This is a genomic window from Staphylococcus kloosii (assembly GCF_032139365.1).
GTDB classification, from domain to species: Bacteria; Bacillota; Bacilli; order Staphylococcales; family Staphylococcaceae; genus Staphylococcus; species Staphylococcus kloosii_A.
The window spans coordinates 57,672-99,023 of record NZ_JAVTDB010000035.1; the positions used below are offsets into that span (position 1 = coordinate 57,672).

The 41,352-nt window shown below is 34.1% G+C and carries 36 protein-coding genes, 1 pseudogene and 1 riboswitch (1 of these 38 cut by a window edge); of the genes and pseudogenes, 24 read left to right on the plus strand and 13 right to left on the minus strand.

Features of this window, described 5'->3' with window-relative positions:
• Together RPL90_RS03760 and RPL90_RS03765 are read right to left on the minus strand one after the other, a co-directional pair.
• Positions 1-423: pseudogene (locus tag RPL90_RS03760) on the minus strand (YjiH family protein) (it extends 909 nt beyond the left edge of the window).
• A gap of 36 nt (positions 424-459) precedes the next feature.
• On the minus strand, positions 460-1,143 hold the full coding sequence (locus tag RPL90_RS03765) for a flavin reductase family protein (RefSeq protein ID WP_061854003.1): 684 nt from the start codon (positions 1,141-1,143) through the stop codon (positions 460-462).
• Positions 1,144-1,596: 453 nt separating this feature from the next.
• Between RPL90_RS03765 and RPL90_RS03770 the strand changes: the two genes are divergently transcribed.
• The 12 genes from RPL90_RS03770 (at position 1,597) to RPL90_RS03825 (ending at position 15,937) form a co-directional block, all read left to right on the plus strand.
• Positions 1,597-4,257: an MMPL family transporter gene (locus RPL90_RS03770; protein ID WP_313545697.1), complete on the plus strand. Its 2,661-nt coding sequence runs from the start codon at positions 1,597-1,599 to the stop codon at positions 4,255-4,257.
• Between the two features lie 22 nt (positions 4,258-4,279).
• On the plus strand, positions 4,280-5,212 hold the full coding sequence (locus RPL90_RS03775; RefSeq protein WP_232137122.1) for a glycine betaine ABC transporter substrate-binding protein: 933 nt from the start codon (positions 4,280-4,282) through the stop codon (positions 5,210-5,212).
• A gap of 264 nt (positions 5,213-5,476) precedes the next feature.
• Positions 5,477-6,025, plus strand: coding sequence for a TetR/AcrR family transcriptional regulator (locus tag RPL90_RS03780; protein ID WP_107628808.1), 549 nt, complete (start codon positions 5,477-5,479; stop codon positions 6,023-6,025).
• 99 nt (positions 6,026-6,124) lie between these two features.
• A complete protein-coding gene (locus tag RPL90_RS03785) occupies positions 6,125-6,799 on the plus strand; it encodes an alpha/beta hydrolase family protein (protein WP_313545701.1) in 675 nt (224 codons plus the stop codon).
• Between the two features lie 131 nt (positions 6,800-6,930).
• A complete protein-coding gene (locus RPL90_RS03790) occupies positions 6,931-8,019 on the plus strand; it encodes a GntR family transcriptional regulator (protein ID WP_195708929.1) in 1,089 nt (362 codons plus the stop codon).
• Between the two features lie 142 nt (positions 8,020-8,161).
• Positions 8,162-9,781 carry a xylulokinase gene (locus tag RPL90_RS03795; protein ID WP_313545704.1) on the plus strand — a complete coding sequence of 540 codons (1,620 nt, stop codon included), beginning with the start codon at positions 8,162-8,164 and terminating at the stop codon, positions 9,779-9,781.
• Positions 9,750-10,445 (plus strand): L-ribulose-5-phosphate 4-epimerase, encoded by a 696-nt coding sequence (locus RPL90_RS03800; protein ID WP_103295332.1) that lies wholly within the window; start codon positions 9,750-9,752, stop codon positions 10,443-10,445. The genes RPL90_RS03795 and RPL90_RS03800 overlap by 32 nt, the downstream gene beginning before the upstream one ends.
• An 11-nt stretch (positions 10,446-10,456) precedes the next feature.
• Positions 10,457-11,878 carry an L-arabinose isomerase gene (araA, locus tag RPL90_RS03805; RefSeq protein ID WP_313545708.1) on the plus strand — a complete coding sequence of 474 codons (1,422 nt, stop codon included), beginning with the start codon at positions 10,457-10,459 and terminating at the stop codon, positions 11,876-11,878.
• A 41-nt stretch (positions 11,879-11,919) separates the two neighbouring features.
• On the plus strand, positions 11,920-13,344 hold the full coding sequence (locus RPL90_RS03810) for a sugar porter family MFS transporter (protein ID WP_313545709.1): 1,425 nt from the start codon (positions 11,920-11,922) through the stop codon (positions 13,342-13,344).
• Between the two features lie 202 nt (positions 13,345-13,546).
• A complete protein-coding gene (locus tag RPL90_RS03815; protein ID WP_061853994.1) occupies positions 13,547-14,095 on the plus strand; it encodes a TetR/AcrR family transcriptional regulator in 549 nt (182 codons plus the stop codon).
• Between the two features lie 99 nt (positions 14,096-14,194).
• Positions 14,195-15,406 carry an MFS transporter gene (locus RPL90_RS03820; RefSeq protein ID WP_313545712.1) on the plus strand — a complete coding sequence of 404 codons (1,212 nt, stop codon included), beginning with the start codon at positions 14,195-14,197 and terminating at the stop codon, positions 15,404-15,406.
• Positions 15,407-15,637: 231 nt separating this feature from the next.
• Positions 15,638-15,937: a DUF2316 family protein gene (locus RPL90_RS03825; protein ID WP_061853992.1), complete on the plus strand. Its 300-nt coding sequence runs from the start codon at positions 15,638-15,640 to the stop codon at positions 15,935-15,937.
• Between the two features lie 59 nt (positions 15,938-15,996).
• Here RPL90_RS03825 and RPL90_RS03830 read toward each other — a convergent pair whose 3' ends face one another.
• The 5 genes from RPL90_RS03830 to RPL90_RS03850 form a co-directional block, all read right to left on the minus strand.
• Complete coding sequence (locus tag RPL90_RS03830) at positions 15,997-16,506, minus strand: GNAT family N-acetyltransferase (RefSeq protein WP_313545715.1); 510 nt, start codon at positions 16,504-16,506, stop codon at positions 15,997-15,999.
• A 66-nt stretch (positions 16,507-16,572) separates the two neighbouring features.
• A complete protein-coding gene (locus RPL90_RS03835) occupies positions 16,573-17,025 on the minus strand; it encodes a hypothetical protein (RefSeq protein ID WP_313545717.1) in 453 nt (150 codons plus the stop codon).
• Positions 17,026-17,030: 5 nt separating this feature from the next.
• On the minus strand, positions 17,031-17,834 hold the full coding sequence (locus RPL90_RS03840) for a DUF3100 domain-containing protein (RefSeq protein ID WP_313545719.1): 804 nt from the start codon (positions 17,832-17,834) through the stop codon (positions 17,031-17,033).
• A gap of 322 nt (positions 17,835-18,156) precedes the next feature.
• On the minus strand, positions 18,157-18,651 hold the full coding sequence (locus tag RPL90_RS03845; RefSeq protein ID WP_313545721.1) for an isoprenylcysteine carboxyl methyltransferase family protein: 495 nt from the start codon (positions 18,649-18,651) through the stop codon (positions 18,157-18,159).
• Positions 18,652-18,858: 207 nt separating this feature from the next.
• Entirely contained in the window at positions 18,859-19,866 is a 1,008-nt protein-coding gene (locus RPL90_RS03850; RefSeq protein WP_313545723.1) for a S66 family peptidase, read from the minus strand.
• Positions 19,867-20,004: 138 nt separating this feature from the next.
• Here RPL90_RS03850 and RPL90_RS03855 point away from each other — a divergent pair, with 138 nt between their 5' ends.
• Positions 20,005-21,705, plus strand: coding sequence for an ABC-ATPase domain-containing protein (locus RPL90_RS03855; RefSeq protein ID WP_313545725.1), 1,701 nt, complete (start codon positions 20,005-20,007; stop codon positions 21,703-21,705).
• Positions 21,706-21,750: 45 nt separating this feature from the next.
• Here the strand turns inward: RPL90_RS03855 and RPL90_RS03860 are convergent, their stop codons facing one another.
• The gene (locus RPL90_RS03860) at positions 21,751-22,608 is read right to left on the minus strand and encodes a MurR/RpiR family transcriptional regulator (protein ID WP_313545727.1); all 858 of its coding nucleotides are present in this window, start codon (positions 22,606-22,608) and stop codon (positions 21,751-21,753) included.
• Between RPL90_RS03860 and RPL90_RS03865 the strand changes: the two genes are divergently transcribed.
• Genes RPL90_RS03865 through RPL90_RS03875 form a run of 3 tightly spaced genes read left to right on the plus strand, consistent with a single transcriptional unit; the run spans position 22,584 to position 25,947 of the window.
• Entirely contained in the window at positions 22,584-23,153 is a 570-nt protein-coding gene (locus tag RPL90_RS03865) for a dihydrodipicolinate synthase family protein (RefSeq protein WP_313545762.1), read from the plus strand. The genes RPL90_RS03860 and RPL90_RS03865 overlap by 25 nt on opposite strands.
• A gap of 42 nt (positions 23,154-23,195) precedes the next feature.
• Positions 23,196-24,563 (plus strand): flavin monoamine oxidase family protein, encoded by a 1,368-nt coding sequence (locus RPL90_RS03870; protein ID WP_313545729.1) that lies wholly within the window; start codon positions 23,196-23,198, stop codon positions 24,561-24,563.
• 34 nt (positions 24,564-24,597) lie between these two features.
• The gene (locus RPL90_RS03875; RefSeq protein WP_313545731.1) at positions 24,598-25,947 is read left to right on the plus strand and encodes an MFS transporter; all 1,350 of its coding nucleotides are present in this window, start codon (positions 24,598-24,600) and stop codon (positions 25,945-25,947) included.
• Between the two features lie 70 nt (positions 25,948-26,017).
• Here RPL90_RS03875 and RPL90_RS03880 read toward each other — a convergent pair whose 3' ends face one another.
• Positions 26,018-26,212, minus strand: a complete 195-nt coding sequence (locus RPL90_RS03880) for a hypothetical protein (protein ID WP_313545733.1) — start codon at positions 26,210-26,212, stop codon at positions 26,018-26,020.
• A gap of 69 nt (positions 26,213-26,281) precedes the next feature.
• Positions 26,282-26,385, minus strand: a riboswitch (SAM riboswitch).
• A gap of 164 nt (positions 26,386-26,549) precedes the next feature.
• Here RPL90_RS03880 and RPL90_RS03885 point away from each other — a divergent pair.
• Entirely contained in the window at positions 26,550-27,083 is a 534-nt protein-coding gene (locus RPL90_RS03885) for a GrpB family protein (RefSeq protein ID WP_313545735.1), read from the plus strand.
• 69 nt (positions 27,084-27,152) lie between these two features.
• Positions 27,153-28,088, plus strand: a complete 936-nt coding sequence (mdh, locus tag RPL90_RS03890; protein WP_313545737.1) for a malate dehydrogenase — start codon at positions 27,153-27,155, stop codon at positions 28,086-28,088.
• Between the two features lie 195 nt (positions 28,089-28,283).
• Here the strand turns inward: mdh and RPL90_RS03895 are convergent, their stop codons facing one another.
• Both RPL90_RS03895 and RPL90_RS03900 read right to left on the minus strand, forming a co-directional pair.
• Positions 28,284-28,637, minus strand: coding sequence for a helix-turn-helix domain-containing protein (locus RPL90_RS03895; protein ID WP_313545739.1), 354 nt, complete (start codon positions 28,635-28,637; stop codon positions 28,284-28,286).
• A gap of 176 nt (positions 28,638-28,813) precedes the next feature.
• Positions 28,814-30,211 carry an MFS transporter gene (locus RPL90_RS03900; protein WP_313545741.1) on the minus strand — a complete coding sequence of 466 codons (1,398 nt, stop codon included), beginning with the start codon at positions 30,209-30,211 and terminating at the stop codon, positions 28,814-28,816.
• A 165-nt stretch (positions 30,212-30,376) separates the two neighbouring features.
• Between RPL90_RS03900 and RPL90_RS03905 the strand changes: the two genes are divergently transcribed.
• The gene (locus tag RPL90_RS03905; RefSeq protein ID WP_313545742.1) at positions 30,377-31,123 is read left to right on the plus strand and encodes a glycerophosphoryl diester phosphodiesterase; all 747 of its coding nucleotides are present in this window, start codon (positions 30,377-30,379) and stop codon (positions 31,121-31,123) included.
• Positions 31,124-31,172: 49 nt separating this feature from the next.
• On the opposite strand, the gene RPL90_RS03910 is transcribed toward RPL90_RS03905, so the two are convergent.
• Entirely contained in the window at positions 31,173-31,997 is an 825-nt protein-coding gene (locus RPL90_RS03910) for an AraC family transcriptional regulator (RefSeq protein ID WP_313545744.1), read from the minus strand.
• Positions 31,998-32,187: 190 nt separating this feature from the next.
• Between RPL90_RS03910 and melB the strand changes: the two genes are divergently transcribed.
• Together melB and RPL90_RS03920 are read left to right on the plus strand one after the other, a co-directional pair.
• A complete protein-coding gene (gene melB / locus RPL90_RS03915; protein ID WP_313545746.1) occupies positions 32,188-33,576 on the plus strand; it encodes a melibiose:sodium transporter MelB in 1,389 nt (462 codons plus the stop codon).
• Positions 33,577-33,587: 11 nt separating this feature from the next.
• Complete coding sequence (locus RPL90_RS03920) at positions 33,588-36,572, plus strand: glycoside hydrolase family 2 TIM barrel-domain containing protein (RefSeq protein ID WP_313545748.1); 2,985 nt, start codon at positions 33,588-33,590, stop codon at positions 36,570-36,572.
• Between the two features lie 312 nt (positions 36,573-36,884).
• On the opposite strand, the gene proC is transcribed toward RPL90_RS03920, so the two are convergent.
• On the minus strand, positions 36,885-37,658 hold the full coding sequence (gene proC, locus RPL90_RS03925; protein ID WP_313545749.1) for a pyrroline-5-carboxylate reductase: 774 nt from the start codon (positions 37,656-37,658) through the stop codon (positions 36,885-36,887).
• Between the two features lie 208 nt (positions 37,659-37,866).
• Between proC and RPL90_RS03930 the strand changes: the two genes are divergently transcribed.
• The 3 genes from RPL90_RS03930 (at position 37,867) to RPL90_RS03940 (ending at position 41,139) form a co-directional block, all read left to right on the plus strand.
• Entirely contained in the window at positions 37,867-38,607 is a 741-nt protein-coding gene (locus RPL90_RS03930; RefSeq protein WP_313545750.1) for a class I SAM-dependent methyltransferase, read from the plus strand.
• Positions 38,608-38,842: 235 nt separating this feature from the next.
• On the plus strand, positions 38,843-40,213 hold the full coding sequence (locus RPL90_RS03935) for a CitMHS family transporter (RefSeq protein WP_313545752.1): 1,371 nt from the start codon (positions 38,843-38,845) through the stop codon (positions 40,211-40,213).
• Positions 40,214-40,470: 257 nt separating this feature from the next.
• Positions 40,471-41,139 carry an MgtC/SapB family protein gene (locus RPL90_RS03940; RefSeq protein ID WP_313545754.1) on the plus strand — a complete coding sequence of 223 codons (669 nt, stop codon included), beginning with the start codon at positions 40,471-40,473 and terminating at the stop codon, positions 41,137-41,139.
• Positions 41,140-41,352 lie beyond the last annotated feature (213 nt).

Here is a 41,352-nt window from a genome sequence, read left to right on the forward strand (position 1 = left end):
TACCGCGCCCCCAGCAGGTACCGTTATGCCTACAGGAATCACTAAAAAGTTGAACACATATTGCCCGGTTTTGTCATTAAGCAACCAAGAAGGACCGATGTTGAATATAATCATAATACCTATAATTAATCCTAAAACCTTGAACATGCTAAAAATAATGTCGACGGTACTTCGCTTCCATGTCCCTTTAATGAAAGGATAAATAGCACCTGCAATGATAATGAGCATAATAAAAATCTTTGTTAACAATGGTAAGGTTTGACTTATCCATGTGACGAAATGATCTAATAAAATAGAAGAAGTATTGTTAATAGTTATTGGCACGAAAAAAATAATAATACCAATAAGGCTATATACAGAAAACTTAACCCCATTAAAGAAATTGTTGCTATTAGATTGAGACTTTTCGGCAACTTTAGACATTTAAACCATCTCCCTTAATATGATGGTAAGGCTAATTTATTCAGATTTATTATCGAAATTACGTCCTTCAAGACCTGCTAATTCTTCTTTAGAAGCAGCTGGTGCTTTCATTTCAAATATTTCGTCAACGACTGTGTAATCATAATAACCTAAGCGAGCAATAGGTCTAATAGATTTGATATCTAATTTTCCATTATCTAAAATGACTTCATCTTTGATATGAACTTGAGCTACTTTCCCTATAACAATATCGACTGTTGATACCGGGTCACCCGTCGGAATACGAATCGTTTGTACATATTCACATTCAAATTGAATAGGAGATTCTTTTACTCTAGAAGCCGGTGCGTCAATACACGGAGCTTTAGTTACGCCAGCAAAATCAAACTCATCTACATCAGGTTCGAGCGCTTTAGAAGATAGGTTAACTGCTTCTCTTAAATCATATGTTGCCATATTCCATACAAACCAACCCGTTTCTTCAGCATTTTTAACTGTATCTTTGCGGTCATTGTCGCCTAGTACAGATTGATTAGCTGCGAACATAACCATAGGTGGATCCCAAGTTAAGTTTTGATATTGACTGTAAGGCGCTAAATTATCGTGTCCATCTTTAGAAACAGTAGAAATCCAACCAATAGGTCTTGGTACTGTACTACTTTTAAATGGATCATGTGGTAAACCGTGACTACGTGTTCCTTGTTTTGGTGAGTAATTCATAATGATTCCCCCCTTAAAATATAAAAAATGATTTGATTTCATTTTACACTTTGAAAAAACTATGGCTAATACCTTTTAACTATTAATCCATAGCCTAGCCCTATACATAATTAAAGCTGTCTATATTACTAATTTAAATCGATATAGAACTTGGCGTAACTTAATTTTAATAGTAACTGTAGCATTTTAATATATAAATCTTTGGTTAATTAAAACTTAGCGAATTTTATAGGCTATTTTGATTATGAAATTTTCATCTCATTTACCATAAAATGGGCAACAAATATTTAAATGTGTTGCATTTTTCGACATATAGAAAAATCTAATGGTGTTCACAATATGAAGAAGAGCGTAAAGTGGAAAATGTATTTTTTAAACAGAAAATACTTTAAGTGTTTAAAAAAGGGTAAATGTAATATGATTTAAATTTAAAATAAAATAGGAGGGAATGTTTTGGCAAAACTACTGTACAGAATGGGTTCATTCATTGCTAAACATAAATGGACGGCTCTTTTTTCATGGATTATCTTACTTGCAATTATTGTAGGTATGCTAGCAGTTAATTCACCGAAATTTGACGACGACATTACAATGAATGGTCTTAAATCATTAGATACTAATGACAAAATTAGCAAAGAATTTCATCAAGATAGCCAAAAAGCATCGATGCGGATTGTCTTCCATTCAGATAAAGACAATGGCATAACAAAGAAAGATACGAAGAAAGATATTGAAAAAGCGTTAGATAATATTAAACAAGATGATGATTACATCCAAAACGTTTCTAACCCTTATGATAGTGGTCAAGTTAATAAAGATAAAAATACTGCAATTGCGGAAATTAACTATGTAGTACCGCAAACAGGTATGAAAGATCAATCTAAAAAAATCATCGACAGAGAAGTTAAAGATGTGACAGATGATCATAATATTCACGTTGAAAAAACTGACCAAATGGCTATGGGTTCTGAACCGGGTGGTACTTCAGAACTTGTTGGTATTATTGCAGCATTTATCATATTGTTAATTACATTTGGTTCAATCATTGCAGCAGGTATGCCTATAGTTAGTGCTCTAATTGGTTTAGGCACAAGCGTAGGACTTATCGGATTATTAACATTAGTTTTTGATATTCCAAACGTTACTTTAACGCTATCGATTATGATTGGACTTGCCGTTGGTATTGATTACTCGCTATTCATTCTCTTTAGATATAAAGAAATTGCGAAAAAAGGTAAAGATTCAATAGAAGCAATCGGTTTAGCGGTAGGTACTGCAGGTAGTGCAGTTATCTTTGCCGGAATCACAGTAATGGTAGCCGTTTGTGGCTTATCTCTCGTAGGTATAGATTTCTTAGCAGTTATGGGATTCGCTTCTGCAATTAGTGTGTTATTCGCCGTTCTAGCAGCGTTAACATTGCTACCAGCGTTAATTAGCATTTTCCATAAACGTATTAAACTAACTACTAAAAGAGATAAACAACAGCCTAAAGCTAAAAATTCAAAAAGTAGCCCTTGGGGTAGATTTATCGTTGGCAAGCCTATTATCGCAACACTTATCGGTCTAGTTATTTTAATATTAGCACTGCTACCAGTAACTCACATGCGTTTAGGTATGCCTGATGACAGCTTGAAACCTTTAGATTCACCTCAACATAAAGCATATAAAATGATTTCTGATAACTTTGGACAAGGTTATAATGGTCAACTTGTTATGTTAGTGAATACTAAAGATGATGGTAGTAAAAAAGACATTCAAAATGACTTAGACAATATTCGCAATGACATTAAAGATTTAGATCATGTAGATAAAGTGAACAAAGCTCAATTGAATGATAATAACCATTATGCGTTACTTTCAATTATTCCTGAAGAAGGTCCAAATGCTAAATCTACACAAGATTTAACTTATGAACTGCGTGATTACAACAGTCAAGCCAAAGAAAAATATGATTTAGATACTGAAATATCAGGTCAAAGTGTGATCAACATTGATATGTCAGAAAAACTAAATAATGCGATTCCAGTATTTGCTGGCGTTATCGTAGCAATTGCTTTCATATTGTTAGCATTTGTTTTCCGTTCAATTCTTGTTCCGTTAAAAGCAGTGTTAGGTTTCGTACTATCACTTGCCGCAACTTTAGGATTTACAACGCTAGTTATGCAAGATGGATTTTTAAGTAATCTCTTTGGTGTAGATACAACTGGTCCTGTGCTTGCCTTCCTACCAGTAATTGTAATAGGTATACTCTTCGGTCTCGCTATAGATTATGAACTCTTCTTAATGACACGTGTTCATGAAGAATATAGTAAGACTGGTGATAATGATCATGCGATACTCGTAGGTATAAAACAAAGTGGCCCAGTTATCGTAGCCGCCGCGTTAATTATGTTCAGTGTGTTTATTTCATTCGTCTTCCAAGACGATTCAACAATTAAATCTATAGGTATCGCCTTAGGTTTCGGTGTGTTATTCGATGCATTTATCGTTCGTATGACAATTATTCCAGCCTTAACTAAGTTGTTTGGTAAAGCTTCATGGTATTTTCCTAAATGGTTAGATGGCATTATGCCTCAAATCGATATCGAGGGCAAAGCCTTAGAAGAAGGTGCAGAAGACAGTCAACAACAAACAACAGCATATGCTAGTGAATACGACGAATATAATGATGTTGATTCACAAAACAGACCATATGCAGATAGTCAAAAACCTTCATATATGGGCAGTGACAATGAACAAACTAATCATTTCAGTAATGATGGTCGTAATACGTTTACGCATCAAGCACCTACAAGTTACTTTGGTGCGCAACAACCGCAACAAGACGAAGATATTGATTATGAAACGTTATACACTCAAGAAGGTAGTGGTCATGAGCAAACTCAGCAAGAAAACCAAGACTATTCTCAATATGCAAGTCATGAACCATATGAAGATATGAACAAAGATAAAATCGAAAAAACAACAGCTTTATATGAAGCATTGGCTAAAGAAACTTCAGATCAAGATATTGTCTACAATGCTTTAATGTTATATGCACGTGTTAATAATAAAGCGGTATATGACAAATATAAAAATGAACACACAAATAACGGTTATGGAGATATAGAATAATTGTAAAAGGAGGAAGCGATGAATGATTAAGCGACGTTTAATGAAAACGTTTGGCCTTATAGCCACATTAGCCTTAGCCCTAGTGCTAAGCGCTTGTGGTAATGGCGGTGGCTCGTCGGATAGTAAGAAAACATCATTAGGTGATAAAGATGTTGAAATCCCATATATTGCTTCAGATAACTCAACAGCACGTTCATTAGTAATTGCTGAAGTCCTGAAGAAAGCTGGCTATAACGTTATTACAACACCAGTCCAATCAAGTGGACCACTCTATGCTTCAGTTTCTGAAGATAAAGACCAATTTCATGCAGATGGCATATTCCCATCTACAGATAAAAAATATTACAATAAATTTAAAAATAAAATTACGGTCTATGATCAACACCATTTAATTAGTAATGTAAAAGTTGGACTAGCCGTACCTAAATATGAACAAGACGTTAGCTCAATCCGTGACTTAAAGGATAAAGATTTCGGAAAATCAGTGGATTGGACAATCCAAGGTACAGATAAACGTAACGGTGTAATGAAACAAACTAAAGATGAAATTGGAGACAATGATTTAGAGAAATATAGTCTCAATAAATCTTCAGACCAAGATCAATTCAAGAAAATTCAAGGGGCTTATAAGCAACAAAAACCTATAGTGTTTACAGCTATGGATCCAAGTTGGATTAATAAAGAACTAGATTTCAAAATGTTAGATGATCCAGACAAAGTCTATGGTAAACAAGACCAACATATTGATTTAGTGTTTAACAAAGAATTTAAACAAAGTCATCCAGGCGCTTATAAAATAGCAACACGTATTGCCGATGATTGGAGTAAGAAAGACGAAGAAAAACTAGCTAAGAAAATATTCGTCGACAATAAAAATCCTGAACAAACGGCTAAAGATTATGTAGACGATCATGACAGTAAAGTTGATGATTGGAAACAAGATGTTGGCAACTAAGGTTAAAGCATAAGGTGGATTAGGAGTTATTTAATAATATAGATATTCACACATAAATTCCCTGTTCGTAACATAGTAGAAAGTGCTATTTCTCATGTTGCGAGCAGGGAATTTTTATATGTGAAAAAAGTGTGAAATTTAATGTTATGTATCATAAAAAATTTAAAATTTAAGAGGGTACATTTTGTTAACTTATGTTTGCTTGTGATAAGCTACGTCTAAATATATCTTGTAAAGCATTTTTAAGTTTGGAGAGAGAGCATTATGCAACCACAATCACCAGTTCAAAAAAGAACTGTTCAACATATTGTCCATGTGACATACCAATTGCTATATACTAATTATTTTGATGTTATAACAGTCCAACAAATTTGCGAAGAAGCGGAAATTAATCGTAGTACTTTCTACCGTTATTTCGAAGACAAATATGACTTATTGTACTATCTTGCACAGTACATTGGTTATACATTAAAGTCACGCGTGAATGAAATAGATACAGATTCATTCGTCGAAACCTTCGTCTCATATTTTGAAGCCAATAAAAAAGTTTTTCGTCATCTATTTACTTCAGCGAAGTCAGGGGATATTTATCAAGAACTTATTAAAGTACACAGTCAATTAATGTTTGATGAATCATGTGAGAAAAGTGATGAATTAGCAATGAAAATTCGAGAATCTGATTATCCTGAAATGTTGTGTGACTTTATGAGTGCCGGATTAATAGAAGTATTAAAAAACTGGGTCGATAATAATTACGACGATGATGCAAAAGAATTGTATCATTTCTTTAAAAACACGATAGGGCCATTATAATAGGGCTTTCGAAGGACGAAGGATAGCTGCTGATGGTCAGCAATTTATAGGTGTTGTAGTTAGTGACATGGAGATAAATTTTAAATGGGGTTGTAAACAATGGAAAGAGTATATTATGGTGATGCTGAAGAACAATTTTTTGAAGTATGTGCAAATGATGACAAGAGTGATAAATGGCTCATACTCGTGCATGGGGGCTATTGGCGTCAAAAACATTCTAAAGAGAACATTAAGGATTTGTTTGAAAAGTTAGATTCTAAAGGATTTAATGTCGTAACGGTAGAGTATCGCCGAGGCGAACATGGATGGCCAACACCTAATGAAGACGTTAGTGCGGCTTTAACTAAATTTAAGCAGTCGGATTTTTACAAAGGCAACCAAGAAATAATCTTAATTGGGCATTCTGTGGGTGGTCAACTCGCGTTATTAAATGAAGCAGCCGTCGACCGCGTCATCGCTTTAGCGCCAGTTACAGATGTGCCTTTCACATATGACGAAGGCTTAGGTCAAAATGCAGCTAAAGCGTATTTCGGTGACGATAAGAAACTGATGCAACAAGCGTCACCGATTGAAAAATCAAGTCTCTCGGCTTCTACATTAATAGTTCATGGCAAGAATGATGATCGAGTACTCATTCAAAATACCTTAGATTTTGCTCGCAAATTTGAACACGCTAACATTGATTTATTTATCTTCAACGACCTGCCTCATATGGAGTGTATAAACCCAGAACACCCAGTATTCCCATATTTGATAGAGTGGATAAGTGGATAGGATTATATGTTGGAAACTATTGAATACAATTTTAAATTGGAATGAATAAATTTTAACTGAGTGAACGAATTATGCGTATGATATAATAAATTTATTAGTAAAAGTGACGATTTTAGGGGAGATTTTCAATAATGGATAAGCCAAAATACCAGATTGTAGCAGATGAAATTAAAGAAAAAATTATAAATAAAAATTATCATATTGGAATGCTCTTACCTACAGAAAAACAATTTCAAGATAGATATAACTTAAGTAGGTATACAATTAGACAGGCCATGGACTTATTAGTTTCTGAGGGATATATTAAAAAGAAAAAGGGTTCTGGTTCTTTTGTCAGTAATAAATACTTAAGTAGTAATCAAGACAAAAGTCTGAAAAAAATAGGTGTGATTGTTACATATTTATCTGAATATATATTTCCTAACATCATTAGAGGTATCGAAAAAGAGTTAAAAAAGCAAGGATACTCACTAATATTAGCGAGTACAAATAATAATCACGAAGATGAAAAGCAATGTTTAGAAATGATGCTAAATCAAGGCGTATCAGGACTTATTGTCGAACCCACAAAAAGTAATGTTTATAATCCTAATTTATCTTACTACCCTTTATTTAAACAAAGAGATATTCCAATATTAATGATAAATGCAAATTATGAAGAATTAAATTTACCTTATATAGCTATTGATGATGTAAAGTCAGGATATTTAGCTACGCAATATCTTATTGATCAAGGTCATGAAAAAATTGCTTTAATTACAAAAATTGATGATAATCAAGGGAAATTAAGAATGAAAGGTTATTTTAATGCCTTTGAACAAAATGATAAATTATTTAATGGTGAATATATTTATACGTACAACACTGAAAGTCGCCAAAAAGTTATAGAACAAATAGTTGAGCACATTAGTAATAGAAACATCAGTGTTTCAGCATTAGTATGCTACAATGACGAGATAGCATATGACATTATTCATCAATTGAGACAATGCAACGTAAATATACCTCAAGACATTTCAATAGTTGGTGAAGATAATTCGATTTTGAGCAGGTTAAAAGAATTAAATTTGACTACTACTGCCCATCCTCAAGAGCTTTTGGGTACCAAAGCTGCTAATTTAATAATTGAAGCTATTGAGCAAGAGAAGGTACTGAAGTCTGAATTAATTGATACATATATAATCGAAAGAAGTTCAGTCAAAGATTTAAAAAACATTTAAGAAAATAAGCTATTAAAGGACCTTTATAAAAGGTTCTTTTTTTATTACATTTTATATTTGTACGTATTACTATAATCTATTTATTGACTTATACGGACAAATATTATATTGTACATGTAAGCGTTTTTTAGGAGGTATAAAATTGAATAATTTAAATAGTGAAGAATTATCAATAGGTATTGAGTTAGGTTCTACAAGAATAAAAACAATTGCTATTGATAAAAAACTTAATGTAAGAGCTTCGGGTAGTTTTCAATGGGAAAATAAATTTGTAGATGGTTTTTGGACATATTCCGCTAATGATATTTGGGTAGGTCTACAACAAAGTTATGGTGCTATGGCACAAGATTTATTTGATAAAACGGGTGTTACATTAACTAAAGTTAATTCTATTGGTATTAGTGCTATGATGCATGGATATTTAGCATTTGATAATAATGATGATCTACTAGTGCCATTTAGAACATGGCGTAACGGTAATACAAAAGAAGCCGCTAAAAAATTAACTGATATATTTAATTTCAATATTCCAGAAAGATGGAGTATTGCGCATATATATCAAGCAATTTTAAATAAAGAATCACATACATCACAAGTTGAATTTATTACTACTTTATCTGGATATATACACTGGTATTTAACTGGAGAGAAAGTAATAGGTTTAGGTGATGCTTCAGGCATGTTTCCCGTAGATATAAGTACTAATAATTACAGACAAGATTTATTGAGTGAAGCTCAAGATTTATTTGCAACACATGGTTTTGGCAACTCGATTGAAAGTATACTACCACAGGTGAAATTAGCTGGTGAATTCGCTGGTCGTTTAACTGAAATTGGCGCAAAATTATTAGATCCAACAGAAAAACTGGAGTCTGGATGCATATTATGTCCGCCGGAAGGTGATGCTGCTACAGGTATGGTAGCAACAAAGTCAATTACGGCTAACACTGGGAATATTTCAGCAGGCACAAGCGCATTTGCAATGATAGTTTTAAATAATAAATTGCAAAATTATTATCCTGAAGTTGATGTTGTTACAACTCCAGATGGTAAAGAAGTAGCTATGATTCATGTGAATAACTGTACCTCGGATATAAATGATTGGATGAATTTGTTTTCCGAAGTATTAGAAACAATGGGAGTTAATTTTTCATCTGAAAAGATGTACGGACAAATATTTGAAACATCGCTTTCCAGTGATGACGATTTAGGTGGACTTTTATCATACAACTATATTTCTGGAGAGAATATAACTGATGTAGATGTAGGACATCCACTGTTTATTAGGTTGCCTAATAATAATTTCAACCTAGCTAACTTTATGAAAATGCATTTATATAGTGCGTTTAGCACATTGAAAATAGGTATTGATTTACTGCAAGAAAATGAAAATATTAATTTATCAAAACTAATAGCGCATGGTGGGATTTTTAAAACTAAAAATATTGCGCAACAAGTATTATCTTCAGCCCTTCAAGAAAGAATTACAGTAATGGATACAGCTAGTGAAGGTGGTGCTTGGGGGATTAGTATATTAGGCTATTATGCTGCATTAGATGAACAAATAACTTTAGAACAATTTCTAAATGAAAAAGTATTTATAAATACAAATGAAGTAACAATTGAACCAAATGATAAAGAAGTACAAAATTTCCAAAATTATTTAAATAGAATGAAGCGCGGATTAAAGATTGAAAGGGATGCTAATTACTATTTAGGAGATGATAAAAATGCTAGAGCAACTGAAGCAAGAAGTTTATAAGGCTAATTTAGAGTTACCCCAAAGGGGACTTATTAAGTATACATGGGGCAATGCTAGTGCATTTGATTCAGAACAACAACTTTTCGTGATTAAACCTAGCGGCGTAGATTACGACAGTATGTCTCCCGACGATATGGTTGTCTGTAATTTAAATTGTGAAGTAGTTGAAGGGACGCTTAAACCATCATCTGATATGCCTACACATGCAGCTTTATATAAAAAATTCAATGATATTGGGAGCATAGTTCATACACATTCACCATGGGCAACCACTTGGTCACAATCAGGACTTGATGTACCGGCTATGGGAACCACACATGCTGACACATTTTATGGTTCGATTCCATGTGCCAGGTTTTTAAATAACGAAGAGATAAATAAAGATTACGAGTATGAAACAGGAAATGTTATTATAGAAACTTTTGAAAAAAGAGGTTTAAACCATTGGGAAATACCGGCTGTTTTATTACACGGTCATGCTCCATTTGTCTGGGGAAAAGATTGTGAAAATGCGGTTATGAACGCTGTAGTTTTAGAAGAAGTATGCAAAATGAATATTTTCACTAGGCAATTAAATCCCTTTGCTGAAACGTTACCGCAATCGATTTTAGATAAACACTATCAAAGAAAACATGGCGTAAATGCTTATTATGGTCAAAAATAGGAGGAATTATAATGAAGAAGTCAAAAATATTCTGGTTTGTAGTCGGATCACAAGAACTATATGGGGATGAGGCATTAGCGCAAGTAAAACATAATGCTGAAACGATTGTAGAAACATTGAATAATACTGCTGATTTAGATTTTGAAATCAAATTGCAAGAAAAGTTAGCTATATCTGCAGATGTTATTAAAAACATAATGAAAGAAGCTAATTATAGAGATGATGTAGTTGGAGTAATTACTTGGATGCATACTTTTTCTCCAGCAAAAACTTGGATTAGAGGGACGCAATTATTACAAAAGCCATTATTACATTTAGCAACTCAGTTTAATAAAGAAATTCCATGGGCTGATATTGATATGGATTATATGAACTTAAATCAGTCAGCTCATGGTGATAGAGAATACGGCTTTATTAATAGACGTTTGAATAAAAATAATGAAGTTGTCTTTGGTCATTGGCAAGATACAGCAGTTCAACTAAGAATAAATGAATGGATGCATGTTGCTAATACTTATTATGAAAGTTTTGACTTAAAAGTAGCCAGATTCGGAGATAACATGCGTAATGTTGCAGTAACTGAAGGGGATAAGATAGAAGCACAAATTAAATTTGGTTGGACTGTAGATTATTTCGGTATTGGGGATTTAGTTGAATATATAAATAAAGTTTCAGAAAAAGAAGTTAATGAGTTATTTGAAAATTATAAAGAGGCTTATGATTTTGACTATAGAGATTACAGTAAAGAGGAATTTGAAAAGTCAGTTATAAAACAAATTAAATATGAAATAGCTATAAAACAATTTTTAGATGACGGTGGTTACACTGCATTCACTACTAACTTCGAAGACTTACATGGTATGAAACAACTTCCTGGTTTAGCAGTACAAAGGTTAAATGAACAGGGTTATGGTTTTGCTGGTGAAGGTGATTGGAAGACGGCTGCCTTAGATCGTTTGTTGAAAATCACAACACAAAATAAAGCTACAGGTTTTATAGAAGATTACACATATGATATGAGAGAAGCTTACAAGCATGTTTTAGGTTCCCACATGTTAGAAGTAGACCCAACCTTAGCTAGTACAAAGCCTAAAATTGTAGTTAATCCTTTAGGTATAGGTGGAAAAGATGACCCAGCAAGACTTGTCTTTGATGGTAAGCAGGGTGAAGGTGTAATGGTAACGATGATAGATTTAGGTACACATTATAAATTTATTGTTAATGAAATCAATGCCAAAACTGTAGATGAAGAGGCACCAAATTTACCAGTAGCTCGAATTTTATGGGATGTCAAACCGTCGTTTGAACAAGGTATTAGAAGATGGATAGAAGCAGGAGGTGGTCACCATTCTGTACTTTCATTAGAATTAACAATCCCTCAAATTACGTCATTATTTAAATTATTTAACGCTGAATATGAATTAATTCAATAATTCCATTTAAATATTGGGATTAAATATAAAGGGTGGTTGGGATGAAATTAAATAGTAAAGTTTCGAATCGTTTTATCTATTTCTTTGGAGCATTTGGCGGAATTCTTTTCGGTTATGATATAGGGGTTATGACTGGCGCACTACCATTTTTGAAAGAAGATTGGAACATAGATAATGGAATGATAATTGGATTGATTACATCTTCAGTTATGTTAGGTGCAATTTTTGGAGGGATTTTAGCAGGCAGAGTATCGGACAAATTAGGTCGTAGAAAGATGATATTAATTTCGGCTATTATATTTGTTGTAGGTTCAATTTTATCAGGAATAGCACCTCACGATGGTAACTACTTTTTAATTATATCAAGAGTAATATTAGGAATTGCTGTTGGTGCTTCTTCTGCGTTAGTGCCGGCTTATATGTCAGAAATGGCTCCTGCAAAGTATCGAGGTCAGTTATCCGGAATAAATCAAACTATGATAGTGTCTGGAATGCTCATTTCATATATAGTTGATTATTTTCTTAGAGAATTACCTATAGAAATTGGTTGGAGATTAATGCTGAGTATTGCAGCTATACCAGCATTGATTTTATATCTAGGTGTATTAAAATTACCTGAATCACCACGATTTTTAATTAAAAAAGGGAAATTTGAAGAAGCTAAAACAGTATTAACACATATTAGAAATAACCAAGACGTTGAAAAAGAATACAATGAAATTAAAAATACAATCCAACTAGAGAATAAAACTTTAACAAATCATTCACTTGCAACCTTATTTAATGGAAAATACAAATATTTAGTAGTTGCAGGGTTAGGCGTAGCAGCCTTTCAACAATTTCAGGGTGCAAATGCAATATTTTATTACATTCCATTAATTGTAGAACAAGCCACTGGTAAAAATGCAAGTTCAGCTTTAATGTGGCCAATTATTCAAGGGATAATATTGGTATTAGGATCATTATTATTTATAGCAATTGCTGATAAGTTTAAAAGAAGAACACTGCTTATGATTGGTGGGTTTGTGATGGGGTTATCGTTTATATTACCTGCCATCATCCATATTTTTGCACCATCTACTAACCCAATTTTAATCGTTGTATTTTTAAGTATTTATGTAGCATTTTATTCATTTACATGGGCACCGTTGACTTGGGTTATTGTTGGTGAAATATTCCCGTTAGCTATTCGAGGATTAGCCTCTGGCGCAGCATCATCGCTAAATTGGATAGGTTCATTTTTAGTAGGACTGTTATTCCCAGTAATGACCGCATATTTTTCTCAACAATTAGTATTCGCAATTTTCGGAATCATTTGTTTGATTGGCGTCTTATTTGTGAAGATATGCTTGCCAGAATCTAAAGGTAGAACTTTAGAAGAAATTGAAAAACTAGGGGAGTTAAAAGGAAAAGCTAAAGATAAAGTGAATACCATCGATAGAAAAGAAATGTCACAATTAAAATAAAATGAAATCCACCTATTTAGAAAGACAATAGGTGGATTTTTGTTTTTAAGTTTATTGACAAATTTCAGACTACTAACAATATTAAATAATTTCTGCTTATCATATAAAATTTTGAATGAAGTATAACCATCATTTTGACAGCTCAAAATGAAATATGTTACTTTTAGATAGAACGATTATTCTAGTTGGATGAGTGGGTCTTATGTCTAAGAAAAAAGATGATTTATTAGAAGTTGCTGAAAGGTTATTTTATGAAAATGGTTTTAATGGCGTGGGTTTGAAACAAATAATTAAAGAGGCTAATGTTGCTACGATGACGTTGTACAATCATTTTGACTCTAAAGAGCAATTGATTGAAGAGGTTTTGAAACAACGTGAGCAGCGGTATTGGTCTTATTTGGATGAAAATGTAAAACAACATTCATCTGAGCCTTTTATTGCTGCTGTTAATGGTCATTGTAAATGGTTGAATGATTACTCGTATACGGGTGATTTGTTTATGCGTGCTATAGAGGATTATACTGATGCTGATAATCAAATTGAATCTATTGCTAGGGGGCATAAGCAGCGTTTGCTCAACTATTTAGAAAATCTAGCCAACGCTTCAGGATTTAAAAATGGTCATGATTTGGCTATTCGTTATACGATGTTAATGGAAGGTACTACTTCTATGACGACATTAATCGGAGTGGAGGAAGCAACGAAGCATGCATTATATGTAGCGAATCTTTTTATTGATGAAGCGAGTTAAAATAGTGTCATAAAGCACGAGATTGACTAATATTCAATCTCGTATCATTTTACTATAAAATAGAATGAACGTTCTATACAAAAGGAAGTATGTAAGAAAATGAAATTCTCTAAATTAGTTTTACCGGGCATTGCTATGATAGCAACTACTTATGGCTTAGGGCGTTTTAGCTTTGGTTTGTTTTTACCAAACATTTCTCGGGATATGCACTTAAGTGCCTCGAGCTCAGGTTTAATATCTTCGTTATTCTATCTATCTTATTGTTTTACAATTGTATATTCTACTTTACGTACGAATAAAATTGGGCCTAAAAATATGATTATGTTGTCTAGCTTAAGTGTATTAATTGGATTAATATTGATTAGCACTGCACCGAATGGCTTAATGTTATCGCTAGGTGTAATATTTGCTGGTGCTAGCACTGGTTTAGTATCACCACCTTATGGGTATACCATTTCATTGTGGATTAAATGGCCTGAACAAGGTAAGGCGAATACGTGGATTAATTCGGGTACTAGCTTTGGTTTAATGTTTACTGGGCTTACCGCAATGATTATCTTCTTGGATTGGAGAATGACATATCTAATTTATAGTGTCATCGCTTTAATCGTCTTGATTTGGAATTTTTATGCCATTCCGGCATTAAATAAAGATATTAAAATCGAAACAGGTTCATTAAATATTAGAGATATTAATAATAGTAAAAAAATAATTATTGCATCGACAGTATTAGGATTTTCAACAGCGCCATTTTGGACGTTTTCTAAATCTTTTATTGAGCATACTGATCATTATTCAAATACTGCATTATCAATATTTTGGATTTTAATAGGTGCCTTAGGTGTAATAGGCGGCATTTCAGGAAGCATTATCGATAAGCGAGGATTACGTTTTGCTTATATATTAGGCGTTACACTGTTATCTTTAGCTTCAATTTTATTAGTGTTTACTTCTAAAATATGGTTAATTCCATTTATTGCTTCATCACTCTTTGGCGCAAGCTATATCTTTTTAACTGGTGTATTACTTGTATGGGGTGTAAAAATATTTGTGAAAAATGCTTCTTTAGGTATCGGAATCCCATTTTTTATGTTGGCTGTTGGACAGGTTTTAGGTTCAATGGTAGCTGGAACTTTAATAGATAACTTGAACTACGCGGTGACATTTATGGTCTATGGCATAGTAGGATTAGTTACATTGACTATGTATCCAAAAGTAGAAGTGACACCAAGTAAAGTAGTAAAAGGACAACAATATACTAAAATGCAACGAGAAAACAAAGAGGTTATTGAACAAGAATTCAATTATTAAAAATAAGTACCAATTACCTGAAATTGAAGTGGTAATTGGTATTTTTTAGAGTTAATCTAAAAAGTTAAAATTGAATACGCACAACATATGTGAAAAATGTTATATTGTATGTAACATATTATCAGTCATTGATATATAGACGGTGCATAGGTGACAAATCGATTTTAAATAAGTATTAACACTAATTGTTATCACAAATTGTGATTTTAAAAAAGGAAGAGGGTTAATATCATGACTTTAGATAAAGAACAAAGACGTATTACAAGTGAAGAATTGATTGCGCATTTTGAACAATCTTCACTTACGGAAGAAGATTTAGCCCATCAATTGAATATATCTGTTAAGCAGGTAGAAAAGGTATTAAACATGGATGCATCAAATGGCTTTTTTGCCGATAAATTACAAACATTTATTCATTTAGTGTGGGACGTACGTGATGCAATCGATAATGATATTAGAGATCACGGAGAAATTCCTAGTGGTTATACTTATTTGCAAGGTGAAAAAGAAGACTACTGGTTTTTACAATAAGTAAATTTTCATTAATATTTTATAATAAAGAAGACGGTAAGCGGTCTTCTTTATTTAAATTATGAGAGATAGTTGTTAAAAAAGAATAAATCATTCGTGTCTTCGAAATTGTCGAAATTAGGGTCTCTATAAAAGCCTAAACGAGTGGCAAGATTAATCGATGGAACATTATTTTTATCAGTTCTAATAACAAAAGGCATAGTAGTATCTAATTCGACTAACCAATCGATAACTGTTTGTATGGCTTCGGTTGCATAACCTTGGCCAGTAAATTGAGGGTGGAGTCGATAATATAAATTAAAGTATGTTTTGTGTGCAAATGTCATTTTTTCTGCACCTCCGCTACCAATTACTTTACTACTATTTTTCTCAACAATAACAAAATAACCAAAGCCATATTTATGCCAATGATTTATCCAATCTTTTAGCATTTTATTCGTTTCTGTAATATCTATGTGTCTTCTTTTAGGTGTATATTGCGTAGCCTTTCTATTCGAGTGTATGTCATACAACGGTGCATTAAATGACAAATCAGGTTTATGTAATATGAGTCTTTTACTTTCTAACATAATGAGATACCACCTTTAATATCATAAATAAGGAAAAGTAACTATAACGTTACTTTTCCTTGTTATTTATACAAGTCCTTGAATACGTAAGACTATTTCCGCTACTACCGCAGAACCTATGTATGTACTTATTAGAACTACCATTCCTACTATAATTGTTTTCCAACCTAATTTAGCGAAGTCGACCCATGAATTTCCGATAGACACACCGGCATATGCTACTACGGGTGTTGCTAGTGACATTAGATCAACTTTTTCGGTCCAATGAACAGTAAGTGTTGAACCAGGAAAGCCAGGAATCGTAATGATTAAGCCGATCACGCCTATATAAGCAATACTTGGAATATTTAATGGAATAACATTACTTAAAATTAATCCAACCAAAGCGATTAACATGAGCACAATTATACCAGGTAAGCCTTCAAGCATTGATGTATTATAGCCAATAAAGTTACTAAGTAGTGCGATAAAGCCCACTACACATAATGTAAGAATCCAATTTATTACTTTAGAAGACATGTTAATCACTCCTTATTTTTACTAAATTTACTTTTCACTTTCATAAAACCTGCGTAGTATTTTTGAGTTAATGGTAATGCGATTAATATTCCCATATATAGCCCTGTCACCGAAGTCAGTAAATTACTAACGCCTGAAAATGCTGTTATCGTACTTGATTGGTGCGGATACATTTCTACTAATGGTCCTAAAGCTGCAGCCGTCATTACGCCACTGCCGACACCAGTTGCCATTGCATAAGCTAAAGGACTTAAAGGAAGTATAGATATAATTATGCCAGCAAAAATACTGAAAAAGATTGCCCCAAAAATCGTGCCAAATATATACATAGACATAACACCACGCCATTCTGGAGAACTAATACCAAATTTTTCTGTTATTAATGCCAGGTTGGGTTCGCGTCCGATAGAATGTGTCATGCCGATTGATTCTCTTCTTAAACCTAATAAAACAGCCAATGGCAAAGAAATTAAGATAGTTCCAAGATTTCCTATTTCTTGTAAAATAAGCGCGGGTCCCGCAGAGATAATTTTCGGTAAAGCAGGTCCAGCCTCGACACCAAATTTAGCAATTAATAATGCGACAGATATGAAAACTAAAGGTTCAGAGTTTTTAGCCTGTTTTCGTTTTACCAGTGGTGTAAAATATGCGATTAAACCTAGTAAAACAGCGTAAACCACTGGTAACAATAAGATAGAAGAGAAGCCTAATGGTATTTTATGAGCCCCAATGACCTCAGAAACAACCATAATAACTAAAACTAATAGATGTAGCCGCCAATCTTTCCACAATTTATTTTCGTTTTCCATAGAAAGACCTCCTTTTTAAAAATCTGAAAATTCAAATAATAATATATTTATTTTAACGATGACTTAACAAAATTAAAAGGGTGGATTTTATAACTGTGTAATTAAACTATGTAAATTTCATCAATTAACGTGTATTAAAATTATAAATACTAAAAAAGAAATGGGACAAAATTCTTGTTTTATAAGAACATTTTGTAGCCCGTCCCGACAATGAGGACTAGCGTTGAAAGAGTTTGATACAAGCGTTTTCTTAATTCAGTCATTTACTACCAATATAAAAAAGAGTCTGGAGACATATGTCCAGACTTGTGCTAGTTTTATTTTATAAATTCATCATCTTTTCTTCTTGTACGATTCTAGTGTGTAAGAAGTAAGCATATGGTATAAGCAATACGCTTGTGTATGTTGCATGTGTGAGCAACAATACGCCGATAAGCTCAGGTACAATATTTAAATAATAGTTAGGGTGTTTTGTTATTTTGTAGAGACCAGATTTTACGATAGGATGCTCTGGTAAAATAAATAATTTAAGTGTCCAGATAGAACCTAAAGCTTTAATCACATGAAATAGGACAGCGTATCCTGCAATCAGTAATACTAATCCAAGACCATTAAACAGGCTAAAAGCGTCTTTGTTAATCAGTGCTTCGACTGCTGCACCTACATAAATTAATATATGGTTAAATGCGAGATACTTTGAATTTAGTGCTCCGTATTCTTTAGCACCTTTTTGGATTAATTGTTGTGTGTGGTTTATTGAAATTTTCAAGCTGTATAACCGCACAATAAAAAATAACAGTAAAATCGTAAAAGTCATGTTGTCTTTTGTCCTCCAAGTGTTGTTCGTAGATGTGTGAATGTACTTAGAAGTCTTAATTGCAGTTTTAACTACCACAAAAGGTTACCAAGTACATTTATAAAGTTATTTTAAAAGGTTATGACGTCAAATTCTATTAAATATTTATTAACTATTAACTTTTTAACAAAAATTTTCAACATGTTAAGCTATATGACCAAAGCAATGCTAAATAAATGCTTGAATCACTTTACCTTTGCCGTTAGCGTATTCGATAGTACCGTAAGAGCCGTTAACAAAAGTGATTTGCGGCGGTAAATGACCGCAATTTATATCATAAATAATAGGAATATTTAAATCGTCCGCAATATTTTCATAGACGTCTACAATACTGTAATCGTATGTTTCATAGCTCATAGCAGTTCTACCAAAAACGATCCCATTGCAATAATCAAACCAGCCTGCGAGTTTCATTTGCACTAACATTCTCCTTAACGATGTAGGTTCCGCATCGCAATTTTCAAAGTACCAAATAATCGGTTCATTATTGATATATTGGTGCCTAAAATTACTTAGGTTTCCGTAGGGCGTACCGATAAGATGATGAATAACGTCGATACAACCGCCTAACATTCTGCCTTCAATAGTGACAGGTTCATTATTAATAGATTTCCATTCTGTCGGTGTGTCGAAATTAAAAATATAATCTGTTGGTTTATCTGGCCAAACACTTTGGAAGTGTTGTGATGCGTATTGAACCACCGAATCATTTTGAGGTGTTTGTAAAACTTCGTGCCACATTTGTGTTGTACTATCACTATATTGTCCACGTAAATCAACAATATTCGTACCGTGAGCAGTGGCTATGCCTGTCGTTAAAGTAATAGCGAGCGACACTAAACTTATGTCTGAATAACCTATTAGCCATTTAGGTTCTAAACGTCCGAAGTTAATTTTATCTATCATTTCTAAAGCAAGTTCGCCACCGAATGGCGGAATAACGGCATCGATTTCGTCATCAAGCATAAATTGATTAAATTCTTTGGCACGTGTAACTGCATCTGCTGATTTTCCTTTGTATTGGGTATAAGTAGTAGCGCCAAACACCACTTCATGATAACCATTAAATCTATTTTTAATTTCGTCAGTAAAGTGATGTAACTGTTTTGGTAACCCTGAAGATGGTGCAGTGACACCTATGACAGCATTATTTTTTAAGATTGGATAGCGTATCATAAAATCACCTCATAAAATTTAATTGTATTTATACTAACATATATGAGTTTATTTAATTGTCATAAATAGATAAAAGTTTTGATAAATCAGATGAACGGGTAAGTGAAAAAAGAAGTTAAACATAAAAGGAGTTTTACCGTGAAAAAAGGTACTGATTTAAACAAATTGTTGGTTTCATTAGATGGACAGAAATATGGTGCCTATAAACGTGTTAAAGGCATGTATCAGTTTGAACAATTTCGATTAGCCATAGATCATGTGCAAGTTGATCCTTTCGCACCACCTAGTAAGATGAGGATTTTAATAAGCCGTCAGACTACCGGCATTCCAAATAATCTATTAGATACCCGAGACAAAGTGACAGCCGTGGCGGATTTCTTAACACGAAATGTTAAAGAAGGTATTCAAAATGTTATTAAAGCGGACAATGGTAAGTCGGCTAAAATTTTTATTGATAGTTGTGGTCAAGAAATTTTAACACGCAGTTCAGTAGTAATTAATGAACAAGATATCGAAGTACGTCTTGAAGTAGGTTTACCTGCAACTGGAAGAAAAATATTAGGTAAGGCAGCTGCTCACGTCATAACACATTTGATCCCTACTATTGTCGACCAAAGCTTACTATATAACAATATTGATAGTCAGTCTCTTAAAGAACAAGTTACTTTAATGTTAGACCAAGTATATATTAGACAAGCACTAGAGCAACAAAATTTAGTAGCTTTTGTTGCTAATAACTCTGTTTTACCGCGTAAAAGTGGTGTTTCGGATAAAGTGATGCAAGGTTCCGTAGCTTTTACAAGCCCTCAAAATATGGAAATTACGTTGAATTTGCCTAGCGGTAAAACGATAACAGGTATGGGTGTGCCGGAAGGTATTACGCTCATAGTCGGTGGCGGTTTTCATGGGAAATCGACATTGTTACAAGCATTAGAACGAGGTGTTTATAATCATATAGCTGGTGATGGTCGTGAGTATGTTATTACACGTAATGATGCAACAAAAATTAGGGCAGAAGACGGTAGGAATATTGAAAAAGTTAATATTAGACCTTTTATTAATAATTTACCGGGAAATAAAGATACTAGACAATTTTCTACTGAAAATGCGAGTGGCAGTACGTCACAAGCAGCTAATGTGATGGAAGCATTGGAAGCAAATACATCACTACTCTTAATTGATGAAGACACTTCTGCTACGAATTTTATGATTCGAGATGGGCGCATGCAACAATTAATTGCACCTGAAAAAGAACCTATAACACCATTTGCTAGTAAGGTGAAACCGTTATATGACTATCATCATGTATCTACGATATTGATTGTTGGTGGCTCAGGCGATTATTTCGAAGTTGCAGATCAAATATTGATGATGGATGAATATGTATTAAAAGATGCGACAAAAAATGCTAAAGATATAGCACAATCAACGGGATATGAACGTGAAAATATTTCACAAAATCACTTTGGAGAATTACCAGCAAGAATACCTCTGAAATCAAGTTTTAATAAAAAAGGTAAAGATGCTCGATTTAAGGTTAAGGGTCAATTTCACATTTTATATGGCAAGGAATCTATCGATATTACAGGATTAGAACAACTTGTAGATACGAGCCAAACTGAGTGTCTGGCAATGATGATTGATTATTACCAACAACATCTTTTAAATGAACGAGATACTATAAATCAAGCTGCAGATAAATTATATGATTTCATCGGCAAAGAAGGACTAGATGCGATTTCGCCTCATAGTGGACATCCTGGTAATTTAGCGCTGCCTAGAAAACAAGAATTTTGTGCAGCGTTAAATCGTTATAGAGGGTTGAAGGTGAAAGGTTAATAAATAGGAAAAAGCTAAGACATGTAACATGTCTTAGCTTTTTTGTTAGTTTTCATCCCGATAAGTCACATTATTGCGGTCGAGTGCGTCCTCAAGTTGTTTTAGATTTTCGACCGTGGATTTTGAAAAATCATTACCAATTTTAAGAATCATGGCATCAATTAATGCGATGATAAGCAGAACGGTAAAATGATTTTTTTGCACAGCAACTTTTAATGTGACAGTGGCATATTCGAGTAATGGAGATGAATCGTAATCCGTAATAAGAATAATAGGGATATTTAATCTGTTAGCTTCTTTTACGGCGTTAATCACTGAATTTGTATAAGGTTCAAAGGCAAAAACAACAAGGACATCTTCAGGCTTTAGTTTAATGATTTTATCAAACATGGCATCTAAATCATGACTTAATTGATGAATATTAAAATAAAACTCATTCAGTAATTGTTCTAGATATAGCGCTGTTGCTTTATATGGTCTAGTGCCGAGAATACTAACGCTTGTAGCATTTTCTATATAGTCGATTGCTAGATTAAAGTTACTTACAAGTTCATCTTTTAAAGAATGGTTGAGTAATTGAACGCTTTTGTCCCAAACAGATGTTAAAGGGTCGGAATGTTGTTGTTCATTTTCGATAAATGCCGTTTGTAATGTGAATTTAGTTTCATTCGGTAAGGCTTCATTATAAATATCTCGGCGGAAATCATTGAAATTTTCATAGTCTAATGCATGAATAGTGCACATAACTGTAGAGACACCGACATCAGCCTTGTGTGATAATTCTTTAATTGTAATTAATCCAAGATGTTCAAAATTTTTCAAAATATAGTCGCACAGCTTTTGTTGCTTTTTAGGCAACTGCTTTTTATTATTTAATAATTTATTTTTTAAGGGCATTCCCATTACAACAGAACTCCGTTTCCGTTTACCAAGCTATTGCTGATAATACTAATATTGGTCTTGTTATTTACCATTACCCTGAAGCTACAGGTATCGAATTATCTCCAGAAGTTTTAGCTGAAATTAGTAAATTAGGTCAAGTGGTAGGTATTAAAAATACTGCCGACGGTATCCACACTTCAAAATTATTAGAGTTAGTTAAAAATGAAGAAACTTTCGCATTACTTAACGGTTATGAAGATTTATTCTTACCTACATTAGCAATCGGTGGCGAAGGCGCTATTGGAATCGCACCAAACTTAGTACCTGATAAAGTAGCCAAAATATATGAATTAGTGAAAAACAATGATATCCAACAAGCGATAGAAATTAATAAACAATTATTACCATTATTTAACATTATAGAAGAAGATGTAATTCCAGGTACTGTCAAAGCTGGCTTGAAAGCGTTAGGTATTTTTGACACAACAACTTGTCGCGAACCTTTAACGTCTCCTTCTAAAGAATATGAGCAAAAAATTGCACAGTTATTAGAATCACTTAACTAAACCGTAGCAGAGAAAAATAGTAAATGAAGAAGGTGCTTATATATGAAAGACGTGATTATTGTAGGTGGAGGATTAGCAGGATTATCAGCGGCGTGGCGTTTAAAAGACCATGATATTTTACTACTAGAATCCGAAGATCGTGTAGGCGGACGAGTGATGTCTGAACGTCGTGGAAATTATTGGATGAACTGGGGCGGCCATGTTTACGCTGGTAAAGGTTCAGCGACAGATGAATTATTAAAATCAGTAGGCGTAAAAGCACTACCAGTTCCAGGAAAGCTTTCAGCGATGCAATTAAATGGCAAATTGTTGTTAGATGGTCATGTTGAGCTGTATCCGTTTAGAGTTGCTATGTCTTGGAAAGATCGTATTTCTATGTTGATTGCTGGAGCAAAAGTGAGAGGTGCAGTTTTAAAATATAGCAAAATAGCTAAAAGACGTGCGCATGAAGATTACTGTACACAACAACAACGTATCTTTAACTTTATGAATAACAGAACATTTTCTGATTTTACAGGAAAATTGCCAGAAGATGCAGATGCTATCTTTAGACCTACTGTAAGCCGTTCAACTGGCGAGCCAGAACAAATTTCTGCAGGCGCAGGCGTGGCATATTTTGACATGATTTGGAATAAGGAAGATGGGTTAACACGTAACATTGTAGGTGGGCCATCGACTTTAACAAATACGATAGCTAGTCGTATTAAAGACAGCGTTGAGCTTAATGCGCATGTTCAAGAAGTCGTAAATAATGACGATTTTGTTAGCGTGAAATATGAAAAAGACGGCAAAACATATACTGAAATTGCACGTTATATCATTATGGCGACACCAGCACCTATTACGCGAAAAGTAACAAAAAATTTGAGCCCACGTTTAAATGATGCGCTCAGTCAAATTAAGTACGGCCCCCATGTAAGCGATTCCTTTTTGACGAACGAAACAGAAAAACAAGTGTGGGACGATGTTTACGCCTTTGCGACGCCGAAAAAGTCATTTGATATTTTGATTCATAATTCAAATTTAACACACAGTATGCATAGTCATCGTCATCAGGGTAGTAGCTTTATGACTTTCTCGCCGGCTAATAGAGGTCGCGCATTATTAGACAAATCTGAGGAAGAAATTTTAGAGCAATATTTAGATGATATTGAAGAAATGTTCCCAGGTTTTAGATATATTGTAGTAGAAGCGCATGTGCAGAAGTTCCCATATGGTTCGGCTTATGTTTATCCAGGACGTGCCGATATACAACCTATTTTAACAGAACCTGAAGGACGCTTATATTTAGCAGGGGACTACTTAGGTACATTTTATACAGAAACAGCTATTCAAACAGGTTTTACAGCTGCACAAGACATTAACAGTCTATTAGCGTTCTATCAAAATGATATACAGCAAATACTGTAATTAACATTCTGTATATTTTGGGAGGCAAGATTTAATGGAAAAGACAAAAGCGATGGAAGATGTTCCGTTTTGTAGATTTCACATGAAAATATTTGCATATTGTAGTGGTAGTTCATTCGTAGATGGCTATGCGCTCGGTATCATTGCTATAGCACTCTCGATAATGCAAAAAGATATTAATATGTCCGTAACTACTGTAGGTCTTCTAGGAATGGGGACGTTACTTGGTATGGTTTTCGGAGGTTTAGTCGGTGGTTATTTTACCGACCTTATAGGTAGAAAGAAAATGTTTATCATCGACATGTTGCTACTCGGTGTATTTACGATATCTCAGTTTTTCGTGACGGATCCAACACAATTAGTCATCTTAAGAATATTAATCGGTGTCACGTTAGGTATGGATTATCCTATCGCAGGTTCACTAATGAGTGAGTTCGCACCGAAGAAAAATCGTGGTGCATTGTTAGGTGGTATCAATGCATTATGGTTTATCGGTTACGCCGTATCATTTATTGTTGGATATTTACTTATTCCAATTGGCAATGAAACGAGTTGGAGATGGATGCTAGCGAGTGGTGCAGTACCTGTAGTCGTATTACTATTTGCACGTTTAAATATGCCAGAATCACCACATTGGTTATTAAAGCATGGCAAAAAACAAAAAGCCGAAGACATCGTACAAAGTGTGTTTGGCGATCATGTCCAAGTTAGTCAAAATGAACATTCAGAACAAAAGCCTAATTTATTAGATATTTTTAGAAATGGTTACGGTAAAAGAACGCTATTTATTTCAATATTTTGGTCAGTACAAGTTATGACAACTTTTGCAATAGGTACATATATACCTGAAATACTGTCTGAATTTAGTTTGAAAGGCGGTTCGCAAGAATATTTAGGTTCTGCAATTATTAACTTATTTTATTTAATCGGAGCCTTCCCAGCATTATATTTTGTAGAAAAAATTGGCAGAAGAGCAACTTTATTATGGCCATTTTTAATCACGACTATCGCGCTATTCGTATTAGGCGTAGTATCAGGCAATAATCCGCCATTTTGGATAATACTATTACTCTTTGTTACTTACGGTATCTTTAATACTGGTATGAGTAGTCACCAATGGATTTATCCTTATGAACTATATCCGACACACTTTAGAGGTACAGGTGGTGGATTTACAACTACCGTCAGCCGTATCGCTTCAGCGATCAGTACATTCTTCTTCCCGGTTATATTGTCTAACTATGGATTAAGTACAACGATGTATATTTCATCAGGATTACTATTTATCGGCTTTGTCGTTTCAATCTTTATGGCACCAGAAACCAAAAATAAAGGTCTCGATGATGCCAGCTCAGCAACAGTAATTAAACCCGAAATAAATTAAATTATGAGTTCAATTCGCATTTTCAATAAGCATAAATAGCAAAAAAGCAGTCACTAAGACTGCTTTTTTGCTATTTATGCTTATCTTCTAATTGTATAATGTCTTCCTTTTGATTGTTTAAATCGACGTTACTTAGTAACTTATCGATAATTTTTCTTTTGGTTTCCTGAATATGCATGTTTTTACTAATACTGCTTGGCATATTCATTGGCTTGTATGCTTCCCATTCTTCTAATTCTGAAAATAATTCGCGACATGTTGTCATAATATGACCACCTTTTTTATTTTTTGCAAATAAAATAGCCCTTCTAGATCAGAAGAGCTTCCACACATCTTCTCATCTTTCAGTTATACATAACTGTTGGATTTAGCACATCGCCAAAAGGCTGTTGCCGGAGCTTCACAGGGCCAAGTCCCTCCACTCACTCTTAATAAGAGAACTATTTTATTTATCTACATAATAGCATATTTTTATGTAAAGTACCATTTTACATATCTTTAACAATAAATATGTGAACTAATAAATACAATGACAGGGTAAAATACTAATAAATCAGTTAATAGCGTAATGATATATAACTCATTATTTAGGAGGTTGTTATATGCAAGTCGAGGTCATAACGCATAATCCACGCTGGAAAAATGAATTTGAACAGGAAGCACAAAAGATAAAAGCGATATATGATGATTTGTTATTGGAAATACATCATATCGGCAGTACGTCCGTAGTAGGTTTAAAAGCGAAACCTGTCATCGATATTATGCCCATTGTGAGTGATATTAATGAAGTTGATAAATTCGATGAGCAGATGGAAGCACTTGGTTATAAGCCACTTGGAGAAAATGGTATATCGGGCAGACGATTCTTTAGAAAAAATAATAAAGAAGCGAGTAAAAGAACACACCATGTACATATTTTCGATCAAAGTAATCAAAATGATATTATCCGACATCTAGCTTTTAAAGCATATTTAATTGCCCACCCAGAAATAGCAAACCAATATGGTAATTTAAAATCAAGACTAGCCGCAACATACCCGAACGACATTGAGTCATACATGGCTGGCAAAAATGACTTCATTAAAAACACAGAAAAACTAGCAGTGGCGTGGTATAAAGGTAAGTCTAATGATTAAGCTTTATCATAATGAAAATGTTTTTCATGTGCTACAATGGATGTGAAGTTACCAAGGGAGGCGACGCAAATGTCTAAAAAGAAAGTATCAATTATAGGGGGCGGCAATACAGGTGCAACACTCGCATTTATTGTGGCACAGCAAGAACTAGCAGATGTAGTGTTAATTGATAGACCTCAAAGTGAAAAACCGGCTCAAGGTAAAGCGTTAGATATATTAGAAAGTAGTCCTATTTTTGGTTTTGATGTAAGTATTAATGCTGCGTCAGATTACGCAGCTACCAAAGATTCGGATGTCGTAGTTATTACAGCTGGTGTGGCGAGAAAGCCTAACATGAGTAGGGATGATCTGGTACAAACGAACGAACAAATCATGAAAGATGTTACGGAACAAATTGTAAAATATTCTCCTGAATGTAAAATCATTGTCTTAACAAATCCTGTCGATGCAATGACTTATACAGTATATAAAACTTCAGGCTTTCCGAAAGCACGCGTTATCGGTCAATCTGGTGTATTAGATACGGCACGTTATCAAACATTCATTGCTCAAGAACTAAATGTTTCCGTCAAAGACGTGAAAGGCCTTGTCTTGGGTGGACATGGCGATACGATGGTGCCACTCGTTCATTCTACTAATGTTAACGGTGTAGCGGTAAGAGAGCTCTTAGCAAGCGATGTATTAGATAAGATTGTAGAACGCACTAAACAAGGTGGGGCAGAAATTGTTAACTTATTAGGGAACGGTTCGGCATATTATGCGCCAGCCGCAGCACTTTACAGTATGATAGAAGCAATTATTAAAGACCAACAGCGTTTATTACCAACGATTACACTGTTAGAAGGTGAATATGGTTATAACGATATATATTTAGGCGTTCCAACGATATTAGGTGCGAACGGCATTGAAAAAATTGTGGAATTAGAGCTGGATGAATTTGAAAAAGAACAATTACAAGCTTCAGCAAAATCAGTAAAAAATGTTAAAAATGCACTGAAATTTTAGAACATAAAGAAGAGTCTGGGACATCATATTGTTTCCAGACTCTATTTTTATATTAGTAAGTAGCTGACTGACTTGAAATTAAGCTTGTATCAAGCTTTTTTCGACGCTAGTCATCCTTACCGAGGCGGAACTACAAAATCTTTTTAAACAATTAAGATTTCTGTCCCGCTCCCTTTTTATGTTGATAAGTCGATCTTATTGGAAAAGTTTAACGATTTGGGCGAAGATACCGTAAAAGAAACCGCCAAGAGGAAAGATTAGCCACCAATATCCCGCAAAAAAGTCTCCCATAGTTCGTCCTCTTCTATCATGTTTGTTTAAGTTGCCGTCTAAAATTTGTTGTTTGAATTCGCTATCTCCTTTAACTAAATGGTCCAACGTAATATCAAATAAATCACTCATAGCAACGAGGATATCTAGTGAAGGATAGTTCGTTCCGCTTTCCCATTTTGAAATGCTCTGTCTTGAAACATGTAATTTTTCGGCTAGCTCTTCCTGTGACCAATGATTTAATTCGCGATGCTTTTTAATAATTTTAGCCAATTCCATAAGATCACTCCCTTTGGTTTAAACATACCCGTTTTCCACCTTAAAGTCACGATAGTATGAGTTGAAGTGCCGCAACCAGAAGTTGCAATGTACATTTTTAGACTAACAGGTAGTCTAACCTTTTGAAAATAAACAAAAAACACAGTGACCGTAAAGCCACTGTGCAGTTATCGTTATTAAACTTTTTCGATATATTGATCTTCGTACTCTAAGTCTTTACCGACCGGTTCCCACTTAATAAGTTTAGTAATGATTAAACCTAAGATAGGGAAGATAGCAATGATGAGCATCGTCTTATTTAAACCAAAACTTGCTAAAATAATTGGAAAGACGAACGTACCAAACATACTACCGAAACGACTGATTGATTCTACAAAACCTGTCCCTTTACCACGTAAAATTGTTGGATATGATAAAGCAGCGATAGCTTTCCCTTGTGTACCTGGTCCACCTGAATGTCCGAAGAGGAATAGTGCAACCATAAAGGCAATGAGCCAAGTATACGTCTGACCATAAAAGAGTCCAATTATAATCATCGTAAAGGCAACAATGCTGAAGCCTGTAATCGTTAGTCTACGTGCACCAAACTTAGTCGTTAATAACGCACCAGTTAGACCACCAATTATACCAGCTACGTTAATTAAAGCCGTACCTGAAAGTGATTCAAGTTTGTTATTTCCAATAACGTAAGCAGCGATTAATGGGATATATAAACCAATCGCGTAGTATTGCATCCCTTGTAACGTAGCAATTGAAGTAGCAAGTATCGTTCTTTTACGATATCGTTTATCGAACAATGTACGCAGTGGGTGTTTGACCTCTGTACGTTTAAATTCTTCATTTTCGCCTTCATAAGGTTCAATGTTAACGCTAATATTATAGTTTTTTTCTAACTCACGGCTAGCTTGGACTAGCGTTTTGTTTTTCATAGACCATGTAGGACTTTCACTTAAATAAAATAGGCGCAGTATTAAAATAATTGTCGCAAAGACAGCACCTAAACCTACTGTGTAACGCCATAATAGTGTACCAGTCCCTAGAGCGTAAAATAGCATAACAAGAAGTGCAGATGATACGACGGCTATGTACCATACCACTTGCCAATAGTTAACGTTACGGCCTTTATCTTTTTGGTTGCTAATTTCGGCTACGAAAGTAAACGCGACTGGGCTATCCATACCAATAGCAAAGCCCATTAACAATCTAAAACAGAGTAAAATAGCAGGTGTAGGTGATAAAGCGGCACCCAATGAACCGATAATAAGTGAAATTAATGATACAGATAAAATAAGCTTACGCCCTAACTTATCTGCAAAGAATCCTCCGATCGCTGCCCCAAAGAATGCCCCGAATGGCATTGCCGTCATGACGAAAGATAAATAGCTTGGCGACAGTTTAAATTCCGAAGTTAATTGATCAGTTGCAGTACCTAAAATTGTTAAATCGTAAGCATCTAAAAAGATGGTCCCCAGTACGATGATTAATAACAAAGCGGTACGTTTTGCGTTTTTTTGCCCATTTACATAATCGATAATATCTTGCTTCGTATGTATCGTGATAGCTTGTGTAGACATAAGCGTTCCTCCCCAAAATTAAAACGTATGTACTTCTGAATGGAAACAATAAAACATTCATGTGATAATACAATTGTGTTGATTCAGAGAAGCAATGATGAAAATATACTCTGAGCATAGCATAATTATGTGTGAAAAAACATGACTTAATTAAGGAGTGAAATTATGTTTACTGTCTATGGACATAGAGGCTTGCCAAGTCAGGCTCCAGAGAACACCATAGCATCATTTAAATCTGCTTCAAAAGCAGAAGGCATAAATTGGATTGAATTAGACGTTACGATTACTGATGATGAACAATTAGTTATTATTCATGATGATTACTTAGATCGTACGACGAACATGACAGGTGAAGTAACAAGCTATAATTATAGCGATATAAAATCAGCATCAGCTGGCGCATGGTATGGCACCGAATTTAAAGACGAACAGCTACCCACGTTTGATGATATAATTGATTTTGCCAATGACTATAATATGAATTTAAATGTAGAATTAAAAGGCGTCACAGGACCCAAAGGTACTGAATTATCCAAAAGTATGGTTCAACAAGTAAGCGATAAATTAGCTAATTTAAAACATGACCAACAAATATTGATTTCTAGTTTTAATGTAATGCTAGTAAAATTAGCCGAAAAACTAATGCCACAATTCAAACGTGCAGTCATATTTAAAGCGGCAGCTTTTGAAGAAGATTGGCGTACAATATTAGACTTCTGTAATTCAAAAACAGTAAACATCGAAGATAAATCACTCACACAAGCAAAAGTTAAAGCAATTAAAGAAGCAGGATACGAGCTCAACGTATGGACCGTCAACAAAGTAATGCGTGCCAATCAATTAGCCAATTGGGGCGTAGACGGCGTTTTCACCGACAACGCAGACAAATTGAGCCATTTACAAGAAGTATAAGAGCTAAGAAAAAGACCTACATTATAATGTAGGTCTTTTTTATATGCCATCACACAAAATTTTTATGATATTGGGTAGCACTAATACCAAAATGCTTGGTGAAGTTTTTGGAAAAGAGTAATGGGTCGCTGTAACCAACTTTTGAAGCGACTTCATTGATTCGTAAATTTTGATTTTTTAATAATTCTGAGGCGTGATACATTCGTATATAAGTTAAGTATGCTTTGGGTGAACAATTTAAATTTTGTTTGAATAATTTATAAAGATAACTACGTGTAACGTTGATTTCATTCGCAACTTTAGCAATTGATATATTGGTGTGGTAATGAGCATTTATAAATTGTACTGCATTTTGTATATCTTCATTGATTATATTTATATTGGACTGGAATGCTTTAGGAAAGCGCTCTTGCAGTTTAAACACTAAGCTATATAAATATTGCATCATTAATATATCATTAGAATTAGAAGGTTCAATCGTTTCGGAAAGTTTGCATATTTCTTTAATAATTAAGCAAATATCTTCAGTGTATCCACCTATGACGACATGATTATCAACGATGGTGCTACGTGATAAATAACTTAAAATTTGTTCGCCACTCATACCTACCCAGTAGTAAGTCCATGGGTTGTCAAACGAAGGCACATATTCTACATACTTATCCTTCTCAAGTAAAAACATATCGCCTTGTCGTAAATGAAATAATTTGCCGTCACATTTAAAAGTACCTTCGCCTTTAGTGACGATATGTAAAATAGCATCTTTATCCACAGTATATTTATAGCCTGCATTAGGCACACCGACCTCTATACCACATTCAACTAAATTAGCATCGATATGTAGTTTTTTAAATTTCTTCCAAAGTAGTTGCATCTTCCACCTCTTATAAAATTATGATTTACACAATATTTATAGTTTTATTGATAAGTAATTTCTATTGTTAGGAAACATTTAACCATGTTTTATCACCATAATTCTATTCTAACCCTCAAAAGCGTCTGATACAATTTTAAAAAACAGAATATGAAAGCGTTTAACATTACCTTTGGAGGAGTGTATAGAATTGAATAGACATTTAACTGGTATGCAAAAATTTTCATTTGGCTTTGGTGCCATAGGCAAAGATGCCATTTTCAATATAGTTGGTGTATTTCTTATGTTTTATATCACCGACATTGTTGGATTATCTCCAGCGTTTGTGGGGGTCTTACTTTTTGTAGCAAGAATATGGGACGCCATCAATGATCCGATTATGGGAATGATTGTTGATAATACACGCAATAGATTTGGTAAATTTAAAACTTGGTTGGTTATTGGAACGATTGTTAACTCGGTTATAACAGTTTTATTATTTACAAATTTTGATTTTTCACATCCTTGGAATTATGTGTATATAGCTATTATTTATATTGCGTGGGGTATGACTTATACGATGATGGATATTCCTTATTGGTCATGGTTGCCTAATTTAACGCATAATCCTCGAGAACGTGAAGAAGTATCGGTAATTCCTAGATTCTTTGCTAGTTTAGCGGCATTCGTTGTTGGTACTTTTGGTTTGTTTTTCATACATAAATTTGGAGAAGTTTTTGGCAATGGTAGCAACACAGTAGGTATTTTTGTCTTTGCAATTATATGTAGTTTAACGTTCATTATAACAATTGGCGTAACTGTATTTAAGGTTCCAGAAGATAAAGAAATGGAACAACAAATAGGAATAAAGGTTAATTTTAAAGATATTACCCGAATATTGTTTAAAAATAAAGAACTTCTAGCCATTATGGGAGTGTTACTAACCTTTAATATGTGTCTGCAAATAATTAATGGGTCTATCATATATTATTTTAAATATGTAGTTAATGTGGAACATTTATTTTCAGTATTTAATGCAATGATTGTCTGCGAAATGTTGGGCTTATTACTATTACCTAGATTTATAAAGCTAGTAGGAAGAACGAAATCGTTCAATACATCTATTTCATTAATCCTCATTGGTCTAATTATTATCCTTATTGCAGGATTTGTAGCACCGACAAGTACATTTTTCGTTATCTTGGGTGCAGGCTTATTGCGTATAGGCTCTGGCTTTATGATTGGTATTACGACTGTATCGCTTGCAGATGTTATTGATTATGGAGAAGTGAAATTTGGTCAACGTAATGAAAGTATTATTACGTCAACGAATACATTTTTAACAAAAGCATCACAAGCTGTAGCAGCTTTAATCGTAGGGGTTGGACTATCAATATTTGGTTTCACGCCTAATGAAACGCAATCTACGGTTACCGTAAATGGTATACGTGTACTGATTATCGTGGCACCTGCAATTTTCGTCTGTCTAACTGCGATACTTTACCATAAGGCATTTAATTTGAAAGGCGATTTCTTAAAAGATATAGAACAAACGTTGCAATATAAACGTCAGAGAGAACATAGAGAACGAATTAAATAAGGAGATGAACAATGATGTTAAAACAAATATTTCATGAAAATTTAGATATCCAAAATGTGAACACGCTGCCTAGACGTGCATTTTATATACCGTACAAACCACAAGAAGCAGCATACGACTTTACGACAAGATATAATACGAGCAATGTAACTGTTATGAATGGTGATTGGCACTTTGAATACTTTGATTCTTTTGATAGTTGTGTAGCTGATTTAAACAAGGAGAAAAAGCAACACCTCACTGTACCCGCAGTATGGAATTTACATGGATATGACCAGCTACAATATTTAAATACACAATATCCAATACCATTTGATCCACCTTATGTGCCACACAATAATCCTTGTGGTAGTTATGAAAGAAACTTTGTGTTGGAAAATTATAATCAACAAAGCGATTACCATTTGAATTTTGAAGGCGTAGCGAGTGCCTTTTATGTTTGGATTAATGATGAATTTGTTGGTTATAGTCAAATATCACATTCGATATCTGAATTTGATATTACAGATTTTGTCTCTGCAGGTTTGAATAATATAAAAGTTATCGTTGTAAAATATTCAGATGGTACGTATTTTGAAGACCAAGACATGTTTCGTCATTCAGGTATTTTTAGAGATGTCTATGTTGTAAAGCGTGCAACATCACGGGTAGATGACTTTAATATTACGCCGCATCTAGTCGATGATGCGCTTGCATATATAAATGTACAATTAACACGTAAAGCACAGTTAAACGAAGCCGAGGTACAGTTATATAATCCACAAGGAGATTTAATAGCAAAACAAAGCATTGAACAGCACTATCGTTTTGATATTAATAACCCTCAATTGTGGTCTGCGGAACAACCGAATTTATATACTGTATTAATCGTGACGCAGGAAGAAGCGATTACACAAAAGGTTGGTATAAGAGAAGTTGAAATAAAAAACAACCAACTTTATGTTAATGGCGCGTCAATTAAGTTAAGAGGTGCGAATTACCATGATAATACGCCAGATACGGGCTACGTTATGGACGAAGCGCAATTTATGCAGGATTTAAAATTAATGAAACAAGGTAATTTTAATGCTATTCGTACTGCGCATTATCCGAAATCTCCTTTATTTTATGAGCTTACAGATTATTATGGTTTTTATGTGATGAGTGAAGCGGATTTAGAAACACATGGTGTCGTAAGATTTTATGGGGAAGATGATCAAGATAATTTCAACTTAATCATGGATGATCCACAATACCAAGCTGCCGTTATAGAACGTATTGAAGCTTCAATTATTCCGTTAAAAAATTACAATTCTATTATTTCGTGGTCAATGGGTAACGAATCAGGATTTGGTATTAACATGGTAGAAGGCTTGAAAAGTGCAAAGGCATTAGATGAAACAAGGCCACTACATTATGAAGGTACTTTATACAGAGATAAGGCCAAAAATTATGATGTATCAAACGTAGATATGATTAGTCGTATGTATCCTTCACCTAAAGAAATAGAACAACACTATTTAACAAATAGTAAGTTAGATAAGCCGTTTATTTTATGTGAATATGCGCATGCAATGGGCAATTCACCTGGTGATTTACATGAATATCAAGAATTAGTAGAACGCTATGATAGCTTTATTGGTGGTTTCGTTTGGGAATGGTGTGATCATGCGATAACGGTTGGCATACAAAATGGTGAACCTGTCTTTAGATATGGTGGAGATTTTGGAGAAAGGCTACATGATGGCAATTTCTGTGTCGATGGTATTGTCATGCCAAATCGTGAACTACACGATAGTTATTATGATTTCAAATATGAACATAGACCTATTAAATTGATTCAGCAAGAGGGGGATAAAATTTCATTCAGAAATCAGTTGGATTTTACTCATATCGAAGACATAATTACCATTACAGGCTATGCGACTTATTTAAATGAAGATGTTAAAGTGTTTACGGTTAACGTCCATGAATTTAAGCCTAAAACAATTAAAGATATCGATATAAGTAGTTATATACCTACTGAAAATTTAAGCGCCGTTATGTTTAAATATAACTTGAACGTAGAGGAAGGATTAAGAAATAAAGGATTTGAATTAGGTTATGATCAAGTTGTTTATGAGAGAAAAACATATGATGTTAGCCATTCATACAGTCATCAACTTTCATATAATGAAGTGGGTAATATCATAAATGTTAAATGTGGGTCTTTAGTTTATGCATTTAATAAAAACACGAGTAATTTAGAAAGTGTTATACACAATGATGTAATTGTACTCAATGCATCTACTAAGATTAATATTTGGCGAGCGCCTACTGATAATGATGTGAACATTAAAGCGCAGTGGAAATATGCAGGTTATAAAGATGCATTTACTATCGCTAAAGATTATGAAATCGTTGAAAAAAGCGATAGGCTTAACCTAATATTTAAAACAGTCGTGATAGATGATGTGGTGCCACCAATTTTAAAAGGGAACGTAATTTGGTCGGTTTATAAAGATGGCAAAGTAAATGTCAGTTTTGACCTTGAACGAAACGTGAAAGCACCGTATTTACCACGTTTTGGCTTAGCGTTTGTGTTAACCAATGCCTATGAACAAGTAGATTATTATGGTTATGGTCCATATAATAACTATCAAGATAAAGGTGTAGCAGCGTATTTGGATTACTTTAATACGACAGTTGAGAAAAATGGAGCAAATCATATTAAACCACAAGAAACTGGCAGTCATATGGGAACAAGCTTTGTGCAATTAGCTAACCAACAGTTTTCAATTATTGCTAAGAGTGATACGCCATTTAGTTTTAATACAACACATTATTCGTTACAACAACTGACGCATACTGCGCATAAAGATGAGTTGCAGGATGAAGGTAACACTTATTTATATATTGATTATCTACAGAGTGGTATTGGTTCTAATAGTTGTGGACCAGAATTGAATTCAGCTTATCAGTTAGATTCAAGTAAAATCAGTTTCAACTTTGATTTATATTTCCTGAAAAATAAATAATTAAATAGAGCCTGGGACATAAAATTGTCTTCAGGCTCTATTTTTAATTCAGTGATTTTGCCGCGCATGCTTGCCTTGATTTAGGATAGTATGCCTCGAGCCTGTAGTCTCTCACTCATACGCTTCCCCAAGTGGTCAGCACGATGCAAAATCGTTACAAAGATAATGTTATTTTTATATTTATAGTATGTGATTTTATGACTGAATTGAAAATGCGCTTGTACCAAGCTGCTTTCAACGCTAGTCGTCCTTGCTGGGGGCGGGACTACAAATTCTTCTTATAACAATAAGATTTTTGTCCCGTTCTATTAATTATCTTCTGCCAACAGCGTTTATAGCATCGATGAGGGCGTATCTAAAGTTGTTTTTTTCTAATGCGTTAGTAGCTTTGATAGTACTTCCTCCGGGAGAGGTTACTTGGTCTTTGAGCGCGCCAGGGTGTTGTCCTGTTTCTTGAGCCAATTGTGCGGCGCCAATTATCATTTCTAATATCACTTCATAAGAAAGATTTCTGTCCATACCATTGAGTACGGCACCGTCAGATAAAGCTTCCACAAAGACATCGACAATGGCAGGTCCACATCCAGACATTGTACTAAAAATATCTAATTCGCTTTCTTTAACTTCTACTAACTTACCTAAACAGCTAAATACCTCCTTAATCATTGTATTGTTTTGAGGGCGTTGATTATGTGCGTATCCAATTAAACCTTTGTTTATTTCGACGACGACATTCGGTAACAAGCTGATGATAGGTTGTTGTTTAGAAAATACACGTTCCATATCAGCAATAGATAATGAGGGTATTATTGAAACGATCATCGTTTCTTCATTCGCTACGCTACTTAAGTTGTCGAGAACTTCTCTAACTGCACTTTCATTTACGACTAAAAGTATCATGTCACAGTGTGCCAAATCATCATAACGGTGAACGAGTGATGCGCCTACTTCTGATGACAATTTTTTAGCTTTATCACTGTTACCTGATTTAATATAAACATTTTGCATATTTAAGTTATCCGACTTATAAAATCCTTTTACTAAAGCACTTCCCATATGGCCTGCACCAATAACACCTAATTGCATCTTTAGCACCCCTTTGAAAATATTTACATCATAACATCATATATTTAAGTTAATATTCCCTTGAACATGGCGTGGAAAACCAAAGCGTTACAACATCAAATATTGAGTGTTTGAAAGCAAGTTACTTAACCAAAATATTTAAATGTAGGATAATGAAATCGCTATGAATATAACGCTAATGAAAATGAAGTAGCGAAAGGAGTTAATTATGAAACATCAAGGTAGAAATGATTTTACATTAAGACTGTTCGAAGCGGCTCATATTCGTGAAGGTATGCGTGTACTTGAGGTAGGTTGTGCGACAGGTGAGGTGACCCAATTACTATCAGAAATAGTAGGTGCGGCAGGTGAGGTAGTTGGCGTAGATGTGAATGAACAATTGCTAGAACTGGCAAAAACGAATAATAACGCCGACAATATTGAATATATAAATAGTGATGTGTATCAATTGCCTGATGATTTGAGTCAATTTGACGCAATTGTTGGCAGAAGAATTTTGATGTATCTACCAGAAGCGAAAGCATGTTTACAAAATTTAAAACGATTTCTAAAGCCTGGTGGCATTTTATGTTTCCAAGAAAGTGATGCGATTAATGGAGGTACCGGTGCGAGCCAATTGCCATTACATCAACAAGCCATTCAACGTGTGTGGGATACGGTAGAAGCTGAAGGCGGCGATATTCATATCGGTCAAAAATTATATATGATGTACCTTAATATTGGCATACCTCAACCCCAAGTTATCGCCGAAGCTTTAATCCAAACATCTAACGATAATGATTTACAATGGTTAACTGACATGATGGAAACGAGAATGAAAGACCATGAAATTATAGACAATGACTTTTCTATTGAGCGATTTAAGGCGAATATGTCTCATGAAGCAGAAGAAGTACAGGCAGCGTTTATACGCGATATGGCGTTCGGTGTATGGGGCAGAAAAGAGTAACAACACAAATAATTTTAAAATGACTGACACTTCTATATTTTTAGTTTAGAAGTGTTTTTATATGCAAAAATTAAATTAACTAATTAAGATATATTAATTGTATATTATAAGCATAACTTATTGTTTAGTATTTAATATAAAAATATATAATATACTTATAGTTTTATATTATTTTCTCTGTTACAATGAGTGAATACTTTATTGTAAGCGCTTTAATAAACAGAGGGGGATGTTTATGCAACACGATAGTATATGGCTTACTATAGTCGGCCTAATTATCATTATTTCAATAGTAGGGTTACTCATTGCTAAACGTATAAGTCCTGTCGTAGGTATGATTTTAATACCTAGTGCTGGAGCACTCATATTGGGACATGGCATTGGGGATCTAGTTAAATATTTCAATAGTGGTTTAGATCAAGTTATGAGCGTAGTCATTATGTTTATTTTTGCCATTATATTCTTTGGCTTATTGACTGATGCGGGTTTATTTAAACCGTTAGTAAAACGGCTTATATTGATTACTAGAGGTAATGTTATTATCGTCTGTATTATGACGGCACTGATTGGGACAATTATTCAACTTGATGGTGCGGGTGCAACAACATTTTTACTTTCAATTCCAGCTTTATTACCATTATATAAAGCACTTAACATGAATAAGTACTTACTTATTTTGCTATTAGGGTTAAGTGCGTCAGTAATGAACATGGTGCCTTGGGGTGGCCCGATGGCCCGTACGGCATCAGTACTCCATGCCAAAAGTGTGAATGAATTATGGTATGGCGTCATACCGGTTCAAATTGTTGGTATTTTTCTTGTGTTAATCTTTGCCGTGTATTTAGGGTTTAGAGAAAAAAGAAGAATTAATCGTGCCGTGGCAAAAGGTGAATTAGAAGATACACAACATGTCGATGTACATAAATTAGTAGAAGTATACGAACGCGATCAAGAAGTTAAATTCCCAGTGCGTGGTATGGCAGTGAAACATCCATGGATAAACTGGATTAACGTTATTTTAACTTTAGCTATTATCGTTATTATGTTATTAAATATCGCACCTCCAGAATTTGCATTTATGATTGGTGTAGCTATTGCTTTAATCGTTAACTTCCCAGATGTCGATGAACAAATGAATCGACTTAAGGCACACGCACCTAATGCGCTAATGATGGCAGCAGTAATCATTGCTGCGGGTATGTTCCTAGGTGTCCTAAACGAAACTGGCATGTTAAAAGCAATCGCGTTAACTTTAATTCATATTATACCTAACGCAGTTGGACCATACTTGCACGTAATCGTAGGTATCTTCGGCGTACCATTAGACTTATTAACAAGTACAGATGCTTATTATTTTGCTGTATTACCTATTGTAGAACAAACCGCAGGCCAATTCGGTGTACCATCAGTATCAACGGCTTATGCTATGCTTATCGGTAATATTATCGGTACTTTCGTCAGCCCATTCTCACCAGCATTATGGTTAGCTATTGGTTTAGCAGAAGCGAACATGGGAACATATATTAAATATGCATTCTTCTGGATATGGGGCTTCGCAATCGTTATGTTACTCATTGCTTTATTAATGGGTGTTGTAACTGTTTAAGTCAATGATTAGGAAAACTTTATAATACACAAAAGCTGATACAGCATATCAACATATGCTGTATCAGTTTTTTATGAGTAAGCAATAAAAAAACAGGTAAAGCAATATAGTATTTTAAATTGCAAGCAATATACATGCTGCTATATTGAATACACAAATAGTGATATAATATTAAGCAAAGATTTTCGGGATAAGTTATACGTTCAGCGGTTTTATATGAATGATTTTATAGTTCTAGATTTGAAAGAAGGGGTAAAATGTTATTACAATTAGAACTATTTTTTAGAATATTTTTAGCTGTTTTGTGTGCGACATTCATTGGTTATGAGCGTGCGCAGCGACTTAAAGCTGCGGGTATTAGAACACATATTTTGGTAGCGGCTGCGTCTGCACTCTTTATTATTATTTCAAAATACGGCTTTTATGATATATTGCAGTATCATAATATGCATTTAGATCCGTCACGTGTAGCAGCTCAAGTAGTTAGCGGTATTAGCTTTATCGGTGCTGGTACAATACTTATTAAAGGGAAAAGTATTAATGGTCTAACTACTGCTGCTGGTCTGTGGATTACTTCAGGTGTAGGAATGGCACTAGGTGCTGGCTTGTATTTTATAGGTATATTATCTACGATATTAATCGTAATCGTTCAATTCTTTTTAAGAAGCGATTTTTCTTATTTAAAAATTGTGAAGAAAGAAACAATTCGAATCAGCATACAAGCAAAATATACAGATTATATCAAACAAGAAATCTACGCATATTTAGAAAAACATAATATCGAAAATATCTCTTTTAATATTCATAAACTTAATGGCGGCACAGTCTATTTTGAAATTACAGGAAGAGTAAAATCAACAGAATATCGTCGCAATGCAATATTAGAAGATATTTATAGCCTAGATAGCGTTCATACAGTAACTTAAATATGTAACAACACCCTTACTTCTATTGGAGTGAGGGTGTTGTGAGTTAAATACAAAAAGGAGCATGGCAAAAATTTTATTGTTATAAGAAGATTTTGTAGTCCCGCCCCGGCAAAGATGACTAGCGTTGAAAGCAGCTTGATACAAGCACATTTTCAATTCAGTCATAAAATCACTAACTATCAATATAAAAAATAAGTTTAGCTTTATAAC

What these genes read in the sequence shown, in the direction of transcription:
- RPL90_RS03765 (WP_061854003.1), bottom strand. Translation starts at nt 1,143, where the DNA reads ATGAATTACTCACCAAAACAAGGAACACGTAGTCACGGTTTACCACAT.
- RPL90_RS03775 (WP_232137122.1), top strand. Translation starts at nt 4,280, where the DNA reads ATGATTAAGCGACGTTTAATGAAAACGTTTGGCCTTATAGCCACATTA.
- RPL90_RS03780 (WP_107628808.1), top strand. Translation starts at nt 5,477, where the DNA reads ATGCAACCACAATCACCAGTTCAAAAAAGAACTGTTCAACATATTGTC.
- RPL90_RS03785 (WP_313545701.1), top strand. Translation starts at nt 6,125, where the DNA reads ATGGAAAGAGTATATTATGGTGATGCTGAAGAACAATTTTTTGAAGTA.
- RPL90_RS03790 (WP_195708929.1), top strand. Translation starts at nt 6,931, where the DNA reads ATGGATAAGCCAAAATACCAGATTGTAGCAGATGAAATTAAAGAAAAA.
- RPL90_RS03800 (WP_103295332.1), top strand. Translation starts at nt 9,750, where the DNA reads ATGCTAGAGCAACTGAAGCAAGAAGTTTATAAGGCTAATTTAGAGTTA.
- araA (WP_313545708.1), top strand. Translation starts at nt 10,457, where the DNA reads ATGAAGAAGTCAAAAATATTCTGGTTTGTAGTCGGATCACAAGAACTA.
- RPL90_RS03810 (WP_313545709.1), top strand. Translation starts at nt 11,920, where the DNA reads ATGAAATTAAATAGTAAAGTTTCGAATCGTTTTATCTATTTCTTTGGA.
- RPL90_RS03815 (WP_061853994.1), top strand. Translation starts at nt 13,547, where the DNA reads ATGTCTAAGAAAAAAGATGATTTATTAGAAGTTGCTGAAAGGTTATTT.
- RPL90_RS03820 (WP_313545712.1), top strand. Translation starts at nt 14,195, where the DNA reads ATGAAATTCTCTAAATTAGTTTTACCGGGCATTGCTATGATAGCAACT.
- RPL90_RS03825 (WP_061853992.1), top strand. Translation starts at nt 15,638, where the DNA reads ATGACTTTAGATAAAGAACAAAGACGTATTACAAGTGAAGAATTGATT.
- RPL90_RS03830 (WP_313545715.1), bottom strand. Translation starts at nt 16,506, where the DNA reads ATGTTAGAAAGTAAAAGACTCATATTACATAAACCTGATTTGTCATTT.
- RPL90_RS03835 (WP_313545717.1), bottom strand. Translation starts at nt 17,025, where the DNA reads ATGTCTTCTAAAGTAATAAATTGGATTCTTACATTATGTGTAGTGGGC.
- RPL90_RS03840 (WP_313545719.1), bottom strand. Translation starts at nt 17,834, where the DNA reads ATGGAAAACGAAAATAAATTGTGGAAAGATTGGCGGCTACATCTATTA.
- RPL90_RS03845 (WP_313545721.1), bottom strand. Translation starts at nt 18,651, where the DNA reads ATGACTTTTACGATTTTACTGTTATTTTTTATTGTGCGGTTATACAGC.
- RPL90_RS03850 (WP_313545723.1), bottom strand. Translation starts at nt 19,866, where the DNA reads ATGATACGCTATCCAATCTTAAAAAATAATGCTGTCATAGGTGTCACT.
- RPL90_RS03860 (WP_313545727.1), bottom strand. Translation starts at nt 22,608, where the DNA reads ATGGGAATGCCCTTAAAAAATAAATTATTAAATAATAAAAAGCAGTTG.
- RPL90_RS03870 (WP_313545729.1), top strand. Translation starts at nt 23,196, where the DNA reads ATGAAAGACGTGATTATTGTAGGTGGAGGATTAGCAGGATTATCAGCG.
- RPL90_RS03875 (WP_313545731.1), top strand. Translation starts at nt 24,598, where the DNA reads ATGGAAAAGACAAAAGCGATGGAAGATGTTCCGTTTTGTAGATTTCAC.
- RPL90_RS03880 (WP_313545733.1), bottom strand. Translation starts at nt 26,212, where the DNA reads ATGACAACATGTCGCGAATTATTTTCAGAATTAGAAGAATGGGAAGCA.
- RPL90_RS03885 (WP_313545735.1), top strand. Translation starts at nt 26,550, where the DNA reads ATGCAAGTCGAGGTCATAACGCATAATCCACGCTGGAAAAATGAATTT.
- mdh (WP_313545737.1), top strand. Translation starts at nt 27,153, where the DNA reads ATGTCTAAAAAGAAAGTATCAATTATAGGGGGCGGCAATACAGGTGCA.
- RPL90_RS03895 (WP_313545739.1), bottom strand. Translation starts at nt 28,637, where the DNA reads ATGGAATTGGCTAAAATTATTAAAAAGCATCGCGAATTAAATCATTGG.
- RPL90_RS03900 (WP_313545741.1), bottom strand. Translation starts at nt 30,211, where the DNA reads ATGTCTACACAAGCTATCACGATACATACGAAGCAAGATATTATCGAT.
- RPL90_RS03905 (WP_313545742.1), top strand. Translation starts at nt 30,377, where the DNA reads ATGTTTACTGTCTATGGACATAGAGGCTTGCCAAGTCAGGCTCCAGAG.
- RPL90_RS03910 (WP_313545744.1), bottom strand. Translation starts at nt 31,997, where the DNA reads ATGCAACTACTTTGGAAGAAATTTAAAAAACTACATATCGATGCTAAT.
- RPL90_RS03920 (WP_313545748.1), top strand. Translation starts at nt 33,588, where the DNA reads ATGATGTTAAAACAAATATTTCATGAAAATTTAGATATCCAAAATGTG.
- proC (WP_313545749.1), bottom strand. Translation starts at nt 37,658, where the DNA reads ATGCAATTAGGTGTTATTGGTGCAGGCCATATGGGAAGTGCTTTAGTA.
- RPL90_RS03930 (WP_313545750.1), top strand. Translation starts at nt 37,867, where the DNA reads ATGAAACATCAAGGTAGAAATGATTTTACATTAAGACTGTTCGAAGCG.
- RPL90_RS03935 (WP_313545752.1), top strand. Translation starts at nt 38,843, where the DNA reads ATGCAACACGATAGTATATGGCTTACTATAGTCGGCCTAATTATCATT.
- RPL90_RS03940 (WP_313545754.1), top strand. Translation starts at nt 40,471, where the DNA reads ATGTTATTACAATTAGAACTATTTTTTAGAATATTTTTAGCTGTTTTG.